This is a genomic window from Streptomyces sp. NPDC001832, assembly GCF_040297265.1.
Taxonomy (GTDB): domain Bacteria; phylum Actinomycetota; class Actinomycetes; order Streptomycetales; family Streptomycetaceae; genus Streptomyces.
On the sequence record NZ_JBEOYU010000036.1, the window covers coordinates 1 to 56701 of the forward strand.

Sequence of the window (56701 nt, forward strand, 5' to 3'; positions counted from 1 at the left end):
GTTGTAGACCTTCCGCACGCAACCGAACGTGCGCGACAGCTCGGCTGCCTGCGCATCAGTCGGATAGAAGCGGTACTTGAACGCCCGCTTCACACAGCTCGTGGTCACGCTCACAAGCTAGAGGTGCTGCGAGTCAAGGTCAAACCTGCGGGTCACAGCACGACCTTTCGCCCCGGAGGCGAAACTCCGCTCCTTGCCCTGCTCCGCAGGAGTCCGTCTCCTCTCCGCCCTGGAGGGCGCAGTATCCACGGAGGAATCCGATGACCGAGTAATCGTCAAGCAAAGGCTTCAGCAGGGTAAGGGCGCCGAGCGAGTCATGCTGGTCCAGCAGGGACTCGGCCCAGCGCAGCCGCTGGACCTCCTCCGGCATCTCGCGCGTGTAGTCGCCTCCGGCGGCTGGGCCTCTCGACGCACCTCGGAACGACGTGCCCCAGCCGTTGAACGATTTGTTCCAGCACATCATCGACAACGCGGCCTTGTACCGACGCATGTTGGGCCCCCAGGGAAGTGCGCTGTTCGCCGTGCGTATGCGGAAACAGCTGACCGCCGAACTCGTCGCCTCATTCCGCGTAGGGCACCGCCCCGCCGGGTTCGATGACGTGCCGGACGAAGTGCGAGCCGCATATACGGTCGGCGCCTTGATCGGCGTGATCAGCACCTGGATCACAAAGGACGCCCCAGTCCCCGCGCCGACGATGGCCCTCGCCTTCTGGAGGCTGTGCCAGCGCTGACTTCGCAACAGCCGGCCAGGCGCGGCGACGGCGCCAGGTTGTCGAGACCGACCACCCTCGCCGCAGAGCTCGGCAGTGATCCTGGGGGCGCCGTAGGTGCCGCGGCATCGACGCGCTGGGCGCCGACCCGCTCGGCCGCACCGTGGATGCGCTCGGCCGGCCGCGGCCGGCGAGGGCCGGCGCGTGCAGTCAGCCCCAGTCGCCGTTGAGCCACGAGAACAGGCGGGCGCGCTTCTTGTAGGAGCAAGGAGCGTAGACAGTGTGGACCGTGTCGTACGCTTCGGACCCGCGCTGCAGGTCGTACCCGTAGTCGCTGGGGCCGTATTCGCCGTCGCGGTAGCCGTCCATGTCGTCGGCCCAGTCGAGGAGACCGAAGTCGAGGTCGAGGTTCTCGAGGTACCGGTTGAGGTCGGCCGGTTCTATTGGTGTGGGACGACCGTCCGCCCCGGCGGTGAGCCGCTCTTCGAGGCAGCCGTCGGAGCGCACGGGCTGGCCCAGCCACCACCCGGCCAGGAACACGGCGTACAGAGTGGTGGCGGCGCCGAGGCGGCGCAGGGTTATCCAGGCAGGCATCCGGGGAGTGTCGCACGACATGCGGCCGGCGCCCGCGTCGGCGGACACACCAGGCCACACCACCTCTTGTAGACCGATCTGCCGGTATATGTGTCCCTCGACATGCGGCCGGCGCGGTGATCGCCAGCCCCGTTCCCGGCGATGTGGCGGCAGCGAATTCGTTCGACAGGGCACGAACCAGCGCGGCAAAGTCCGTATATGAACCCGCAGCACTGGCCCCTGTACGGGCTCCGCCTCCGCACGCCTCGTCTGGAACTCCGCCTCCCGGGCCTGGAGTTGCTGGACGATCTCGCGTCGCTCGCCGCCGTCGGGGTGCACCCGCCGGCCGAGATGCCGTTCACGGTTCCCTGGACGGACGCGTCGCCCGCCGAGTGCGGCAAGGCCGTGTTCCAGCATGTGCTGGCCACCGTCGCCAACTGGTCCGCACGGGACTGGACGCTGAGCCTCGCCGTGCTGCACGAAGGCAAAGTGGTCGGGCGGCAGGACGTGGCGGCGAAGCACTTCGCCGTGATGGGTGAGGTCAGCACCGGCTCGTGGCTGGGCCTTGCCCACCAGGGGCAGGGCATCGGCACCGAGATGCGGGCCGCCGCCCTGCATCTCGCCTTCGCCGGACTCGGGGCCCGCACCGCGGTCTCGGCCGCCATGACCGACAACCCGCGCTCGCTGGGTGTCTCGCGTCGGCTCGGGTATCTGCCGGACGGGCTGGAGGTCGCCGCGGTACGAGGCGCGCCCGTCACTCTGCAGCGGCTGCGGCTGGACCGTGCCCGCTGGGAGGAGTACCGGGCCGTCGAGGTGACGGTGGAGGGACTGGAACGGTGCCGGGCGGAATTCGGAGCATGACGCTTCCGGTGCGCACCTTCGTCTGCGACGAACACGGCCGGCCGTCCGGCGACTGCGGACATCTGCCGGCCCCGTCCGGCGACCGAGAACACACCGGTCGCCGGACGGCCCCGGTCACCTCACCGCTCGGCCCAGGGAACCTGCGGCGCCCGGTAGTAGTTGACGCCGAGCGCCGAGAGCCTCGGCCCCTGCGCGCCCAGCCGTACCTTGTACGCGTCCCAGTCGTGCGTGGACGCGGGCGACCATCCCAGCTCGGCCACGCCGGGCAGCCTGGGGAACGCCATCTGTTCGATCTCGTCGCTGTTGGTCAGGGTCTCCGACCAGAGCGGCGCCTCGACGCCGAGGATGGAGCTCTCCGGGGCGCCGGACACGTACGTCGCCGGGTTCCAGTCGTAGGAGCGCTGGACGGAGACGTAACCGGCCCAGGCCAGTCCCAGCCTGGTGTCCTTGTCGTACTTCATGTCGAGATAGCTGCGGTCGGCCGGGGACAGCACCAGCTTCGTGCCGTTCACGGCGGCGTCCGCGACCTGCTTGCGCTCGGCCGCGCCGGTCCGGTCGAAGCCCCAGTACTGGGCGACCGCGCCCTTCACGGGCGTGCCCCCGGTCAGCTGGTGCCAGCCGACCACGGTCTTGCCGTACTTGCCGACGATGGCCTGCGCCTTGTCCATGAAGGCCACATAGTCCTCGTGGCTGGTCGAGTGCGCCTCGTCGCCGCCGATGTGGAGGTACTTGCCGGGGGTGAGCGCGGCCAGCTCACGGACCACGTCGTCCACGAAGTCGTACGTGACGGCCTTCGGGACGCAGAGCGAGCTGAAGCCGACGTTGGTGCCGGTGTAGAGCGGCCGCGCGACGCCGTCGCAGTTCAGCTCCGCGTACGAGGCGAGTGCCGCGTTGGTGTGGCCGGGCAGATCGATCTCCGGCACGACCTCCAGATAGCGGGAGGAGGCGTACCGGACGATCTCCTTGTAGTCGCTCTTCGTGTAGTAGCCGCCGGGTCCGCCGCCGACCTCCGTCTGTCCCCCGTAGGTGGCGAGCCGCGGCCAGGAGTCGATGGCGATCCGCCAGCCCTGGTCGTCGGAGAGATGCAGATGGAGCTTGTTCATCTTGTACAGGGCGAGCTGGTCGATGTAGCGCTTGACCTCGGCAACGGAGAAGAAGTGCCGGGAGACGTCCAGCATCGCGCTCCGGTACGCATAGCGGGGCGCGTCCTTGACCGTGCCGCCCGCGACCTTCCACGGGCCCTTCTGACGGTTGTTCTTCTCCACGTCGGCCGGGAGCAGTTGACGGAGCGTCTGGACACCGTGGAAGAGCCCTGCCGGTTTGCGTGCGGTGATGGTGACGGCGCCGGGGCTCGACTTCAGGGTGTAGCCCTCGGCGCCCGACCCACTGTCGTGGGGGTCGAGCCGGAGCCGGATGCCGTCACCGCCGCGACCGGTGACCGGCAGGGCGTACCCGGTGGACGGGCGCAGCACGCCCGCCAGGTAGTCGCCGATCTTCCGGGCCTCGCGGGAGTCGTTATCGACGCGGATCCTGGTGTCCGCGGTGATGGTGTACGGAGAACCGCCGGGCTTCGTCTCGGCGGGGGCGGGCAGTATCTGCCCGAGCGGACGGGGCGCGGCGGCGATGGCCGGGCTGCTGTTCACCGCCTGCCTTTCCGGCGCGGCGCCGACACTGGAGATACCGGCCGCTGTGACGAGCAGCAGCGAGCCGAGCAGACGGGGAAGGGCGGTGCGCTGTGTCCTGTGCAGTCTCACAAGCCGGGTCCCTTTCGATGGGTTCAAACCTGTGGATCTCCTGAGCAACGAACCATCACCATGCGTATCGCCTGCCCCACGCGCGGTCAAGGTGTAGACCACTTTGCCGTGATGCGACTGAGGGAATCCGCCCGTGGCGGAAATATTCCAGCGTGACGGAACGTGGACCTTCGACGGCGAGGCGGCGTAGATCGCGCCTGCCCGAGAGCGCAATCACACGCGCTCCTGCCCGATATCGGGCAGAATTGTTGCGTAAGCGCTCCATCCACCGCAATATCAACGAGTGCTCGAACGCCGCTCGTCGCATGACGACCTCATTGATCACCTGGTGCGCAGCACCGCGCTCCAGCGCGGTGAAGCCGCCCGGGTGGTTCTTGACGTGCTGGCGTACTTCGACGAGACGACCGAGGCCTTCGTCCGCCGCCGCCACCGCGAACTGCAGTCCGGCGGCCTGGTGAACGCGGAGATCTTCGAGCGGATCGCGGCCGAGCTGCCGCACCGGGCGGTCGCACCGCCGGAGCTCTCGCTCCGCCAGCTGCGCCGCATCGTCTACGGCTGAGCAACGGGCACCACAAGTACGTCGATGGAGGGGCAGATACTTTATGTGCGGAATCGTCGGATACATCGGGAAGCGTGATGTGGCTCCGCTGCTGCTGGAAGGGCTGCAGCGGCTGGAGTACCGGGGTTACGACTCCGCGGGCATCGTCATTACCGGCAAGGCGTCGGCCGGGAAGCCCGCCGCGCTGAAGATGGTCAAGGCGAAGGGCCGGGTCCGCGAGCTCGAGGCCCGCATTCCCAAGCGTTTCACCGGCACCACCGGTATCGCCCACACCCGTTGGGCCACCCACGGCGCTCCGAGCGACGAGAACGCGCATCCGCACCTGGACGCCGACAACAAGGTCGCCGTCGTCCACAACGGCATCATCGACAACGCCGCCGAGCTCCGTGCGAAGCTCGTCGCCGACGGTGTCGACTTCCTCTCCGAGACCGACACCGAGGTGCTGGTCCACCTGATCGCCCGCGCCCAGGCCCAGACCCTGGAGGAGAAGGTCCGCGAGGCGCTGCGCTCGGTCGAGGGCACGTACGGCATCGCCGTCATGCACGCCGACTTCAACGACCGCATCGTGGTTGCCCGCAACGGCTCCCCGGTCGTGCTCGGCATCGGCGAGAAGGAGATGTTCGTCGCCTCCGACGTCGCCGCGCTGGTCGCCCACACCCGCCAGGTCGTCACCCTCGACGACGGCGAGATGGCCACCCTCAAGGCCGACGACTTCCGTACGTACACCACGGAGGGCTCGTTCACGACGGCCACGCCGACCACCGTGGAGTGGGAGGCCGAGTCGTATGACATGGGTGGCCACGACACGTACATGCACAAGGAGATCTCCGAGCAGGCGGACGCCGTCGACCGAGTGCTCCGCGGCCGGATCGACGACCGTTTCTCCACCGTGCACCTCGGCGGTCTCAACCTGGACGCCCGCGAGGCGCGCGGGGTCCGCCGGATCAAGATCCTGGGCTGCGGCACCTCGTACCACGCGGGCCAGATCGGCGCGCAGCTGATCGAGGAGCTGGCCCGTATCCCCGCGGACGCCGAGCCCGCCTCCGAGTTCCGCTACCGCAACCCGGTCGTCGACCCCGACACCCTGTACGTCGCGGTCTCCCAGTCCGGTGAGACGTACGACGTGCTGGCCGCCGTCCAGGAGCTCAAGCGCAAGGGCGCCCGGGTGCTCGGTGTCGTCAATGTGGTGGGTTCGGCAATCGCCCGGGAGGCCGACGGCGGTACGTACGTCCACGCCGGCCCCGAGGTCTGTGTCGTCTCCACCAAGTGCTTCACGAACACGGTCGTCGCGTTCGCGCTGCTCGCCCTGCACCTGGGCCGGATCCGGGATCTGTCGGTCGCCGACGGCAAGCGGATCATCGAGGGGCTGCGCAGGTTGCCCGCCCAGATCAGCGAGATCCTGGCGAACGAGGACGAGATCAAGAAACTGGCGGCTCAGTACGCGGACGCCAAGTCGATGATGTTCATCGGCCGGGTGCGCGGCTACCCGGTCGCCCGTGAGGCCTCGCTGAAGCTCAAGGAGGTCTCGTACATCCACGCGGAGGCGTACCCCGCCTCCGAGCTGAAGCACGGGCCGCTGGCGCTGATCGAGCCCGCGATGCCCACGGTCGCGATCGTGCCGGACGACGATCTGCTGGAGAAGAACCGCGCCGCGATGGAGGAGATCAAGGCCCGCAGCGGCCGCATCCTCGCCGTCGCTCACCAGGTGCAGGAGAAGGCCGACCACACCATCGTCGTACCGAAGAACGAGAACGAGCTGGACCCGATCCTGATGGGCATCCCGCTCCAGCTCTTCGCGTACCACACGGCACTGGCCATGGGCCGTGACATCGACAAGCCGCGCAACCTGGCGAAGTCCGTCACCGTCGAGTAGGCATCCCCGCACGGGCCATGCCCGGAGCAGAACGGCCCCGTACCCACCGCCACCGCGGGTACGGGGCCGCTCCCGTGCGGGCCGCTTCCAGCGGTCCGGCGACGAACAAAGCGACGGTGGATTGCCGGTTTCCACAGGCGAGTTGACGCCATGCCGGCTGCGGGGTCCGGAACCGGTGAGGGAGCACCGCGACGCCGCTGACAATCGTGGGCGAGGTCGTCAGGGAATGACGACGACCGGGCGCTGTGCGCGCCGCGCGAGACGCCCCGCCACCGAGCCGAATACGCGGCCGGCGATGCCGTGCGTGGAGCCGACGACGATGGCGTCGGCCGAGTACTCCCGGCCGACCTCTTCCAGCTCATGGCAGATGTCCCCGCCTCGCTCGACGAGCACCCAGGGAACCTCGGAGAGGTAGTCCGCGCAGGCGAGCTCCAGGCCGAGCACCTCGGTGCGGTGGTCGGGCACATCGACGAAGACGGGCGGCTCGCAGCCTGCCCAGACCGTGGTCGGCAGCCGATTGGCGACATGGACGATGATCAGGCCGGAACCTGATCTTCGGGCCATCCCGATGGCGTATGCGAGGGCGCGCTCACTGGACGTCGAGCCGTCGAAGCCGACCACGACCCCATGCCGGAAGGCGGGGTCGCAGGAATGACGCGTTTCTTCGGCCGCCTGCGGGTCCGACGTGAAATCGGCTACCCGCTTGCGGTCGGCGGGTTCGGGGAATTCGTGACCGGCCATCGGTGTCTCGGCGAAGAGAGTCCTCGTGAGGAGAGTGACTTGGGGAAGGTGCATCAACGGGCGGTGTCGCGGTGTCCGGGAACCATCTTCCCAACCCCTTACCCCCCAGGGTACGGCGCCACTCGCCCACTGCCCAGACCGGCGCAAAGCGCGCGCGACGTTTCACGGAGCATGCCCGAGGCGGACCCGTATGGCAATGCCGGTTGCGCTGTACATCGACGCAGACGGGCCAAAACGACTCCGCTTGGTGACCAGGCGGGGCTACTTCCGTCACCTACTGCACGACGCGCCGGGACCGGAGCACCCCGGTGTGGATCACCTCCGACGCCATGCGCCGGGCCGACGGTCCACCCCAGGAGTCATGCCGCGCCCGCCCCGGCCCATCCGCCCCGCCCAAAGCCCTCCGCCCGGCCGACGGACCGATATCGGCCCGTCGGCCGGGATCAAGCTGCCCGCCGGCGCCGCCGCATCATTCCGTACGATCGGCCGTCCGACCTGCCGAGGGGGCGTAAAGAAGCGGCCTCCCCACGAGGTTGTGCGCCGGTCGACCGGCCGAATCACATATGCACAACCATCTATTTTCAGCCAACTTCATACCCCTGTCACTTCCTTGCCGAATTGGCCGATCAACCCCCTTGCCACCAGGCAGGAAGAGACCGAGCGGTACGCTTCCACCCGACGCGGACGGGCCATGAATGCGAGGCGCACTTCCCTGCACGGCCGCTGGATGAAACCCTTCGTGATCGAATGCTTCCCGCCAAGTTGCCTTGTCGACATAACGCCGGTTGCTGAACTTGTCACGACGGCACCACGGGACGCAGTAGATTCGATCTTGGGTATCGAAGACGGGGACTCATGCAGGACCGAGGGGAAAAGTGCAGGAGCGACAGGCCCGTAAGGACCAGGAAGACGCGAACACCGAGGGGGGCTTAGCGTAATGAGCCAGGACTCCGCCGCCGCAACGGAGGCTGTACGAAAGCTCAGTGGACGACGACGACGAGAAGTCGTCGCCGTACTGCTGTTCAGCGGCGGCCCCATCTTCGAGAGCTCGATCCCGCTCTCCGTGTTCGGAATCGACCGCCAGGACGCGGGAGTTCCGCGCTACCGACTCCTCGTCTGCAGCGGGGAAGAGGGGCCGCTGCGGACCACCGGGGGACTCGAACTGACCGCGCCCTACGGGCTGGAGGCGATCAGCAGGGCAGGCACCGTCGTGGTGCCCGCCTGGCGTTCGATCACCTCGCCGCCGCCCACGGAAGCGCTGGACGCGTTGCGCCGCGCCCACGAGGAAGGGGCCCGCATCGTCGGGCTGTGCACCGGCGCGTTCGTGCTCGCCGCCGCCGGTCTGCTGGACAGCCGTCCGGCGACCACTCACTGGATGTACGCACCGACGCTGGCCAAGCGCTATCCGTCGGTCCATGTCGATCCGCGTGAGCTCTTCGTCGACGACGGCGATGTGCTCACCTCCGCAGGGACAGCGGCCGGGATCGATCTCTGTCTGCACATAGTCCGCACGGACCACGGCACGGAGGCCGCCGGGGCACTGGCCCGCCGGCTCGTCGTGCCGCCACGGCGCAGTGGCGGTCAGGAGCGCTACCTCGACAGGTCTTTACCTGAGGAGATCGGCTCCGACCCGCTCGCCGAGGTCGTGGCCTGGGCCCTGGAGCATCTCCACGAGCAGTTCGACGTGGAGACGCTGGCCGCGCGCGCCTACATGAGCAGGCGGACCTTCGACCGGAGGTTCCGCTCGCTCACCGGCAGCGCACCGCTCCAGTGGCTGATCACCCAGCGGGTGCTGCAGGCGCAGCGACTACTGGAGACGTCCGAGTACTCGGTCGACGAGGTCGCCGGCCGCTGCGGCTTCCGCTCGCCGGTCGCGCTGCGCGGGCACTTCCGGCGCCAGCTGGGCTCCTCCCCCGCCGCGTACCGGGCCGCCTACCGGGCCCGCCGCCCGCAGGGCGGTGGCGCGGAGGCGGCCGCCGCGGCGACCGAGCCGATCGTGCCCGCGCAGGGCCCCTCGGCGGGCCGGCGGGCCGCGGCTGCGACCACCCCACCGGACCCGCATGTCGTCACGTCCGCGACGGCCGGGGCGGGGCAGCCGGAGCACGGGAAACCGGGCCCCGACGCGTACTCCACCGGGCGCCCGGCCCTGCCGGGCCAACGGAGTGCGCCGTAGGCTGGGGACCATGAACGACCGCATGGTGTGGATCGACTGCGAGATGACCGGGCTCTCGTTGACGGAAGACGCACTCATCGAGGTGGCCGCACTGGTCACCGACTCGGAGTTGAACGTGCTCGGCGAAGGGGTGGACATCGTGATCCGCCCGCCGGACGCGGCCCTGGAGACGATGCCCGAGGTGGTGCGCCAGATGCACACCGCCTCGGGTCTCCTCGACGAGCTGGCCCAGGGCACCACACTGGCCGACGCCGAGGCCCAGATGCTGGCCTACGTCCGCGAGCATGTGAAGGAGCCCGGCAAGGCCCCGCTCTGCGGGAACTCGGTCTCCACCGACCGTGGCTTCCTGGCACGGGACATGTCGGCCCTGGAGGGGTACCTCCACTACCGGATCGTCGATGTGTCCTCGGTAAAGGAGCTGGCGCGCCGCTGGTACCCGAGGGCGTACTTCAACAGTCCGGCCAAGAACGGCAACCACCGGGCGCTCGCGGACATCCGTGACTCCATCACGGAGCTGCGTTACTACCGCGAGGCGATCTTCGTACCGCAGCCCGGGCCGGACTCGGAGCGCGCCAAGGCGATCGCAGCGCGTGTCGCGCCGCCCACGCCGTAGGACGTTGCGAAGCCGCTGGTCATGGGCCTTTCAGAGCCCGGGATCAGCGGCTGGACAACTGGGGCGCGAGCACCCGCCCGGACCCTGTACACTTTTCCTCGGCCGGTCAGAAAAAGACCGGGCATGGTGGGTATAGCTCAGATGGTAGAGCACCTGGTTGTGGTCCAGGATGTCGCGGGTTCGAGTCCCGTTACTCACCCTGAATGATCAAGGCCTGGCCTGTGAAAACGGGTCAGGCCTTCTTCATGTCCCCGGACTTGGGAACATGGCGGGAACATCGAGGAACGGACCCGCGAGGACTACCACCGAGACATCCGCATCCACCTGTCCCTGCTCCGGCACACCGAGACGTGCCCGGCCGGGTACAGCCTCCAGCCGCCGCCGGGTGATCCTGACGCCCTGGTCTGCCGCCGGACTACTCCGTCCGGCCCGGATCCCGCGCCGTCGTCGAGCCCTACTGCGGCCGGTCTCCCACCGGACCGCCGCCGCTCATGAACCAAACCGCCCCTGTTCCGGCTGCGGCCGGAACAGGGGCGGTTTCGTCACGCCGCTTCATGACTCCGCGCTGAAGAGGTCAGCGGACGTCGAACGAGTGGGTGTTCCAGTTGTTGGTGACGCTACAGCCGACAACTCGGGCGTAGGCGGGGGCGCTGGTGGTGCCAGGGTTCAAGCACAGGTTGTGGGCCTGGTTCTTGAGCTGGTACCGGTTGGCCTTGCTGGATGCCTCCATGCTGAAGATCTGCTCGTCCCAGCGGGCGTCACACGGACGCTGCTGGAGAGCTTCGGAGGCGCCCCCGCCCACCGCGGTGACGCACATGTCGCTGTTGAGGTTGCGCAGCAGGAAGGTGCTGCTGGTGACCGGGTCGATGGCCCACTTCTGAGACAAGTTGTCAGTGTCGACCTCGTACTGGATCTGGGCGCCGCCGACCGTCGAGGTGCCGGCGACGCCGAGGACGTAGCCGCTCTGCCAGTTGCGGACCTTGGTGCCGCTCAACGGCCCGGTCGCGTCGGCGGTGCCCACCCCGAGTACGGTCGCACTAAGTGCTACGGCGACCATGACGCCCGCAGATCGAATGCGCATGAAGGACTCCTTCACTCCAAGCGGTCACATTCCGTGCCCGATTGATTGCGTAGCGTATAGCGCCGGTTCGGAGGTCCCCCGCCAACGCACCGCAACGGTGGGGGTGACTCGACTCGCCCGATCAGGCAGTCCTGAGCAGTGACAATGATTTACGCCCCCTGTTCCGGCTACGGGGCGCTTTCGTGCGTCCGGGCGGACGGCGCTACTTTCGAATCACGCCCTGGTCGAACGCCGAGGGCGGTGGCGCCGGTGAAGGCCTGGCGTCCGCGTCGCTCACCGCCGCCGCGCCGCCGGTGAAGTCGGCGAGTGCCCGCCCGTGTTCGACGCGTCCGGGGTGCGGGTCGGTCGCGACCCGGCGGGTCAGTTCGGCGACCTTCAGCGGCAGATCCGAGGCGAGCAGCACCGCGTTGCCGAAGCGGCGGCCGCGCCACACGGTCGGGTCGGCGGCGAGCGCCAGTTCGGGGAAGACCGTGGCCGCGGTGGCGATCTGGCCGCGCAGATGGGTCAGCGGCGGGCCGTCCGCGAGGTTGGCCACATAGCTCCCGCCGGGTTTCAGGACCCGGCGCACCTCGGCGAGGAACTCGGTGCTGGTGAGGTGTGCGGGGGTACGGGCTCCGCTGAAGACATCGGCGATGACGAGATCCGCCCAGCCGTCCTGGATCTTCCCGAGCCCGGCGCGCGCATCGGTGGCGCGGACCCGGATCCTGGCCTGCGGGTCCAGCGGCAGCTCCCGGCGGACCAGTTGGACGAGTGCGGCGTCCGACTCGACGATCTGCTGGGTGGAGCGGGGCCGGGTCGCGGCGATGTAGCGGGCGAGAGTGAAGGCGCCGCCGCCCAGGTGCACCACGTGCAGCGGCTGCCCAGGGGGTGCGACGAGGTCGGCGATGTGGCCGATCCTTCGCTGGTACTCGAAGGACAGATGGGTGGGGTCGTCGAGGTCCACATGGGACTGGGGGGCGCCGTCGAGTGTCAGCGTCCAGGCGCGCCGGCGCTCCCGATCGGGCACCAGCTCGGCGAGACCGCCGTCCACCGGTTCGGCGAGGGGCTCCGTCCTGCGCCCGGCGCCGCCGCGACCGGTCCCGCGTTCGGTGCTGCCGTCGGCCTTGCGGTCGGATCGCCTACGGGCGCCCGCACCTGCGCTCGACGCTCCTCGACGTGCCACTGCTGCTCGTGCCTGCTCACTGCATCGCTCCGGGCCGGTACGGAACCGGCCGTGCCGGGGAAACCCGGCCACCGGCCCATTATGGGCGCGCCGACGGGGAGCCTGCGGTCAGCGGCAGTTGTCGGCCGCCTCGATCAGCCGGGCCGCCTGGTCGAGAGCGGCCCGCAGCACGGCCGGGTCGGTGACCGGGGCGTCCCCCTCGGGCGGCAGCAGCCAGCCGCTGCCGGTGACGGGCGGCTCGGCGGGGATGCGCAGCCCGCGGCCATCGGTCCGCGTACAGGCGCTGCCCGGTACGTCCCATGCCTCGGCGGTCCCCGGGGGGACCAGGAAGCCGAGGGTGTCGCAGGCGCCGTCGTGCAGGACCGGGCCGACGTCCTGATCGGCGTCACGGCGCAGGATGTCCACGGCCTCCAGGCCCTGGCGGGCCGGGACGGTCACCAGATCACAGGGTTCGCCCCGGTAGCCCTCCGTGGGCGCCGTGGCGTCCCTTGCGGCCGGGGGCGCCGCGGTCGTCCGCGAGCCGGTCTCCGTACCGAGATGCAACAAGGGACCTCTCCTCTCATCGCCGGGCGGAGCCGGATTTCCGTCTCCGCATGGACCAACGCGCCGACTGCGTCAAGGGCTACGGTGCCACGCCGCCGCAAAGGGTGGCAGTTCATGGCGGATCGCGGGTGAGTTACCCCTTTTGTAGGTAAACGCCAAGTGTGTGGCCGGTCGCAGCCGGTACGTTCTTGCTCCGCCGGGACGCCGGAAGCAGGAGCCCGGCTGCACCAGAGAGGGCTCAGCCATGGTGTCGACAGGGCCAGTTCCCAACCTCGCCTTCCGGCGGCTGCGCGGACCGCGCTCCGCCGGGGAGTTCGCTGCCGCGGTACGCAGGTCCGCCCGCGAGATCGGCGAGCAGGTCGCGTGCGACGCCCGGTACATCGGACGCGTGGAGTCCGGCGAGATCCGCTGCCCCAACTACGCGTACGAACGGGTCTTCCTGCACATGTTCCCCGGCACCACCCTGGCGGACCTGGGCTTCTCACCGCGCGAATCCGTGCGCGGCCGGGGGGCATGGACCACTGCCGAAACTTCACCGCCCCCCACGCTCCACAGCGACACCGACGAGGAGAGCGACGTGCTGCGTCGCGTATTCATGACAAGCGGCACCACCGCGATGGCGGCCGCAACCCTGGGCCTCGGCCTCGACGGCACATCAGCTGCCGCCGCCCTGCCCGACCGGCACCGGGTCGGAGAGGCCGAGGTGAGCGCCGTCGAGAAAGCAGTACGGCAGATCCGGCTGCTCGACGACCGGCACGGCGGTGACGGCCTGTACCGCAGGGCGTCCCAGCCGCTGCGGGCGGCGTACGCGCTGCTCGACTCCGGAACCCCCACCAGGCACTCCACGGCCGACCGGCTGCATGCCGGGGCGGGCGAACTGGCCATCTCGGTGGGCTGGCTGGCCCATGACTCGGGTCGGTTCGAGGACGCCCGCTCGCACTACGCGGAGGCGCTGGCCACGGCGCGGGTGTCGGGTGACGCGGCGCTGGAGGCACATGCGTTCTGCAACACGTCGTTCCTGGCCAGGGACACGGGGCGGCCCCGCGAGTCCGTACGCGCCGCCGAAGCCGGGCAGCGGGCGGCGCAGCCGCTGGGCTCGCCGCGGCTGCTGGCGCTGCTCGCGCTGCGGGAGGCGGGGGGCCGGGCGGGACTCGGGGACCGTACGGGCTGCGAACGGGCGATCGGCCGGGCGCACACCGCGTTCGAACGCGGTCCGTCCGACGCCGATCCGGAGTGGATGACCTTCTTCCGGGAGGCGGAGCTGGAGATGCTGGAGGCGCAGTGCTGGTCGGCGCTGGGCGACTGGTCGCGGGCGGCCCGCCACGCGCTGCGGGCGACGCGGCTCCAGGACCCGCACTTCACCCGGAACCTGGCGCTGTATCGGGCCGAGCTGACCCAGGACCTGGCCCGCGCGGGCCGGGCCGCGGAGGCGGCGACGGCGGGCCACCAGGTGCTGGACCTGCTGGATCGCGTCCAGTCGTCCCGCATCCGGGCGATGCTGGCGGCGGCGGCGGAGGTACTGGCGCCGCAGCGGGGTGCGGCGGAGGTACGGGGGTTCCTGGAAAGGCACGCGGAGGTCTCGAAGCCGGGAGCGTAGGTCTTCGTCGAACGGCCCGAATTCCACGCACCCCGCACCACGTGACCGGTTCCGTCCTCGCACCACGTGACCGGTTCCGTCCTGCGGGCGGACGACGCTGCTCTCGGAACACGCCCTACCGGTCCAAGTGGCCCGTGTCGTTCCAGCGTTCCATCGCGGGCGCCCCGTACGCCCACCCCGGCACCGACAGCGACGTCGGATCGAGCCGGATGCGCGTGAGAATGACATGCCCTCACCAACCTCGCCCGAGCCACCGTACCTGGCGCCATGACGGCTCTCCCTGAGATCTGAGGCCGGAGACCGAGATATCGGATCATCCGAATTTCCCATCGTCTCGCACGCGTTCGAGGCAACCTCCAGGGTCGGACAGGCGTCACTCTCTGCGCGGAGAAATCTGTACGCGCGGGGCATCCGAGAAGAACCCCGGGGGAATCGCAGCCGATCTGCACCGTACGGTTGAACGCCCGCCGCCGGTCACATGAACACATGATGGAGAGCTTCCGGATGCAGCCTGCCAGCACCGCGTACGTGCCGCGCCCGCGGCCCCGTTGGTGGACCGAACTGCCGCTGCTGGCCGTGGTGTACGCAGCCTACTTGGCGGGCCGGCTGGTGGCGCGCGGCGACGTGTCCACGGCCGTCGACCACGGTCTGCGCATCCTGCACCTGGAGAAGACGCTCCACATCAACTTCGAGCACCCGCTCAACCGGCTGCTGACCGCCCACCCTTCGATAGGCATACCCGCCGACTTCGTGTACGCGTCCCTGCACTATCTGGTCACCCCGGCCGTTCTGATCTGGCTCTTCCGCCGCCGCCAGGCCCTGTACCGCAAAGCCCGCACCTGGCTGATGACCTCCACACTGCTCGGTCTGATCGGCTTCGCGCTGATACCGACCTGCCCACCCCGGCTGCTCCACGCCAGTTACGGCTTCGTCGACACGATGGCGCAGTACAGCTCGTACGGCTGGTGGGGCACCGAGGCGAGTGCCCCGCGCGGCATGGGCGGATTGACGAACCAGTACGCGGCGATGCCGAGCCTGCACGTCGGCTGGGCGCTCTGGTGCGGAATCCTGCTGTGGCGTCACGGCCGCCACCCGCTCCTACGGGCCGCGGGCGTCGTGTACCCCCTGGTCACCACGCTCGTGGTGATGGGCACGGCCAACCACTACTTCCTCGACGCGGTCGCGGGCGCTGCCTTGATGGGCGTCGGAGCCCTGCTGGCCGGACCGGTGATGCGTATCACCGACCAGGTCAGGGACCGGCTCGCAGACCGCTTCCCACGGTTCGCCGGGGCCGCGAAGTCCCCGATTGTCAGTGCCGGATGCGAGACTTCGGCGGGTGAGCGAATCCCTGGCCAGCGGACCACCTCCGCAGACTCCACCGATGCCGCAGCACCGGCCGAAGCAGACGCCTCGGCCGGTCGCGCACCCCGGGCCGACACCGTTGCCCCCGCAAGGGCGGGAGCAACGGAGGACGACACTCCGGCAGCGGCTCGCTGAGCTGCGGGGCCCGGCTGTCGCACCGCGTCCGCTGGATGCCCGTGCGCTGGCCGCCCTCGCCGCCAACCCCGGCTGCCGACGCCGCGCCCTGCTGGACGGCGCCGGGGTGGACAAGGCCGCACTGGCCACGGCGCTCGGTTCACCGGCGCCCTTCGGCCAGTCGCAGTTCGCTTTCGTCCGGGGCAACGCCTTCGAGGCCAAGGTCAAGGCCGACGGCGGTACGGAGCTGATGCGGCTGCTGTACGAGCGCCTCGGCGCCGGCGCCGAGGCGCCGCGCGAGGTCCTGGTGCCCGATCTGACCGCGGCCGGCCCCGAGGGCCGCGCGGCGCGTACGGCGCTGGCGCTGCGGGAGGCGACCGAGGCGGGCGGCTGGGCGCTGCTGGACCACCCGATGCTGGCCCTGGAGGTGGCGGGCTCCCCCGCCTATCTGGAGCCGGACGCGGTGGCGGTCCACCCCGACGGCACCTGGACGGTCGTCGAGATCAAGTCCTTCCCCGTGATCGACGGCTCGGCCGACGCGGCGAAGGTCGGCGCGGCGGCCCGGCAGTCCGCCGTCTACGTACTGGCGCTGGAGCGGATCGCGGAGCTGACCGAGGGCGCGGAGGTCGGCGACCGGGTGCTGCTGGTCTGCCCGAAGGACTTCTCCAATCTGCCGACCGCCTCGGTCGTCGACGTACGCAAGCAGCGTGCGGTCACCCGGCGCCAGCTGACCAGGCTGACCCGGATCGAGGACATCGCGGCGACCCTGCCCGAGGGCACCACCTTCGATCCGGAGTGCTCCCGGCAGCAGCTCGACGCCGCGGTGGAATCGGTCGCCGCGGCGTATGCCCCGGAGTGCCTCGCCGCTTGTGAACTGGCCTTCCACTGCCGGGCACAGGCCCGCGCGGCCGGTGCGGTGGAGGCGCTGGGGCGGAGCGTGCGGGGCGAGCTCGGCGGGCTGACGACGGTGGGTGCGGTGCTGGCCGCCGCCGCGGGCAAGGAGGGCGACCCGGCGGATCCGACGGTCGCCGCCCTGCGGCGTGCGGCGGCGCTGCGGGCCGAGGCACTGGAGGGCAGTGCGGCATGTCGCTGATCAGCACCCTGGCCCGGCTGGAGGCTGTGGAGAGCGGCCGGGCGCAACCGATGACGACGGTCCGGCACCGCCATCTCACCGACCGGCCGCTCGTCCTGGTGCCGTTGACCACCGCCGGTGAGGCGGGCGCCCCGCTGGGCGCGCTCGTCGGGACCGACCGGGAGGCGCCCCGGCTGCTGACGGTTTCGCAGCCACGCGACCGGGATCTGCGGTTCGCGTTCCTTGCGGAGCTGGCCGAGGCGGTGCTGCCGCACATCGAGGCGTACGAGGATGTCGTCGAGCCCGCCGAGCGCAATGAGACCGATCCGGGGACCGGGAAGAAGGTCAAGGTCGAGGTCGAACTGTGCACGGACGCACCGCAGTTGATCGTGCCGAGCCGGGCGGGCATCGATTTCGTACGGCTGCTCGGGCGCTCCATGCGGTTCCGGCGCACGGCAGAGGACGACCCCGACGCCCCGTATCCCGCCCCCGCCCGCGTCCCGCTGCTGGGCCGCTGGCTGACGCACTACGGGGAGCGGGCCAGGGTGCCTGGCTCCTCGCTGCTGCTGGCCATGACGGATCTGCTGAACCGGCACTGGGCGACCGGGCAGAGCAGCCTGGAGGATCAGCATCTGGGCGCACTGCTGGCGTGGGTCGACGCCCCGGCGGGTGGGTCCGGGGCATCGGCGGCACTCCGTGCGGAGCTGGAGCGCGACGGCGAGCGCCAGCTGCTGTGCCCGCCGGCCGGTCCGGCCACGGACCCGGCGTTCGACAACCATCTGCTGGCGCCCGCCATCGAGAAGTACGACCGGGCGCGCACCTCGCTCGCTGCGGCCGAGGACGGTCTCGCGGCCGATGCCCGGCTCGCTGAACTGACCTCCGCCGAGCGGGAGATCAGGGCTCTGCTGGCCGGGGTGATGCGGCCGACCTGGGATGCGGTGTGGCGGGGGCTCGATCTATTGAAGGAACTGCCCGAGGGGTCTCGGGCCGAGGACCGCTGGACGAGGGACCGCTGGTCGTTCACCGGTCACCGGGACCGGGTGCGGTCCGGTGAGCCGCCGCAGCCGCGCCGGGACGACGCGGTGACGGCAGCTCAGAAGCTGGCCTCGCGCGAGACGGCGCAGGCCCAGCTGGAGGCACAGGAGGCGCTGGACGATCCGCTGGTGCTGGCCGGCCGGCGGCTGGCCGGTGAGGCGTTCGTCGGCGACGTGACGGAGGTGGCGATGGCGTACAGCGAGTCGAAGCGCCCGTCGCCGCGCCCGCTGGTCACGGTCCGCACGGACGAGCACCCGCATCTCGGCGAGCGCACCAAGGTGTACCGCTCGCTGGACGGAAAGCCGCAGACCGCCGAGTTCGTGGAGTACGCCGCGGAGCCGGAGGACGGGTCCGCGCCGCTGCTGGTGCTGCGGATCATCGACCGGATGGGCCGGAGCAAGGAGCCGGCCCCGGGTTCGGTGCCCGAGCCGGGCGACCGGATCGCCTGGACGCTGTTCGAGCACGATCAGCGCGGCGGCCCGAAGCTGCCGGACCCCGAGGAGACGCCCTGGACGCACGGCGGCCCGCCGGGCGCGGCCGGTGAGCGCACCGAGCATCCCGATCCCGTGACCGCGGAGGACCTTCTGTGACGGCCGTATCCGACCCGGGCGCCCAGGCCGCGCGGGCCACCGACGCGATCCTCGCCGACACCCTGAGCGGTACGTCCCGCGGCATCGTCGTGGACTCCCCGCCGGGCGCGGGCAAGTCGACGCTCGTGGTGCGTGCGGCACTCGAACTCGCTGCGGCCGGGCACCCGTTGATGGTGGTCGCGCAGACCAATGCCCAGGTCGACGACCTGGTGGTGCGGCTGGCCGAGAAGGAACCGGGGCTGCCCGTCGGCCGGTTGCACAGCAATGACTCCGACCCGTACGACAAGGTGCTGGACGGCCTGGCCAATGTACGGAAGTCGGCCAAGGCCTCGGACCTCGCCGGACTCGATGTCGTCATCTCGACGGCGGCCAAGTGGGCGCATGTGAAGAACGTCGAGCCGTGGGGCCACGCGATCGTCGACGAGGCGTACCAGATGCGTTCGGATGCGCTGCTGGCCGTCGCGGGTCTCTTCGAGCGGGCGCTGTTCGTCGGCGATCCGGGCCAGTTGGACCCGTTCTCGATCGTCGGCGCGGAGCAGTGGGCGGGGCTGTCGTACGACCCGTCCGCGAGCGCGGTCTCCACGCTCCTCGCGCACAATCCCCAGCTGCCGCAGCACCGGTTGCCGGTATCGTGGCGGTTGCCCGCCTCCGCCGCGCCGCTCGTCTCGGACGCGTTCTACCCGTACACCCCGTTCCGCAGCGGTACGGACCACGGCGACCGGCAGCTGTCGTTCGGCGTCGCGTCCGACGGGTCGGCCCCGGACCGGGTGCTGGACGAGGCCGCGGAGTCTGGCTGGGGCCTGCTCGAACTCCCGGCCCGGCGCACCCCGCGCACCGACCCGGAGGCGGTACGGGCGGTGGCCCTGGTCGTCCGCCGGCTCCTCGACCGGGGTGGCGTGGCGACGAGCGAGCGCTCCGCGGATCCGGCTCCGGTGACGGCGGACCGGGTCGCGGTCGGCACCGCCCATCGCGACCAGGCTGCGGCGGTACGGGCGGCGCTCGCGAAGCTGGGTGTGACGGGCGTGGCGGTGGACACGGCGAACCGGCTCCAGGGCCGCGAGTTCGATGTGACGGTGGTCCTGCATCCGCTGTCCGGCCGCCCGGACGCCACGGCTTTCCATCTGGAGACGGGCCGGCTGTGCGTCCTGGCCTCGCGCCACCGGCATGCGTGCATCGTGGTGTGCCGGGCGGGCGTCGCGGAGCTGCTGGACGAGCACCCGTCGACGGAGCCGGTGCAGCTGGGGGTCACGATGAAGTTCCCCGACGGCTGGGAGGCGAACCACGCGGTGCTCACGCATCTGGCGGAGCACCGGGTGCGGTGGAAGGCGTGACGGCGGCCGGTCCCGGCAGGTCGCGGGCCCGGTTCCGGGCGTCCGCGAAGCCCCCTTGCGCAGCGTTGGACAATGGAGGGTGGCCGTCGGGCCCACCGAAGGAGGAAACACCACATGGCACAACCCGAGCGGAACGAGCGGCGGCTGCGTCCCGCGCCGCTGCTCTTCGAGCCGTCGGCGGCAGTCGCCGATCCTGAGCACTTCTTCGACCTGGAGTCGATGGAGGATCCGAGGGAGATGCTGTCCCGCGCCACCGAGCTGACCCTGGCGTTCCGTGCCGCGACCGACCGGGCGGCCGAGTTCCAGGCGATCGCCGCCGCCCAGCTCGCCGATCCGCGCCGGTTCGACCGGCTGACGACCGCGGACATCGCGCAGCGTGCGGAGTGGACCGAGGACTACGCCAAGAAGATGGTCGAGTTCGGCCGGAGTCTGCTGGGCGGATCCGCTCCCTGACCGCCGTGCCGGCCCCCTGCCGACACCGTCCCGATCATCGCGCCGGGCCTGCCACCGGCCCCGGCCCGCCGTCGCACCGGACCATCCGGACCGCCCGTCCACGCCAAGTCCTGACACCTGGGACAACCAGTGGCATATGCCCGGGCGCAAGATACTCCCACGCACCCCAACCTGTCCCGGTTTCCGGCAACTCTCGGAATCCACTTGATCACTCCCGGTAGACATGGGCGCATGAGTGCATGGCTGTCAGACGAAACGCCCCTGCATCACAGCGACGCCCCCCGCCACGGCGCCGACATCTTCGCCCTCCTGCGGGACCGGGCGCCGAACCAGACGGCTCAGGTCACAGCGGCCGGTGCCGCCTGGCTCGCCGGCGCCGCGGCCTATCCGCGCAGTGCGCTGGCCCAGTGGCAGGCCCACCCCTCCTCGCCCGGGGTGCTGCCATGCGGTTCGGCCTTCGACGTGGTGAATGTGCCCACCCTCTTCGGGCGCCGGATGCTGGAGCACCTGTGGGCGGACGGCCCTGGCTCCGGACCCGTCGCCACCCACCACGGACGGATGCTGCTCTTCGCCTCCCCCGGCACCGCCCAGCGGCTGCCGTCGCTGCTCGACTGGGAGGAGTGGGGCGGCGGCTTCGAACCGCGGACCGGCACGGACCCGCAGGGCCGGGGCGGCGGCAAGGTCCCGCCGCTGCTCTGCCACGGCACCGGGGACGCGGTGACCGTACCGCCCCTGACCTGCACATCCTCCACCCCCGGACCCCGCTGGGTGGTAGCTCCCGACACACGCAGCCCCTGGTTGCCGGGCCCGGACGTACTGCTCTGGGCCTGTGTACGGGTGACCAGGTCGGCGCCTTCGTCGGCGGACCGGAATACGATTTTTCCTCCCGCCGATCAGGGTGCTAATGTCTACGACGTCAGCAGGCGCCGCTAGCTCAGTTGGTTAGAGCAGCTGACTCTTAATCAGCGGGTCCGGGGTTCGAGTCCCTGGCGGCGCACAGACGGAAGAAGCTCCCCCCTCGCGAAAGCGAAGGGGGAGCTTCTTCGTGCTAGGTTCCCGTGGTGATCCGGACCGTCCAGGCGCCCGACGGTGTCCGGTCGGCGACCTCGATCCTGGCGTGTGCGTCGGGGATGCTGTACCGCTCGCCGACCCGCAGCGGGGCGTCCGCGAGCGGCGCATAGACGGACCGGCCCCAGCATGCCTCGGAGCCGGGGTGGGTGTCGATGACCTGAACCGGGCCACCGCCGGACGGAGTTTCGTTCCGTACCCGGTAGATCAGGACACCTTCGGTGCAGGTCGTCCGGTCGTTGCCGGTCGCGCTGCGGGCCTCGACGACCACGGCGCTGCCCCGACCGGTCCTGATCACCGCGAGCCGGTTGCCGATGGAGGCCCCGGGCGCGGGCTCGGCGGCCATCGACTCCAGCGTGATGTCCCGGCTGCGCTGGACGCACACCACCTGTCCGCGGTCCAACCAGCCCAGCTTCCACTTGTGCCAGCCGAGGAAGTCCGGCGCGAGACCGAACTGGCTGCCCATCACATCCCAGTCGCCGACATAGGTGTCCCAGTCGCCCTTGCCGTCGGACGGCCGGTGGTAGAGGTCCGGCAGGTCGAAGACGTGCCCGGTCTCGTGGGCCAGCACATTGTGGTCCGGCGGGTGGCGCTCGAAGACGGTGACGACGCGCCTGATGTCCGTACCGTCGGCGTGCCGCGGCCGGTCGAAGTTGACGACCTTGGTGGCGTCGGAGTCGACCCCTGGCGCGTCCGGGTCGGCGACCAGGTAGACGATGTCGAACCGGGAGAAATCGACCTGCGGGTCAGCCGTGGCGATGGCATCGCGCAGATAGGCACTGCGCCGCGCGTTGTTCCAGTCGCGCTGTATGCCGTACCAGTCGGACGCCTTGGGCATCTGGATCCACTGCTGCACCGGGTGCGGGCGCAGGGTGAACTTCCCGTACGAGGCGCGCCGGAAGAACTGGGTGGTGACGGGGAAGTAGTCGGCGGCGAGTTCCCTGATGGTCGTGGTGGGGCGATGGTCCGGGAAGGAGAGAAAGACCATGACCGCGTCGAGGGAGTGGTCGGGGCGGGGGTAGGCATCGTTCCAGTCCCGCACCCCGAGCGAGTGATGCGCCTCGGTCCGGGACAGCGCACAGGGACCCGCTTCGCCGGTGGCCGCCACGGCGGGCCCGGCGACGAGGGAGGTGGCAGCGAGCGCCAGAAGTGAGGTCATGGCCGCGACCGCACCGCGCAGGGTCGGCCTCTCCACTCCCCCGGTTCTGTGCTGACGCGGCACATCTACCTCCGGGTGCGAGATGCAGTCACTCACCCACACTGTGATGATTTGAGGCTTTCGTCCTGTTGAGCTGCCCCAGTCGAGTCAACAGTCGGCCGAGGCGTTCACCCTCACGGACAGTCACAATCAATCAGCCAGGACATCGAGATAGAACGGAACCGCTCAGAAAAGATCAGTCGAGGGCAAACCGGATCGGCGCGCGACTGATCCATGTGGGGCGAACCCGGGGCGCGGAGGGGTCTGGCGCTGGAACGGCCGACGCACCAACCTCTATGCTTCACCAGGCTTTCCCGCGTGGTTTCCGCCTCCGACAACGGCGCCCCGCGCGGCGGGCCAGTCCGGCCACACCTGTTCAGGACAGAACTGCACGGCGGGAGCGAACGGTGAGCGGAACCTCCGAAGGGTCGAGGCCCGCGGCGGGCACACCCCCCCATTCCGCAGGACCGTCAGTCACGGAGCGTCACCATCCGTGGCTTCCTGCCGGAGCCGAAGGGGCCGGGCCGCACAGCTACCGTGCCGCCTTCCGGGCCGCCACGCTCCCGATGGCCGTCGTCGACCACGAGGGCCTGGTCGTCGCCGCCAACGACGCCCTCGGCGGCCTCCTCGGCTTCTCCGCCGCGGCGCTGTCCGCACAGTCGGCAGCCGATCTGCTCGACCTCGTGGCGGACGGCCGCACCTGGCACGCGTACCGCGAGGTGCTGCACCGCCGACGCTCACGGTTTTGCTGCACCCGCAGGCTCAAGCACCCCGACGGGCGCTCGATGTGGGCCGAGATCACCGTCGTACCGATGCCGGAACCGGAGGCCGGCAGGGCTGATGGCCCCGGGCCCGGCCGGGTGCTGCTCTCCGTCGCGGACATCAGCGACCGGCATGAGCTGCAGAAGCGGCTGCGCCACCTCCAGATGCACGACCCGGTGACCCGGCTGCCCAACCGGACGCTGTTCTTCGAACGTCTCTCGGCCGCGCTGGAGACACCGCCGTACGAGGACGGCAGTGTCCCCGGACACGGCCGTATCGGGCTCTGCTATCTCGATCTCGACGGCTTCAAGGCCGTCAACGACACGATGGGCCACCGGATCGGTGACCGGCTGCTCGCCGCCGTCGCCACACGGCTCACCGACTGTGCGGCCCAGGACAGCCCGCACCGCCCCGGTTCGCACCTCGTGGCGCGCTTGGGCGGCGACGAGTTCGCGATCCTGGTCGAGGACTCCACCGGTACACAGCAGCTCACCGAACTGGCCCGCAGGGTCCTCGCCGCACTGCAGAAGCCTTTCGACCTCGGCGGGCAGCGGCTCTCCGTCTCGGCCTCGATCGGAGTGGTGGAACGAGCTGTGGCCGACACCTCGGCAACCGGTCTGATGCAGGCCGCCGACACCACGCTGTACTGGGCAAAGGCGGACGGCAAGGCCCGCTGGACGGTCTTCGACCCGGAGCGCAACGCCCACCGGATGACCCGGCAGACGCTCTCCTCCAATCTGCGGCCCGCCGTCGAACGCGGCGAGTTCACCATCGAGTACCAACCGCTGGTCGGCATGGCCGACGGAGTCGTACGCGGGGTGGAGGCGCTGGTCCGCTGGAACCACCCGCAGTTCGGCATGCTCTCGCCGAATCGGTTCGTCGCGATCGCCGAGGAGGACGGCTCGATCATCCAGCTCGGCCGGTGGGTGCTGCGGTCCGCCTGCCGTCAGGCCCGGCGCTGGCAGCTCGACCATCCGGCCGAACCGCCGCTGTTCATCAGCGTCAATGTCGCCGTACGGCAGGTCTGGGACTCCGATCTGGTCACCGATGTCGCGGAGATCCTCGCCGAGACCGGTCTCGATCCCGGACTGCTGCAGCTGGAACTGACCGAGTCCGCCGTGATGGGCTCGGCGGGGCGCCCGCTCCAGGTCCTTCAGTCGCTCAGCGAAATGGGCGTACGGATCGCCATCGACGACTTCGGGACCGGCTACTCGAACCTCGCCTACCTGAGCCGGCTGCCGGTCTCCGTACTGAAGCTGGACGGCTCGTTCGTACGCGGCTTCCGCCACGAGGACGGCGACCTCCCGAGCCCCGCCGACGAGACGATCGTCGAGGCGATGGTGGAACTGGCGCACCGCCTCGGCCTGACCGTCACCGCGGAGTGCGTGGAGACGGCCGGCCAGGCGGAACGGCTGCGCAGGATCGGCTGCGACACCGGGCAGGGCTGGTTGTACTCACGCGCGGTGGCCCCGGAGCGGATCGCCGAGCTGATCGGCAGCGGAAGGCTGAAGGTCTGAGGCCGACCGGCGTATGAGGGCGACCGGCGCATGGGGGCGACGTCAGGCCGTCGGCAGCGCGTACGCGTCCGCGATGAGCTCGTAGCTGCGCAGCCGGGCCTCGCCGCCGTGCGCGTTGGCCGTGATCATCAGTTCGTCGGCGCCGGTGCGCTTGGCCAGGTCGTCAAGGCCCGTACGGACCTCGTCCGCCGTGCCGTGGACGATGTTGACCAGCCAGCCGTCCACGAACTCCCGCTCCATGGGGCTGAAGGCATACGCCTCCGCCTCTTCGGGTGTCGGGACCAGGCCGGGGCGGCCGGTGCGCAGGCGGACCATGGCCAGGGCGCCGGAGAGCACTTGGCGGCGGGCCTCGCGCTCGTCGTCGGCGGCCAGGGCCGCGACGCCGATCAGGGCGTACGGGGCGTCGAGCACCGCGGACGGCCGGAACGACTCCCGGTACAGGTCGAGGGCCGGCACCGTGTTCTGGGCCGAGAAGTGGTGGGCGAAGGCGAACGGCAGGCCGAGTACGCCGGCCAGCCGGGCGCTGAAGCCGGAGGAGCCGAGCAGCCAGATCGGCGGGCGGGCGGGGGACTGGACCCCGCCATCGGCCGTGGCCTGGACCGGGCCGGGGACCGCGTGGACACGGGCGTAGGGGTGGCCGTCCGGGAAGTCGTCGTCCAGGAACCGGGTCAGCTCGGCAAGCTGCTGCGGGAAGTCTTCGGCACCTTCGCCCAGCCGGTCCGTGCGGCGCAGTGCGGCCGCAGTCGCGCCGTCGGTGCCGGGGGCGCGCCCGAGACCGAGGTCGATGCGGCCGGGGGCCATGGCCTCCAGGGTGCCGAACTGTTCGGCGATGACGAGCGGTGCGTGGTTGGGCAGCATCACGCCGCCGGAGCCGAGCCTGATGCGCTCGGTGTGGGCGGCGAGGTGGGCCAGGATCACGGCCGGTGAGGAGGAGGCGACGCCGGGCATCGAGTGGTGTTCGGCGACCCAGTAGCGATGGAATCCACGGCGCTCGGCGAGCTGTGCGATGTCCACGCTCGTGCGCAGGGCCTGGGTGGCGGTGCGGCCCTGACCGACGGTCACCAGGTCCAGCACGGAGAGCGGAACCGTGGCCGTCCCCTCCGTCCTGCCACGGATCTTGTCGCCTCGGATCTCGTCGCCGCGAATCTCGTCCACGTCCTGGCCTCTCCGGTGATGCGCCTACGTCCGGCTGGTACGTCCGAAAGAGCACAACAGGAGGTGGTCTCCGCTTATTCCCCGGCTCACCCCTCGGCTCACCGGCGCCAGGTTTTCCCTGGCTCACCAGCCAGGGCGGGGCCGCTTTCCGTGCCACTCCTTCTTCCCGCTGCGTGCGCGCTCCCGGTCCTCGCCCCACATGGCCGCCGGGGCCGGGGGCGCCTCGCGCTCGGCAAAGATCTTGCCGAGCCTCGGAGACCAGGCCCGGCGGTCCGCCAGCCGCAGCCCTTCCCTGACGGTCACCTGGTTCCCGGTGAGGACCGGCTTGCCAAGGAGTTCCTCCAGCTCCGCCACGTGCGAGACGGTGTGCAGGGCCGTGTCGGGCAGCAGCATCACATCGGCCTCCGGCCGGTCCGCGGCTGTGACGAGTTCCTTCACCTTGTCCAGGTCCCAGGCGGCGGCCTCGGCGGCGGAGGCGAGAGAGGCGGCGTGGGTGGTGGCCACCTCGACGCCCGCGGACCGGAGAAAGACGGTGAACAGCTCGGCGATGTGCTCGGGATAGGTCGAGGCGACGGCGACGTGGTCGGCGCCCAGCTCCCGTACCGCATGGACGAAGCCGAAGGATGTGCTGGAGGCGGGCACACCTGCCGCCCGGGCCAGGGCGGCGGTCTGTTCATGGGCGCCCTCCCAGCCGTACAGGAAGCTGCCGCCGCTGCTCACCCACACGACGGACTCGACACCGGCGCGCTGCAGCTCCGCCACCCCGGCGGCCAGGCGTTCGGGCGCGCCTGTCCGTACCAGTGCGTCGATCCCGTAGACGTCCTCGTCGACGTCGGTGTGGTTCACGACCAGCCTGACGGCGTCGAGCAGGATCTCCATCCGCGGGAAGTCGTCCTCCGCATAGTGGTGGCCCGGGTAGAGAAAGCCGAGGGTCGTCATGTCCACCCTTCCTGTTCCTGCAGGTGCCTGAACGGGTATTCGGGGGCCGAACAGGTCCAAAGACGCGGCACCTGTGACCGTTTCCGCCCATCTCTCCCCAGTATTCCCCCTTCTGTCGCCACCCCCACTGCGACCTGTTGACGAAGCCGGGCGCGGGTGCGAGCGTGGTCAATCCGCACATCTCAGACGCAGCGGAGCGACTGCCTCTCATGCCAGAGCCCACTTTGCTCGTCCTGGACACCGACCCGTCGCCGCGTCTCGGCCGGCTGACCGGCCGGGCCGCCGTCCGGTACACGGGCGAGGCCGGACTCGCCGCACAGCTCCCGGAAGCCGACGTACTGCTGGTGTGGGACTTCACCTCCGACGCGGTACGGGCCGCCTGGCCCGGTGACGGACCGCGCCCGGCATGGGTGCATACGGCGAGCGCGGGCGTGGACCGGCTGCTCTGCCCGGAGCTGGCGGCCTCCGAAACGGTGGTGACCAATGCGCGGGGCATCTTCGAGCGGCCGGTCGCCGAGTATGTGTGTGGCCTGGTGCTGGCATTCGCCAAGGACCTCCCGGGCACGCTGGAGCTCCAGCACCGGCGGCAGTGGCGCCACAGGGAGAGCACACAGGTCGCGGGCAGCCGTGCGGTGGTCGTCGGCGCGGGCCCGATCGGGCGGGAGATCACCCGGCTGCTGATCAACCTCGGGGTCCAGGTGGCGCTGGTGGGACGTCGCGCGCGGCGCACCGTCCACGGCGTGGCGGAGTTGGATCGGCTGGCTTCCATGGCCGACTGGGTGATCTGCGCGGCACCGCTGACGGAGTCGACCCGTGGCATGTTCGACACGCGGTTCTTCGGGCTGATGCAGCCGTCGGCCCGCTTCATCAATGTGGGGCGCGGCCCGATGGTCGTCGAGGACGATCTGGTCGCCGCGCTGCGCAAGCGCTGGATCGCGGGCGCGGCGCTCGATGTGTTCGAGCAGGAGCCGCTGGGGCCGCAGAGCCCGCTCTGGGACGTACCGGATCTGATCGTGTCGCCGCACATGAGCGGCGACACTGCGGGCTGGCGGGAGAGGCTGGGCGAGCAGTTCGTGGAGATGTACGAACTCTGGGCGGCCGGACAGCCGTTGCCGAACGTGGTGGACAAGCAGCGCGGGTACGTCCCCGTCCCGGACCGGAGCGATTGATCTCAACCGACCTGTCCCGCCGGTCACTTCACCTGGTCATTGCAATTCATTGCAGACAAATCCGCATGACAGCCAGTCACGACGCGTTAGACGGCGGGAAATACGCGCCGCGCACCGACCGTCGCACTCCGCCGACAACGGGACACAGGGAGGTCGCACTCCGATCACTGTTCGATCACAGGAGGCCTCTTCCTGCATAGACGTACGGGATCGGGCAGGCGCTCACCCTGTCCGGACTGTTCGATCGCTCCAGGAGATTGCGAACCATGGCTGACTTCCCGAACCTGTCCCGCCGGGGCTTGCTCCATCGATCGGCGGCCGTGGGCGGCCTGCTCGTCGTTCCTGGTCTGCTCTCCGCGTGCAGCAAGACCGGCGCCGGTTCCACGGACGGTGCGGGGGCGCTCCACAAGCTCCGCAAGCAGGGCTTCGTCCGGGTCGCGTACGCCAATGAGGCCCCATACGGCTATCTGGAGGGCAAGCAGCTCAAGGGCGAGGCGCCCACCCTGCACCGGGAGATCTTCAAGGCGCTCGGCGTCGACGAACTGAAGCCCACGCTCTCCGAGTGGGACGGTCTGATCCCCGGGCTGCAGGCGGGCAAGTACGACGTGGTCAGCGCCGGCATGGCGATCACGCCGGAGCGCTGCGCCAATGCCCTCTTCTCCGAGCCCGAGTTCATCTCGCCGACCGCGCTGATGGTGAAGAAGGGCAACCCGAAGAAGGTCACCGACCTGGCATCGGCGAAGGCCGCCGGAATCACCGTCGGTGTGATGTCGGGTGCCGTCGAGGGCTCGTACGCCGAGGGCGCCGGCATCTCCAAGGACCGGATCAAGTCGCTGCAGAAACCGCAGGACGGCGCCGACGCGGTCAAGGGCGGCCGGATCGACGCGTTCCTGCTCACCGGCATCTCGCTGCGCCGGCTCGCGAAGACGAACCCCGACACCGAGGTCACCGAGGCCTTCCTGCCGGAGCTCGACGGCAAGAAGCAGTACAGCCCCGGCGGCGCCGTCTTCCGCAAGGGCAACGAGGATCTGCGGGACGCCTTCAACCGCGAGCTGAAGAAGATCGTCTCGGACAGCTCGCGCTATGTGAGCCTGCTCCGGGAGTACGGATTCGGGGCCGCCGAGATCCCGCCGGCCACCCTGAAGACGGCCGATCTGTGCCAGGTCTGACTGGGACGGAACGCACCGCATGAGTGACTTCTTCTCCGCCTTCTTCGACGACCTGCCGCAGTTGCGCTCGGGACTGTGGGTGACCCTCCAGGCCACCGTCCTGGGCGCACTGCTCGCCCTGCTCCTGGCGTTCGTCCTCGGTCTGATGTCGGTCAGCCGGCTGCTGGTGCTGCGCGGTGTCTCACGCGTGGTCGTGGAGTTCTTCCGCGGCACCTCGCTCTACATCCAGTTGTTCTGGCTCTACTACGCGATGCCGCCGCTCACGGGGTACGAACTGACGCCGCTGCTGTGCGGCGTCGTCGCCTTCGGTCTCAACTACGGGGCGTACGGCTCCGAGGTGGTGCGCGGGGCGATCAACTCCGTACCGCGTGCCCAGTACGAGGCGGCCGTCGCGCTGAACATGACGCCGCTGCACCGGATGCGGAAGGTGATCCTTCCGCAGGCCTGGGTGCAGATGATCCCGTCCTTCACCAATCTGCTGATCCAGCTGCTGAAGTGCACCCCGCTGCTGTGGCTGATCTCCGCAGCCGACCTGATGACCGTGATCCAGCAGCTGCGCGACCGAACCGGTGAGACGCTCACCGCGTACATGACCCTGCTGGCCGTCTACTTCGTCCTGGCCTACGCGCTGACCCTGCTGATGAATCTGCTGGAGCGGAGCGCCAAGCGGCGGCTCGGCCTGCCGACCGGTGCGGGCTCGCTGCTGCGCAGCCGCAGCGCCGCGCAAACCGTCGTGTCGACGGCCGGAGGTGCCCGGTGAACGGCTTCGACTGGGACGCCGTCCGGGACGCCCTTCCCCTGGTGCTCGAAGGTTTCGAGGTCACGCTGCTCGCGACCGTGCTCGGCACGCTCGTCGCCGCCGTCCTCGGGCTCGCCATCGCGGTCGCCGGACGGGCCCCGAGCAGGTTCGTGACGGTGCCGGTGCGAGCCGTGATGGAGTTCATCCGCTCCACCCCGCTGCTCGTCCAACTGGTCGGCGCGGCCGCCCTGTTCACCTCCGTCGAGCCGCTGACGATCGGCATCGTGGTGCTGGGCATCCACTACGCCACGTACACCTCCGAGGTGTACCGCGCCGGGATCGACGGTGTGCCGAAGGGCCAGTGGGAGGCCTGCCGGGCGCTCTCGCTCTCCCCGCGGCGGACCTGGCAGGCCGTGGTCCTGCCGCAGGCGGTGCGCAATGTGCTGCCCGCTCTCGGCAACTACGCGGTCTCGATGTTCAAGGAGACCCCGTTCCTTGCCGTGATCACGGTGCAGGAGATGGTCTTCGAGGCCCGTAAGTACGGTGCCGACCACTTCGCCTACACCGAGGCATTCACGCTCGCCGGGCTGGTCTTCCTGGTCGCGAGCTACCCCACCTCGCTGCTGATGAGAAAGCTGGAGATGCGCCTTGGCCACTGAACCCCTCCCCCTGCAGAAGACGACCGCGGCCCCCCTGGATATCGCCCCGGTCCCCGCCACGTCGCACACCGGCCATCCGCTGGTCCGCTTCGACAACGTCGTGAAGCGGTACGGCGACCACGTCGTCCTCGACGGGCTGGACTTCTCGGTGCGGCGCGGCGAACACGTCACCCTGATCGGCCCCAGCGGCTCGGGCAAGACCACCATCCTGCGGCTGCTGATGACGCTGGAGAAGGTCAGCGACGGAGTGATCCGGGTCGACGGCGAACCGCTGTCCCACATCAAGGCACCCGACGGCTCGCTGAGGCCGGCGACGGAGAAGCATCTGCGCGAGGCCCGCAAGAAGATCGGCATGGTCTTCCAGCAGTTCAACCTCTTCCCCCATATGAAGGTGCTGCAGAACATCACCGAGGCCCCGGTCAGCGTGCTGGGCATGGACCGCGACGAGGCGGAGGGCCGCGCCCGCGAACTGCTCGACCTGGTCGGGCTCTCGGGAAAGATCGACGCGCATCCCTCCCAGCTCTCCGGCGGCCAGCAGCAGCGGGTGGCGATCGCCCGCGCGCTGGCGATGCGGCCGGAGATCCTGCTGCTGGACGAGGTGACGTCCGCGCTCGACCCGGAGCTCGTGGCGGGTGTGCTGGAGCTGCTGAGCGACATCGCCAGGAACACCGACATCACCATGCTCTGCGTGACCCACGAGATGAACTTCGCCCGGGACGTCTCGGAGACGGTACTGATGTTCGATGCCGGACGCGTGGTCGAGTCGGGTCCACCGGAAAAAATCTTCACCGATCCCGAGCACGAACGTACGCGCGAGTTCCTCGCCGCGGTGCTGTGACCTCGGCACACGCGATACGCCAATGACTCTGGCATATTCCAAACTTGGGTGCGCCCCAGCCTACGGCGTCGGGGCGCCCCATCAAGCCGCCAACAGCAGCCCCAAAAGGGCCTCTTGGCGGCTATCGTGGTGGCAGATTCTGCGGCCGCAACCTGGTGGGGGGAACCGTGGCATTGAAGCCCGAACCGACCGCACCGATTCATTCGGTGCAGTACGCCCTTCGCGTCCTCGAAACGGTCTCCAGTCACAGCAACGGCGTGACGGGCACCCAGATATCGCGGGAGACGGGACTGCACATCAGGCATCTCACCCCCCTGCTGCTGACGCTGCGCCGCGAGGGATACGTCGAGCAGGCCGCCGACGGCGCGTATGTCATCGGCTCCTCGCTGCTGCTCCCCGGCTTCGGCGCGGCTCGCAGACAGGCCCTTGAGGCCAGACTCCAGCGGATACTGGCGCAACTGCGCGATTCGGTCGGCGCGGCGGTCTACATCAGCCGGTACGTCGACGGCGAGATCCGCGTCACACAGTACGCCGACGGCCCCCGCACCCCCGCGGTCAACGAGTGGGTGGACTTCCGTTCCGCCGCGCACGCCTCGGCGGTCGGCAAGTGCCTGCTGGCCCAGCTCGACCAGAACGGCCGCCGCGACCACCTCGCGCGTCACAAGACGGCCCGGCTCACGTCGCGGACGATCACCAGCGAGAAGGTGCTCTTCTCGAAGCTGGACAGCCAGCCGGCGACGGCCCCGGTGCTCGACCTCCAGGAGTACGCGGTCGGCACGGTGTGCGCGGCGGTACCGCTTACGGCCGGGTCGTCGGCGGGTTGCCTGGCACTGTCCCTGCCGGTCGAGGACGCGCATCGCCTGCGCGCGGCGGCGGCCACACTGAACCGGCGGGCGGCACCCGTGCTCCTGTCGCTGGCGCTCTAGGGCCGCGGCAGGCAACGTTTGCCCGTCAAGGAGTGGCGTCCGGTGCGTGCTCTCGGCGTGCCGGCCGGAAGCCCTCGTACTGGACGTACTTGGGCTTTCGTCCGGTGCGGCGAGAGTGCGTGCCGGGCGTCGCGACGGGGCGAACGTTGCCTGCCGCGGCACTAGGGGGCGGGTTCATTCTGGCTTGATGAGTCCCGTTTCGTCCGGGTGTCACCAGCACCCCTCGGGAACAGGTATTATTTTCGAGTCAGCAGGCGCCGCTAGCTCAGTTGGTTAGAGCAGCTGACTCTTAATCAGCGGGTCCGGGGTTCGAGTCCCTGGCGGCGCACAGACAACGCACTGGGCGGTTCAGGTACACACCTGAACCGCCCAGTGCGTTTCTGCTGCCCATCAAGATGTACGAACGTTTTACACATCCGTTCTAGTCCCGTCGCGGCGCTAGTGCCGGTCGCGGCGCTAGAGAAGGCCGTCGCGCCCGTGCGCCTCGTACTCGCTCAGCAGGGCCGCCAGCTGATCGCCCCCGAACGGGTCGTACGTGCCACCTGGGCCGCGCCACCACACGGAGCCCCCGCTCCAGAAGCCCTCGCGGCGCAACCCCACCCGGTGCACCTTGTTCGTCGCCGTCACCGGCATCGCCGGGACGATCCGCACGAAGCGGGGGGCCATCTTCGTCCCCAGGTCCGGCTGGGCGGCCAGGAACGCGGCGAAGGCCTCCGGGTCGAACACCGCCCCCGCCCGCATCGCGAACGCCGCCATCACCTGGTCCCCCGCCACCGGGTCCGGCACCGCGTACACCGCCACGGCCACCGCGTCCTGCCAGCGGGCCAGGATGCTCTCGATCACCGCGGCTGCCAGGTTCTCGCTGTCCACCCGCAGCCGGTCGTCCGTACGGCCCGCGAAGTAGAGGAAGCCGTCGGCGTCGCGGAAGAAGAGGTCCCCGGTCCAGTACCAGCCTCCGCGCACCCGGTCCGCGTCCGCCGCCTCATTGCGCCAGTACCCCTCGAAGGGCGTACGGCCCCGGTTGACCAACTCCCCTATCGCCTCCGCCCCGTTGGTCAGCCTTCCGAACTCGTCGAAGACAGCTGCGGTCCGCTCCTCGCCGGTCTCCGGGTCGACGACCGCGAGATCGTCGTGCGCCGACGCCTTCCCAATCGCGCGCTCCGGGGTGTCCGGGGTCCGCTGGATCGCCGCGCCGCCCTCTGAGGAGCCGTAGCCCTCGACCAGCCGCACCCCGAACCGCTCCCGGAAGCGGGCCGCGTCCACCGCGCCGGCCTCGGTACCGAAGCCGAGCCGCAGCGAGTGCTCGCGGTCATCAGGGCGCTCGCGGGTGGCCAGCAGATACTGCACGGCGCGGCCGACATAGGTGAAGTACGTGGCCCCGTGCGCCCGTACGTCGTCCAGAAAACCGGAGGCCGAGAAGCGGCGGCGCAGCGCGACCGCGGCTTCGCCGGCCAGCGCGGGCGCCCAGTCGGCGATCACCGCGTTGCCGTGGAACATCGGCATGCAGATGTAGTGGACGTCTTCGCGCCGGACGCCGAAGTGATCGACGAGGGACTGCCCGGCCGCGGCCAGCCGTCCCTGGGAGCAGATCGCGGCTTTGGGGGCGCCGGTCGAGCCCGAGGTGAAGTAGAGCAGCATCCTGGTTCCCGGCCCGGCTTCGACCAGGACCGTGTCGCCCGGTGTCGCTCCGGCGTACGGGGCGAGCAGTTCGGCGTACTCGTCGGTTTCGGTGACCAGCACCCGTACACCCGGGAGATCCAGTCCGTCGAGCAGCGGCAGATGGGTGCGTTCGGTGACCAGGACGCGGCAGTCGGTGTGCAGGATGTCGCGGGCCAGTTCGGCGCCGCGCCGGGTGGGGTTGATACCGGCGACGGCGGCCCCGGACAGGGCCGCCGCGCTCAACCAGAGAGGAAATTCAGGGGTGTTGTCCAGCAGCACCCCGAGGTGCGGTTCGCTGCCCGTCGGCAGCAGATCCGCGAGGAGCGCGGCCCGTGCGGCAGCGCCCGAGGCGATCTGGTGATGACTGAGGACGGTGTCCTCAGATCTCAGTCCGGGCCGGTGGTCGCCCCATTGGCGCTGTACGAGCTCCGCGACGGTGCCTGCGCTCCCCATGGCGCCGCACGGTAACTGACTGCACATCAGAACTGAACATCGGAGCACGCACAGAACGCACGGAGCGCGGTGGTCTACGGGGGCTCCCCCGAAGACCTCAGGACCCCTCCCCGCCGCTGTGACCGGTGTAGAAGGCCACCGTCAAGTCCTTGATCAGCGACTTGCGTTCGTAGTCGTCCAGTTCCACGACCCCTCTCGCCGTCAGCCGGCTGACAGTGCCGTCCACGGCGTCAACCACCGAAGTCAGCACAGTGTCGCGGTGCTTGGCGTCGATGGCGGCGATCCGGCGGCGCTGCATGGCCGCGGCGACCTCCGGCGCGTACTCGATTCCGGTCGGCTGCGCCGAGTACACCTCGATACCGACCGGCTCGCAGTCCGCCTTCAGCAGCCGGGTCAGCGCATCACCTACTGCCTCCGCGTTGCGCAAAGTGTGCGCGTCCTCGTGGAAGGCGTCGGCCGGCAACTGCGAGAGGACCCGGGCCATCGCCGCCTCGACCTGCTCGTGCAGATACGCCTCGTGGTCCGCGACCCCGAGCGCCGCCCGTGCTGTGTCCCTGATCTGCCAGACGACGAGGACGACGACGCGCAGCGCCGTACCGTTGGCGTCCACGGCGGGGAGCGGTTCGCTGCGCCAGTGCCGCAGGCGTACGTCGACCCGGCGGCGCAGCAGCACCGGGCTGATCCACATCAGCCCGGTCCGCCGCACACTCCCCCGGTACTCGCCGAAGAGCGTCAGCACCCAGGCGTACCCGGCCCGTCCACGGCTCAGACCGCCGAACGCGTAGATCACCGCCATCACCACCATGGCGAGCGCCACCCAGGCCCGGCGACCGATCCCGTCGTACGGACGCGAGTCGATACCGAACCGGGCGAGCGCGGCGGCGGGCAGCGCGCCGACCCACCAGAGGACAGCGCAACCGGCAACGATCCCCACCAGCCCGCCGAGCAGCGCCACCCAGCCGGGCAGCGCGGGCCACGACCGCTCGGCAAGCTTTGGATCGGCGGCCGGCGCCGACCGTGTCGAAGGGTGCACCTGCGGCCCGCTCGGCACCTGCGGCCCGCTCGGCACCTGCGGCCCGCTCGGCACCTGCGGCCCGCTCGGTACCGGCGGCCCCGGCGTCTTCGCCTTCTCCAGCCCCCCTTCCCGTTCCCTCGCGTTCTCCGGGGTTCCGGAGCTGTCCAACACCGTGGATCCCATTCCCGCCTCCGTCATGTCCGTTTTGTCACGCGAAAAGCTGTCTTTGTCATGCGAAAAGTTGTCGCCAGTCTCCGGACCTGGGTGCCGTCGACCGCTCCGCCCCGCCGGCCCTGGGCCCGTCGCCAGGCCTCAAATCAAGATCTTTGGTCGCACCTGCACGAGTGCCCGCGCCTCAACTCTCCCGACATATCACACTTTGACGGATAGAAGGGAAAAAACGTCTATTCGACAGGCCGTGGTGGTCGGGAAATGGTCAGGAGCACACCTCGCCTTCAGGTAGAGTTCTCCAGGTCAGCAGGCGCCGCTAGCTCAGTTGGTTAGAGCAGCTGACTCTTAATCAGCGGGTCCGGGGTTCGAGTCCCTGGCGGCGCACGCAGAGTCAAGGCCCTCTCACTACACGTGAGGGGGCCTTGTTCGTTCACGAACTCCCCCGAACTTCTCGCCGGTCAAGTAGGCGGAGACGACCACATTCGCGTCGTACGAGTGCGACGCCCGGTCGTAGGTGCCGCCGCAGGTGATCAGGCGGAGTTCCGCGCGGCCCTTCTCGCGTGGGCCGTACGCCTTGTCGGCGTCGAAACGTTCCCGGGTGAAGACCTGGACGTCGTCGACGGTGAATTCGGCGACCGTGCCATCGGCGCGGGTCACCTCGACCTTGGCGCCGGGACGGGCCGCGCTGAGCCCGTAGAAGACGGCCGGTCTGGTCTTGGTGTCGACGTGGCCGACGAAGAGGGCGGGGCCCTTCGCGCCGGGCTCGACGCCGTTGCCGTACCAGCCGACGGTCTGGGGCGTGTCGAACGGCGGTGGTTCGATCGCCCCGTCCTTGTCCAGGCCGCGGGCGACCACGGGTGCCTTGACGCCGATCGACGGGATCTCGACCCGCTCCGGCACGGCGCCCTCGATCGGGTCGTGCGGCGGGGGCAGCGGGACGCCGAGCGGGCGGCCGACCGCGGCCATGTCGCCGGTGGTCGGGGCGGAGCTGGCGAAGGAGCCGTCGGCGATGTCGCGGCCCCAGAGCCACAGCGCCATCAGCAGGACGGCCCAGGCCACTCCGGTGAGCAGTCTGCCGTGGCCCTCGGGGCTGTCGGGGGCGGACATCTCAGTCCTCGGCCGAGCGACGACGGCGCACGCGGCGGAACGCAACGGCGACGGCCGCGACAGCGGCCAGGACCAGACCGATCACCGCATGCACGGTGCCGGGGCCGTCCTGCTGATGGGCTTCCTTGCTGGTGAGGACGGCGGTGCCGCCGCCTCCCGCACTGACCGGCGCGAGGGGTGTGGCCTGGTCGCGGTCAATGACGGTGACCGTGCCGGACGCCTTGGTGCCCTTGTCGTCCGTACAGACGATCTGGATGTCGTAGTCGCCCGGGGAGGCGTCCGAGCTGATCCGGGCCTTGGCGTAGAGGCCCCCGTCCGAAGCGGGTGAGAAGCGTGCCTCGGAGGCGAAGACATCGGAATTGCCCTTGGCCTCCTTGCCCCCGCAGGCGTCCAGTCGCAGGGCCACCTCGCCACCCGGGGCGGCGGAAGTCGGCGTCACCGAGAGTGTGCTGCGGGAGTCCGAGCCCGTCCGGTCGGACCCGGAGTCGGAGTCGGCCAGTGCGGCGGAAGCCGGCACCAGGGTCGCCGCGACGACCGCGGCGGCACAGAACGTGATGGGTATCGAACGCATCGTGAACCTCCTTAAGGAAGGTTCACGCCTGCTCCGGCCTTCCGCATCCGCAGAAACACGGGGGACGACCGGCAACGAAGGCCCGGAGCCCTCCCCCGCCCCCTCGGGGGCCGGTGCCCCGCCGGGCTCAGTCCACGTCGACGAGGTCGACCAGATCGGCGATGGAATCGACGACCCTGGACGGCCGGAAGGGGTACTTGTCGATGTCGGCCACCGCGGTGAGACCGGTGAGGACCAGGAACGTCTGCATCCCCGCCTCCAGGCCCGCCAGCACATCGGTGTCCATCCGGTCGCCGATCATGGCGCTGGACTCGGAGTGTGCGCCGATCGCGTTGAGCCCGGTGCGCATCATCAGTGGGTTGGGCTTGCCCGCGAAGTACGGGGCCTTGCCGGTGGCCTTGGTGATGAGGGCGGCGACGGACCCGGTGGCGGGCAGCGGGCCCTGGGGGGACGGGCCGGTCTCGTCCGGGTTGGTGCAGATGAAGCGGGCGCCGCCGTTTATCAGCCGGATCGCCTTGGTGAGCGCCTCGAAGCTGTACGTACGGGTCTCGCCGAGGATCACGTAGTCCGGCTCGTGGTCGGTGAGGACATAGCCGATGTCGTGCAGGGCGGTGGTGAGCCCGGCCTCGCCGATGACGTACGCCGTGCCGCCGGGCCGCTGATCGTCCAGGAACTGGGCGGTGGCCAGGGCGGAGGTCCAGATGTTCTCCACGGGCACATCCAGACCCATGCGCTTGAGGCGGGCGTGAAGGTCGCGGGCGGTGTAGATCGAGTTGTTCGTGAGGACCAGGAAGGGCAGCCCCGAGTCCCGCAACCGCTTGATGAAGGTATCCGCCCCGGGGACTGGCGTCCCCTCGTGGATCAGGACGCCGTCCATGTCGGTGAGCCAGGATGAGATCGGCTTGCGTTCTGCCATGCGGGACTCCTGCCGTACGCCGTGTGCGGGGGACGCCGGCGGCACCGCGTCGTGCAGCGCCGACGTCCCCGATTTTAGGCCGTCCGCTCAACCAGCCGATACGGCCGGCGCCTCACGCGGCGGGCACGGCGTCGCGGGTGGTGCCGCCGGCCTCTTCGGTTTCCCCGGTCCCGCCGGTCTCCCCGGTCTCGCCGGTCTCCCCGGTGTCCTCGACGATGGCGAAGCGGTAGTCGTCGGACTCGCCGACCCAGGCCCCGTCGTCCTTCCCGGTCCCGCCACCCGCTGCGTGCTGCCGCTGGACGATCACGGCGTTGGCGGTGACCCGGCCCGGGCTGGTGTCCGAGGTGAACGCCATCCGGACCCGGACGGTGACGGTACGGCCCGCGGGGATGGTGAAGCCGTCGAAGGAGTCGCCGCCATCGCCGCCGAAGACACCGATGTGTTCGTCCTGGTCGGTGGTCTCCCAGGTGACGCGGTGCTCCACATCGGGACGGCTCTGCTCGCAGAACTCCAGCTGGATCTGGTCGGAGGTCAGCTTCCGGTCCTCGTCGGTGAGGACCAGCACCGGATGGATGGCCCGGCACGACTCGGTGGTGGTGTTGGTGAGATCCAGGAACCAGGTTCCGTAGCCGCCGCCGGACGCGTAGGTGTCCGGGCCGCCGTGTATACGGGTACTGATCGGGAAGTCGCGCGCGTCCGCATCACCGCAGGTGGGCTGCTGGTCGGCGGTGGTGGAGTCCGGCTTCGAGACCGGGGTGGCCGAAGGCGCGCCCAAGGCGGGTGCGGCGAATGAGCCACCGAGGACGGCGGGAACCACGCTCGCCGCCGCCAGCCCGAGCGCGAACCCGTGCCGCGTCCGCCCGCGGAGCGGGTACGGCGGCGGCGAGGCAGGACCGGCAGCGGCGTCGGATTCGGGGACGGAGGCGGCGGAGGACAGCGGGATGGATGCAGGACCGGCCGCCGGGGTGGATGCGGGGGTGGAATCGGAAAGCCTGCCGGACGGGGGCGGTGTGGGGGGCATGGGGGCACCCTTCGCTGCTCGCGGAACGGTCGGCTCGCCCCGTTCGCCGGAGTTCACCGGTTCTGGGCCGCGACGCTGCCACTCACGCGCGAGGCGACCGGCACCGGCATACCGGAGGGCCGCTCGGTCGGCCGCCGGGAACCGCTCGATCAGCTCAGATGGACCGGCAAATGGGGCGCGGTGTCGCGGGGCTGGGCACGCACATCTGCCGCGTTGTCGTCAATCACCGACTCTTCGGCAACAGAGTTGCTTAAGTGGCAGGCATGACTGGCAACGCGACTCATGAGATGCCCGAGCTGTCCGGGACCCCCTTGCGCGTCGGACTCGTCGGCTACGGCCTGGCGGGTTCCGTCTTCCACGCCCCCCTGATCGCCGCGACCGACGGCCTCGTCCTCGACACGGTCGTCACCTCGAGCGAGGAGCGGCGGGCGCAGGCGCGCGCCGAGTTCCCCGATGTAAGGTTCGCCGCCGCGCCGGAGGAGCTGTGGGGGCGCGCGGACGAACTCGACCTGATCGTGATCGCCTCGCCGAACAGGAGCCATGTCCCGATCGCGACCGCCGCGCTCAAGGCCGGTCTGCCGGTCGTCGTGGACAAGCCGATCGCCGGTACGGCCGCCGAGGCGCGGGGGCTCGCGGCCCTCGCCGAGGAGCGCGGGCTGCTGCTCTCGGTCTTCCAGAACCGCCGTTGGGACAACGACTTCCTCACTCTCGCCCGCTTGGTCGTGGACGGTGAGCTGGGTGACGTACAGCGCTTCGAGTCCCGTTTCGAGCGGTGGCGCCCGCAGCCGAAGGGCGGCTGGCGCGAGTCGGGCGACCCGCAGGAGATCGGCGGGCTGCTGTACGACCTGGGCAGCCATGTCGTCGACCAGGCGCTCGTGCTGTTCGGACCGGCGGTGCGGGTGTACGCGGAGTCCGATGTGCGCCGCCCCGGCGCCGCCGCCGACGACGACACGTTCCTCGCGATCACCCATGCGAACGGGGTCCGCTCACATCTGTACGTCAGCGCCACCACGGCCCAGCTCGGCCCGCGCTTCCGGGTGCTCGGCTCGACCGCCGGCTATGTGAAGTACGGCCTCGACCCGCAGGAGGCCGACCTGCGCGCGGGCGCGCGTCCGACGCCAGGCCGGCCGTGGGGCGAGGAGCCCGAGGCGCTGTGGGGCCGGATCGGTTCGGGCGAGTCCCCGTTGACGGGCGGCGGCGCCCCGGTCCGCACGCTGCCGGGTGACTACCCCGCGTACTACGCGGCGGTCACCGACGCACTGCGCGGAAGGGGTGACAATCCAGTGACCGCCCTCCAGGCCGCCGCTGCCCTGGACGTACTGGAGGCCGCACGCCGCTCGGCCCGCGAGGGCGTCGCCGTAGCCCTGCCCGCCACAACCCCGCCCGCCTCCGCCGATACCGATACCGATACCGAGGAGCAGACCGCATGAACCCCACCGCGCCGACCATCTCCGAGCTCATCGCTCAGGAACGCCGACTGACGCTGCCACATTTCAGCTATGACGACGCGTACGCGCTCGGTGGCCTGCTCGTCTCGATGGCCCGGGAAAGACACGCCCCGGTCGCGATCGACATCCGCCGCGGCGCACAGCAGCTGTTCCACGCCGCGCTGCCCGGCTCGAGCGCGGACAACGACGCCTGGATCGACCGCAAGCGCAAGGTCGTGGAACGGTACGGCGAGAGCTCGTACCTGGTCGGATCCCGGTTCCGGGCCAAGGGGACGACGTTCGACGATGCCTCTCGCCTGGACCCGGACATGTACGCCGCGCACGGGGGTTCGTTCCCGATCGCGGTCGAGGGCGCGGGCGTCATCGGCTCGGTGACGGTCTCGGGCCTGCCTCAGGCGGAGGACCACGCCTTGGTGGTCGAGGCGCTGGAGCAGTTCGCGACGACGATCGGCGCGTGACGCGAAGGGCAGGACCCTGTTCACGCACCGGACCCCTGCTCACACACTGGACCGGCGCACCCGCTGCCCCGATCCCGCCGCGTCGGCCGTGACGGCCGTGGCGGCACCCGTGGTCGGCATGTCGCGGTAGAGGAATGCCCGCTCGATCGCGGTCCAGGTGGTGCTCGTGACGACGTACAGCGCGGCGGCGAGCGGTACGACGGACACGGTCAAGAGGGTGGCGTAGGACATCAGCGGCATCAGCTTCGTCAGCGCGCCCATGCCCGGGACCGGCTGCCCGTCGGGGCCGGTGGACGGGGTGTTGGCGGCCATCTGCTGCTTCGTCCGCCGGAAGTTGAACGTGGCCACGACGGTGACGATCGCGTACAGGCCGAGGTAGACCATGCCCTGCGCCCCGAACGGCCCGCCGTGCGCGAGCGCGTCCTGCCAGTGCTCGCCGAGCGGCGCGCCGAAGAGCTGGTGGTCGAGCAGCTCGTTGGGGTGGCCGTCGATCGTCTGGCTGGAGAAGAGGTGGTAGAGGAGGAAGAAGGCGGGCATCTGCAGAAGGCTGGGCAGGCAGCCGGAGAGCGGCGAGACGTTCTCCTCCTTGTGCAGTTCCATGAGCGCCTTCTGCATGCGCTCGGGGTTCTTGGCGTGCTTCTTGCGCAGTTCGGCGATCTGCGGCTGGAGCCGGGTGCGGGCTTTCTGCCCGCGTGCCGCGGCCCGCGACAGGGGGTGAATCGCGAGCCGCACGAGCGCCGTGAACAGCACGATGGCGGCGGCGGTGGACGCGCCCTGGAAAAGCGGGTGCAGCACATCGGCCAGCGCGCCGACCAGGGCGGCGAACGCGGACATGAAGACGGACATGGGTGAGCCCTCCGGGGGTCTCGTCGTGCCGGGAAGAAGAACGAACTCGGCATGACGAACCGCGAGGGGTGCAGCGGTGCCTATTGCTGCTGTGAGCCCTACGCGGCCGTCGGAAGGGCGCGTCCGGGGGCTCGGGGGCGTCTGCGTCCCTTGGCGTCCGGGTCTCGCTGTGGCAGGAACGCGGTGCGTTTCTCCCGGTCGCGTATGGCTGTACGGACCCGGGTGCGGGGCACGGGGACGGCGCAGCGGGCGCTGATGACCGCGGCGGCGATGAGCGCGGAGCCGACGGCCGCGGTGGCGGCTAGTGCGACGGTGGCGGAGAGGCTGCCGCCTTCGGCGAGGAGGACTTCGGTGACGAAGAAGAGCAGCAGCGCTGCGGGGCGGAGCAGCCGGGCGAGGCCATCGCGCAGACGGTTCACGTCACCGTTCATCGGCCCCTCCTTCTTCCCCTTCGCGGCCTGTCGGCCGGGCTCGCGCGTCCACGCACATCTCGCGCCTTTCGCTCAGGTGTGCGTTCGACCCTCAAGCCGTTATACACGATGGGGCCGATACACCCGACAGCCTCTCTCAGCGCGATCACATTCGGCCGGCCCGCTTCCGCCCCACGTTTACGACCCCGCTACCGCGCTCGGACGTCCGTCAGCTTCCCCCATACGACAAGCCGGTATCGGGAGGTGAATTCGGGCGTGCACGTCGTGAGCGTCACATAGGAACCGGCCGTGCTGTATCCCGCGTACGGCTTCACGTTGCTGCGCGGAACAGCCGCGATGACACCACTGTCGCCGGGGCTGGTCTGCCCGAGCGTCCGGTCGACGGTGTACGTGTAGACGGCGTCGCGGGTCTCGACACTGATCCGGTCCCCGCGCCGCAGCCGGTTGATGTACCGGAAGGGCTCGCCATGCGTGTTGCGATGCCCGGCGATCGCGAAGTTCCCCGCCCGGCCGGGCTGCGCGGTGCGCGGGTAGTGCCCGACGTACCCCTTGTCGAGGACGCCGCGTTTGCTGATGCCCTGGGCGACGGGGGCGGTGAGCCCGAGCCGCGGGATACGGATGACGGCGTACGCCTGATCCCAGCGGGGCACGGGGGATGCGGTGCGGTCCCCGCCCCCGGACGAACGCCCGCTCGGAGCCCCGCGGCCGGACCCGCCGCTGCTCCCCGTACCGCCATCCGTTCCCCCGTCCTCCTGTCCCGGTGGCTGTCCTTCCGTCTCTCCCCACTCTCTCTGAAGGGCCCGCACCTGGTGCTCGGCGTCGGCGCGGGCCTGCCGGTTGGTCCACCACAGCTGATGAACAACAAGCAACAACAGGACGACGCCGAGGGTCACCACCGCCTCGGCGCCCGTCCACAACCCGCGCGCGGCGACCCGACGCCCCCGCGAGTTCCGCTGCACCACGACCGGTATCCGCTCCCGCACGGCCCGCACGATAAGGCCATGCCCCATAACTCTCCAGGGCCGAAGCGCCCCTCCGTTCAGGCGCCGGACAGCAGTACGGTGTGATTCATGCGCCCCGACACGCCTGCTGACCACATCACCGAAGCCGAGCGCCTGCTGCGCACCGCGGCGCAGCACCCCGAGGACCGCGAGCCGCTGCTCCTCCAGGCCGCGGCCCATCTGGAACTCGCCGACGAACGCGCCCGCGCCACCACCCTCTACGACGAACTGCTCGCCTCCCCCGGCCTCGACCACCCGCACCTGGTCAAGGCTCTGAAGGCGGCCAACCTGTGGGAGTACGGCCATGAGGCCGAGGCCCGCGCGATCATCGACGGCCTCCGCGCGGCGGGTCCGCTCGACCCGGCGCCCTGGGAGATCGCGGCCGAGACCCTCGAATCGCACGACGAGCTGGAAGCGGCCCACGACTGCTTCACCACCGCGCTGACGCTCCTCCTGACACCGGGCGAGGAGGTCCCGTACGCCACGCATTCGCTGCTGATCGGCCGCCACCGGGTGCGAAGGCTGATGGGCGCCGAGCACGACGTCTGGGACGAGCTGGCCGACACCGTCCACACAGCCGCCGTTCCGCTCGACGAGCTGCACGACCCGAAGCGCCTGTGGGCCCTGGGCTCCTCGGACCCGGGCGAGCTCCGTGCCGAGATCACCCGCCTCCGCGCCGAACTGGGCACGTACCGCTCCGCACTGTCCCGCCCGTTCCCGGTGGCGGTGCTGCACTGGCCGGCCACCGAACTCGAAGAACTCCTCAACGCGTACCCGACCCTGCGCAGCGAGTACCCCTCCCACGCCGACCACCTGGCCCGCCTGGAAGCCGCGCTCCGGGACCTCCACCAGGCCGGCACCCCGAACCTCGGCGTCGTGACGGGCACGGTCCCGTCGTACGAGGCCTTCGCCGCCTCGGAGGCCTCGTCCCCGACCGACCCGGACCTCCTCCCCCTGTACGCCACCACCCTGGCCGCCCGCGGCCGGGCGGTCCCCTGGCCCCCGGCCCGTAGCGCGCCCTGCTGGTGCGGCTCGGGGCGGACGTACCGGGAGTGCCACGGGGCGGAGTGAAGGATCAACGAGTGGCCGTCAATACACCACGCCACCGGACGCGACCTGTCGGGAGGCTTCGGGAAGCGGCCGAAGCGAGGAAGCCGCAGGCCTGACATCGCGTCCAACTTCCCCGTGGACGTTGGCCACTTGGACGTCGGCGGGCAGCGGCACCGGCCGACTCGCCCTGATTCGGCAGGCTCTGTGACCACGCCTGCGCCTTGGCATGAGCCACTACATTGCTCGGGTACTCGGGCAGGTGACCAAGGGGGCCATGGCGGTGGACGCAGGCAACGGATACGAACGGGACGCCGTCCCAGGTGCCGTGGGCGCCGGCCGGGTCGACGTGGGCCGGACGATCGGCGGCCGTTACCGGCTGGTCGAGCGGCTGGGCCACGGCGGGATGGGCACCGTCTGGCGCGCCTGCGACGAGACGGTACGCCGGGATGTCGCGGTCAAGGAGCCGCGGAACCCCGACGGACTCTCCGAGGCCCAGCGGCAACGGTTCTTCGGGCGGATGCTCAGGGAGGCGCGGTCCGTCGCCAGCGTCACCCACCCCAACGTCGTAACGCTGCACGACGTCGTCATGGACGGCGAACGGCCCTGGCTCGTCATGGAGTTGGTGCAGGGCCGTTCCCTGGCTGACCTCCTGGAGGAGGGAACGCTCACCCCGTCGGAGGCGGCAAGGATCGGCCTGGCGGTGGTCGACGCACTGGCCGCGGTGCACGCGGCGGGAGTGCTGCACCGTGACGTCAAGCCCGCCAATGTGCTGCTCGCCGAGAACGGCCGGGTGGTGCTCACCGATTTCGGCATCGCCCAGATCGAAGGCGACACGCCGCTGACGGAGACCGGCGCGATCATCGGGTCCTCCGAGTACATCGCGCCGGAGCGGGTGGCCGGCCTGCGCCCGGACGCCGCCTCGGACATGTGGTCCCTGGGGGTGCTGCTCTATGTGACGGTGGAGGGCTGGTCACCGTTCCGACGCGCGAACTCGATCACGACGATGCTTGCCGTGCGGGACGAAAGCCCGCCGCCCCCGACGCGAGCCGGGGCCCTGTCACCCTTGATCACCGCGCTGCTGCACAAGGACCCGGCGGCACGCCCGGACGCCGTGCGTGTCCGGGAGGCGCTGCGCCGGGCGACGCATCCGCAGACGTCGATCCCGACGCAGAAAGACGGTCGGCCGCCGGGCCGGGGCGCAGCCGACCCGGCCACGGAAATCCCCCAAGATGCGCCCGGTCCACGCCCATGGTTCCGCACTGCGCGAGGGCGGGTGATCACTGTCGCGACAACGGCGGCGGTGCTCACAGGACTGGTCCTGGCGACCACCATTCCGTCCGACGCCCCGTCCGACGCCCCGTCCGACGCTCCTGCCCACGGCCCGGCCAAACTCCCCTCACAGTGGCAGACGGTCCACGAGAACGCGGTCCAGATCAGCTTGCCCGTGCCGACCGGGTACCTGCGCGGCACGCCCAGTGACGCCGTCAACCCCGCGGTCCAGTACCAGTCTTCGCACTTCGATAGCGTTGTCGGAGAAGAGAAGCCATCGCAGGGGCTCCAGTTCCGGATCCAGGTCTACCGGAATCCGGACACCGCCGACACGACGCCCGGCGAAGGCTCGGACAACGATCTCGCCGGCTTCTACCGTGCCGATGGCCGTGAACTCCGCTGCTACGCGCTCGACTACCACGCGACATTCGGCGGCCGGCCGGCCTCCACGCTCGACGCCCAGTACTACGAGCGGGGCGACAAGGCCGCGGGAATCCGCAGCCGCGGTCTCCAACTCAAGGTCATCACCAAGGACTCCAAGGTCGAGTACTCGCTCTACATCTGGGCGCGAGGCCCCGAGAAGGAAGTCTCAGGAAACGCACCCACCGCCTTCTACGACAAGGTCGTCGCCGGACTGCGGATGCCGGACATCCAGCAGCCCGAGCGCTGACGCGCCAGGACACCTGACGGGAAGTTCGGCGCGCGTTTCACTCCGTTGACGACGTTCCTCCGGAGGGCTGCCTCACGGCAGGACCGTGATGCGGCCCTCCGGCGCGACGTCGATGGTGCCCAGTGTCCGGGCGTGCTCTGCGATCACCTCGGCGTCGACCGGGGCGTCCGCGACGGGCACCAGCACCTCGGCGTCGGCGAACCCGCTGACGCCGTCGCCGCCCCCGACCACGTAGTTCGTCACCGCGACCGTGTAGGTGGCTTCCGGGTCGAGTGGCTGCCCGCCCACGCTGACGTCGCTCACGCGCGAGCCTACGGCGGCGGTCGGCGAGTAGGCGTACGTCATGCCGGAGACCTGCGGGAAGCCGCCGCCGGCGTGCTCCACCCGCGAGACCGCGTCCTCCAGCGACTGCCGCAGCCCCTCGCCTGTGACCCGCACTTTCATGACCCGGTTGCTGAATGGGGCGATCGAGTAGGCGTCACGGAGCGTGAAGTTCGGCCCCGGCGCCTCGGCGCGCAGGCCACCCCCGTTTATCCAGCCGATGTCGGCATGGTGCTGCTCGCGGTACGCGTCTGCGACGAAGTCGCCCAGCGTGGTCTCCTCGGACAGCCTGCCTTCGCGGCCAAGCGGGGTCCGCATGTCGGCCAGGACCCCGGAGAGCCGCTCGTCCATATCGGCGGCGTACTGCTTCTCGATCTCGCGCAGCTCCGGGTCCGGCGTGACCGTGTGGTCCACCTCGACCACCGATGGCTTCACCCGGTACTCGCCGCGCTGCTTGGTGATGTCCAGGCGGATCAGCGACCCGATGTTCCCCTCGGGCGCCATGAGCGGCACGTCGCCCTCGTACTCGATCGCCGAGTCGTACTCGGCTACCTCCTCGCCGAACACGGCGTCCAGCTCCGGCACGGCGCGCGCCAGCTTGTGGTTCTCGTCCATCTGGTACTGGCTCACGGCCACGACGACGTCGGCCTTGGCGTGCGCCTTCAGGTCGGCGACGGCGGCGCGGGCCGCCTCGACCGGGTCCGTCTCGACGACCTTCCCGGCGGCCGATGTCGTCTCGATCGCATCCGTGAGCCCCACGAACCCGACGCGGACCTTGCCCACCTGCTGAACCGCCCAGGTGCCGTTCTTCACGAAAGGCGACCCGTCGGCGTTGGTCAGGTTGGACGTGATCCACGGGAAGTCGGACGCCGCGACCAGCTCGCGCGTGTGGTCCACACCGAAGTCGAAGTCGTGCTGCCCGAAGTTCGCCAGGTCCACGCCGACCTTGTTGAGCGCGTCGACCATGGGCACGCCCTTGTAGAGGCCGCCGAAGAGGGTGCCGCCGGCGAGGTCCCCGCCGAAGACGACGGACGTGGCCGGGTTCTGCTCCTTGACCGAGCGCACCGCCGTGGCCAGCCGGGCGACGCCGCCCCGGTCCTGACCGTCGCTCAGTACCGGGCCGATCTCGTGCGCGTCGTTGAAGTACAGGAGGGACGCCGTGTGCTCGGGGCGCTCCTTGGCCTGCCCCTGAGTGGGCTGCGCCGCGGGCGCCTCGGCGGCCGCGGGCGTCGAGCCCGAGATAGTCAGCCCGGACGCGAGCACGAACGTGCCGAGGAGCCCGGCTGCGCGGGCGAGGGGATGGTGCATGGCAGAACCTCCGGCGAATACATCAACTTTCGGGTCGGCACGCTAGCCCGCGGCGTGAAGGCGTGATCCCCCCGCGAGTGAACGGTGCATGACCAGGGCCGGAACGAACGGCCGGGCTCGGCGTCCTGCGCGGGCTCCGGCGGCTCGCCGGGCAACCGGACCGCACGCCGGCCTCAGGCAGTAGGACGCAACGACATAACAGGGTCTCCTTCTGTGCAGGGTCACGAAGGCGGGAACGGGCAAGGGATGTCCGGATGGAAGTGGTTCGGGCAGCACACGACGGAGAGCGACACCACGTTCTGAGACTTGGTGTAGTGCACCCAACTCACATCGACGCCGCAAGGCAGCGCATAGGCGGCGTACTCCAGCTTGTTGTCCAAAGTGCAGTAGGCAGCCTTGCGGTCGTCGCGCTCAAGCGGGGGACTCTCCTGGTAGTGCTTCGTCAGCCATGCCAACGCAACGTCAACGTCTGTCCACGTGCGGTCGGCCTCACTCTGGTTCCGCTTGAGCAGCCAATGGCCAGTCATCAAGGGTGGCAGGTTGGAGGTCTGGAACTCCGCGGCGGCTTCGCGGTACCGAATCTTGTCCTCCTCCTTGGCCTCGGGGGGAGGGGCGTCCGGGTAAGGAGGCCGACGGTTGCCCTCACGCGCATATGTGGCCGGGCTTCCCGTCCACGAGTACCCATGCCAGTGCCCTGACCAGCTCATTGTTGCCTTCCTGAGACGCGTCGGGCCACCCCGCCAAGGCAGGGCGGCCCGCCTCGCGCGGGGTGGGGAGGGGCCAGATTAGAGCGCCAGGCCCCGCTTCTTACCCCAGCCGAGCGCAAAGTCGTCGAGTTCAGCCTCGGTGAACCTCAGTTCGAGACCGTCCCCCTCGGGCTTGCTGCCACGAAGCACGAACCCAAAGGCCGGGCCAGGGATCGCGCCGACCCTCACGCCGAGTGCACCGCGCGGTCAGCCAAGCAGCACGGCTGTAGCAGCCCCAACCAAGCGATCACCAAGTAGTCGGCCCGAGGCGGGGCGTAGGCGCTGTCTGTTCCCGGAGGCCGGTGGGGATGAACCTGGGACGGGTGCACCCTGCCGGCTCCCTCCAGCCACCCGGAATCCATAAGGTTCTGCCACGCCCGAACTACAGCGCCTTCGCCCCGACCACGCCCCGGCCCTGCTCGCCTTCGAGCAGGAGAACCGCGCCTTCTTCGCCGCCTCGGTGCCGGACCGGGGCGACGACTACTTCGCCCGGTTCGACGCACGCCACGCCGCCCTGCTCGCCGAACAGGCCGCGGGAATCTGCCACTTCCACGTCCTGGTGGACACCGACGGCGAGGTGCTGGGCCGGTTCAACCTCGTCGATGTGGCGGACGGCTCCGCCGAGCTGGGCTACCGCGTCGCCGAGAAGGCCACCGGCCGGGGCCTGGCCACGGCCACCGTCCGCCGGTTGTTTGCCCTGGCTGCCGAGGAGTACCGCCTGACCACACTGCGCGCCGCAACCACACTCGACAACCTGGCCTCCCAAGCGGTCCTGACCCGCGCGGGGTTCGTCCCCACCGGGGAAGAAGTCCTGCTGGACGGGCGCCGGGGGCTGAGCTACGTGCGCGACCTGGGCAAAACATCCGAAGACGGGGTCCAATAGCCAAGGCCCCAGCAAAGGCATGGGCAGACCCACAGCTTGTCAGCGCCTCTTGATACAACTGCGTGCGTAGGCGACGAGATGAGGGGACTCGGTCATGCTCAACGACTTTGCAGGCGACGCAGCTCCAGTTGCAGGGCTTTACGAGACACTGATCACCCACCGCCTCGAAGAGCGGATGAAGCAGCTCGACTCCACGGGCTGGCGCTCAATCGATGAAATAGTCGGTGCTGAATCTGCACCTCACGTGCTGTCACGCCACATCGGAAGCGTCGTGCGGCGGGTCCTCCAGGGCCTCTCACCTGCGGAGCAGGTGGTCGCCGCCAACCACATCCTGGACTCACTCAACACCATCGAAGGTGCGACCGAGTGGGTCGATCTCGTCATCGAGGGCCCCCGACAATTGCTCGCAGTCGCGGAGCAGGAAGCTCCTGGCGTCTACGCCATTCGCCCGGCAACGCCCCTCTCCGAGACGGCACTGATCACCAACTCGCCTGATGATCCGAGCCTGGGCTTTGAGCTGCGCGCTGAGTTGGCTACGGCGGACCGTGTTGATCTCCTCTGTGCCTTTGTGAAGTGGCACGGACTCCGAGTCCTTGAGCAGTCGCTCTCCTCCGCACGCGATCGCGGCGTACCCATCCGCGTGTTGACAACGACCTACATCGGAGCAACTGAGCGTCGCGCGCTGGATCGTTTGATCCGCGAGTTCGGCGCCAAGGTGAAGGTCAACTACGAGCTCCGCTCGACACGCCTTCATGCCAAGGCCTGGCTCTTCCGTCGCGAGAGCGGCTTCGATACGGCGTACGTCGGCAGCTCGAACCTGTCCAAGGCGGCGCTTCTTGACGGGCTCGAATGGAATGTTCGGCTGTCGTCGGTCGCCACACCATCCGTCCTCCGCAAGTTCGAGGCAACATTCGACGCGTATTGGAGTGAGCGCTCCTTCGAGTCGTATGACCCCGACAGCGACGCGCAGCGACTCGATGATGCGCTGTCTCACGCTGGCGGAACCAACCGCACCAGTGGCACCACCATCACACTCTCCGGCCTTGAAGTCCGCCCCTACCCACACCAGCGCGACATGCTTGAACGCCTCCAAGTGGAGCGGACCGTCCATGGTCGGAACCGCAATCTTCTCGTCGCCGCGACAGGCACAGGCAAGACCGTGATGGCCGCATTGGACTTCAAGCGCCTGCGGCAGACACTGGGGCGTGATCCGCGCCTGCTCTTCGTAGCCCACCGCAAGGAAATCCTGGAACAGTCTCTGCGGGTCTACCAGAACGTGCTGAATGATGCGAACTTCGGCGAACTCCTCGTCGATGGGGAGATTCCCGACACCTGGAAGCATGTGTTCGCCAGCGTCCAGTCACTCAACTCACGTGCGCTGGAGCGCTTTGCTCCAGACCACTTTGACGTCATCGTGATCGACGAGTTCCATCACGGTACGTCCCCCACCTACCGCCGGATACTGGATCACTTCGAGCCACAGGAGCTACTGGGGCTCACCGCTACACCGGAACGCATGGATGGGCTGAACATCCAGGACGAGTTCTTTGAGGGCCGGATCGCAGCAGAGATGCGCCTCTGGGAAGCTCTTGAGAACGACCTGCTCAGTCCATTCCACTACTTCGGCGTCACCGACAACACCGACATGAGCGCCATCACGTGGAAACGAGGATCGTACGACTCCACGGCCCTCAGCAATCTCTTCACCGGCAATGACGCACGAGCTAGACTCGTCGTACAAGCCGTGAAGGACAAAGTTGCTGACCCGGGCACGATGCGTGCGCTGGGCTTCTGCGTGTCAGTCGCGCACGCAGATTTCATGGCCGACTTCTTCCGTCGAGCTGGCCTCAATGCGGTCGCCCTGTCCGGCGAGACCCCACGCCCTGAACGTAAGAACGCCCTCGATCAACTCAAAGCTGGCACGCTCCAAGTTATCTTCTCTGTCGACCTGTTCAACGAGGGACTCGACATCCCTGACGTCGACACCCTGCTCCTCTTGCGCCCTACTTCCAGCGCCACAGTGTTCCTCCAGCAGCTGGGACGAGGTCTGCGTAGAACCGAAGACAAGGCCGTCCTCACTGTCCTGGACTTCATCGGTCAGCACCGCAAGGAGTTCCGCTTCGAGGAACAGTTCCGCGCGCTGACCAATCTCACTCGCAATCGCCTGCTCACCAATATCGAACACGACTTTCCGCAGCTGCCGTCTGGCTGCCAGATTCTCCTTGAGTCGAAGGCCAAGGAGCTGATCATTGACAACATCCGCAGCCAGATCAGCGTCAACGTCACTCAACTTGCTCGCGAGGTCGCGACATACGCCGAACCTCTGCTCGCCGACTACCTCAAGGAGAGCGGTCGAGAGCTCAAGGAGCTCTACCGAGGCAACGGGAACTCATGGACGGGCCTACTCCGCCGAGCCAAGCTCCTCCCTGAGACCGGGCCGGAGGGTGAAGCATCGCTGCTGAAGCGCGTATCGGCATTCCTTCATGTTGATGACCCACTCCGAGTCGCGGCGTACAGCAAACTCCTCACTGACGACGCCCCTGCATACGACGACCTCAGCGAGCAGGAACAGGCGTACGCGCGCATGTTTTTCTTCTCTCTGTGGCCGTTGGGCGGCGACTTCAACAGCTATCAGGCAGGCTTCAACACCCTTCGCCCTCAGCACGCCTTCCGCGACGAGCTCCGTCAGGTCCTCGCCCACGTCCTGAATCAGGCAGACCACGTGCCCGTCCCGCTGCTCGGCGGGCATGCCAGCCTGCCGCTGACAGTGCACTCCTCCTACAGCCGCGAAGAGATCCTCCCCGCCTTGGGGCAGTCACGCGTGGGCGGCTTCATGCCGGGACACTTCCGCGAAGGCGTGAAGTGGTGCGAAAACATCCAGACTGACGCGCTACTCATCACCCTCGAAAAGGACGAGAAGGACTTCTCGCCAGAGACTCGCTACAAGGACTACGCCCTGAACGAGTCTCTGTTCCACTGGGAATCCCAGAACCAGACCTCAGAGGCTTCCCCCACCGGCATCCGCTACCAGAGCCACAAGGAGAAGGACACCCACGTCCTGCTCTTCGTCCGCCGCTACAAGAAAACGGACATCGGCGGGCCCCAGCCGTGGATCTTTCTTGGACCCGCCGAGTACGTGGAGCACAAGGGCAGCAAGCCCATGGGGATTATCTGGAAGCTACGACACGAGATTCCGGCAGATGTGTGGACATACTCGGCAATCACTGCGGGGTGACCACCCTGTCACGGCCAACTCAATGAGTTGATGAAATAGGGCTCTCGCGGCGCACTCTGCCTGATCTGTTGTATTAGAGGTCCTGTGAGCGATCGGCCCATCGGGACCGATGCTGGGTTAGACAGGCCGTATCGATCCGATGCTCGCGCTTCACGTGGAGGTCCCCAAGCACCTGCCGGCTGAGCGCATCCACGACCTTGAGGTCATCAGTTATGAGGCGTGCCCCGTTGTCAAAGAGCACGTGACAGTTCGGGCACAGACACAGAATGTTGCTACGCACATCGCGACCACCATGCGGTCTACCAAGCGCATGTATGTGCGCGCCCTCGCTGTACCGCGCGCCATCGATGTCGACCACGACCGGGAGACGACACATCTGACAGGTGTTGTCGTAGAGCGCTTTTATGGCGCGGGCCTCCTGGGTGTTGCGCACACGCCGCTGAGTACTGATGTACCTCGCGGCTGCTTGCTCCAGTAGCGGCACCTCTTCATCCGCAGCTGTAGGGCTCGCCTCATCAAATTCCCAACGCTCCCCCGCCGCGGCCTTCGCCAGACGGAACTGCCACATGAGGTGCCCACGATCAGTCAGCACGCTCCAATAGCCCTCTACCAAGTACAGACCCCGATATCGGTACCCTTTAGTCGCCTTGCGCCTCTTGATCCCCAGACCGCGCACGTATCGGATAGGCAGACCCTCCCGATAGTTGATCAACATCCCTTCGTTGACCCCAGCCAACGACTGATCCTCCGTGATGTGACCGTCGCTGTCCGGCGATCCACCTTGCGCCGTATAGATGATTGTGTCGCCCAGATCCTCATCACCGGCATAGCCACCACTGGCGACGATCGAGTCGACGCCTTCATGCGCCGTTCCCGAGATCCCCTGGCCACGAAACCGATGCACATCGGCCGCGTACAGGGCATCGTGCGTGCGGAACCACTGCCCCTCGCTCACATCAGGAGGTGGACCGAAGTAGATGGGTTTCGATGGCGACATACGAACATGCTGCCGATTACCGGTGTTCGATCAACCCGCACAGCTGATCACGGCCACTTCTCACCGAAAGGTGTCCCAAAGCAACCACTTTGCCAGTGCAGCGCGGGGGCGCAACAGCGCCAGAGTCTCATCTCGCCGTCACAGGCCGCCCAAGCGCCGCAACATGCCGCCCAGGCCGGATATCGCTACCCACTGGGCCGGATCGCAGCACTGTCACGGAAGAGCGCGAGCAACTTCGAGGCTTCTTCACTGATCCTCGCCAACATATGCCTGATCGCCTCCGTCCCAGTACCAGGAGCGGGAGGCTCGATCTCACGCCAGTGGATGGGAGCTGTGGCTAACGCGATTGCCGGTGCCACCTCAACTGTGATGAGGACGAAGTCGTCCCGCCGACCCAGGGGGAAGAGTTGGTGGACCGACACTCCCGGCAGGAAGCCACAATGCTGAGCAGCGCACACGAGCGACCACAGGTTGTACGACTCTTTCCAATCACAATCCGCGTCCAAGTCACCGAGTTCTTCAGCGATTTCGATGAGTTCCTTGGGCGAAGGTTGCTTCACGTCGGATCAGCCGCCTCGGCCTCGAAGTGCGCTTGCGCGCAATCGAGGGCTTCGTCCGGATCACAGCCGTGGGCGCGCAGCCAGTGAAGGAGGTCAGCGATCAGATCGATCGCCATCTCCCTCCCCAAGGTCAGGCCCAGTCGTTCATGACGAGATTTTTCCGGGACGGCGCCGAGCCCAAAAAGCCCTAACACCGCTTCTGCTTTGGCTACTTGGGGGCCACCGACGTGATCGTTCGCTGACCGCAGGCCGGTGGCCAGCTCGCACCAAGTGACCTTGGAGTCACCGCGCAGGATGACACCCCAGCAATCGGCAACACCGTCCACAAGGGCCATGCCTCGCCCCGCCTCAGCCTCCCCCGTTGCCCTGATGAGCGTAGGAAGCGCTCGCAGATCGGGATCGCTCACCTCGATGCGAAGACGCTCGCCGTTCATGGATACGGCGAGACTCGACGGAGTCCCGGGCCCTACATGCCTGACCACATTTGCGACCAGCTCGGTGACGCAGATCTGCGCCGCGTAGACGACTCCCGGCAGCCCCCAGAGCTCCAGGTGCAACCGCATCACTCGGCGCAGACCGGCGAGCTCCTCCGCTTCGGCCAGGAACGCCAGATCCCATGCTTTTCTCTCCACTCCGAAACGACACTCATCCAAGCCGATCACTCCTCCGCCACCGATAGGCCACCGTGTGTGCCTAACTCCTCCCACACAGTGACATCGAAACTCTCAAAATGGAACTCTCACATCGAACTTGTGGGAGCACATGGACCAGCGCGCGCCCCCGGGGTGCGCCGTCTTGCTCGATGTGCTCCGCACGATGCAGGCTCTTGGGGATCAACGCGAAGGATCGCAGCCATGCCAGTCGGACCAACCACCCGTAGACGCCAACTCGGCGCGGATCTGCGCCGTCTCCGCGAGCGCAAGGGCCTCACATTGGAAGAGGCCGGGGCTCGGGTCGGGATCTCCAAGGCAACCTTGAGTCGCTACGAGACGAAAGAGGGCACGGTCAAGTGGCCAGCAGTCGATGCCCTCTGCCGTGAATACGACACCTCGGATCAGGAACGTACGTCGCTGGTCGAGCTGGCCAAGGGAGCTCGCATCCAGGGCTGGTGGCGCTCGCTCGCGGACCCGATCCCCGAGTCGATGAACCTCATGCTGACCCTGGAAGATGAAGTGGTCAGCGAAGACCACTACGCCTGCATGTACGTACCCGGCCTGCTTCAGACGCGCGCGTATGCAGAGGCGGTGCATCGCGCCTCAGAGATGAGGTGCACCGACCAGGAAATCCAGCACATGGTGGACATCCGTATGAAGCGGCAGGAACTCCTCACCCGGACCGAGCCGCCGCACATCTGGGCAGTGATCGACGAAGCTGTGATCCGACGCATCGTGGGTGGCCGCGACGTCATGCGTGAGCAGTTGAAGCACCTCTGCGAGCAGGCCACCCAGCCTCACATCACCGTTCAGGTGCTGCCGTTCGAAGCGGGTGCCCATGCCGCAGCGGTGGGCAGTTTCGTTGTCCTCGGCGGCCCCGCGCCTGAACTCGACGTCGTGTACGTGGACATCATCGGGGGCGGGCTCTTCATGGAGAAGCCACAGGAACTCGCACGCTATAAATTGGCGTTCGAGTATCTGCGTGCGCAGGCGTTGGATATCCATCTGTCTGCCGCGCTCCTGAATCGAGTCTGCGGGGAGCTTTGATGGACATCAACGAACACGTGCACTGGTTCAAGTCATCGTACAGCGGCGGCAGCGGTACCGAGTGCGTCGAGGTAGCCGACCTGGTAACCGCCATCGGTGTACGCGACTCACAGCGGCCCGCCGACCTGCACGCCACCGTAGGCATACGCGACTCGAAGCGGCCGGGCGGTCGCCACATCGCCGTACCGCGAGACGCATGGGCCGGGTTCATCGCGTCGGTTCGCCTGCAACAGCTCTGATCCGATCGGCGAGAGCGAAGACCGCCACCACCGCGGCGGGTCACGCCATCCAGAGCGAGCTGCGCCGGTGTTGCGGCGAGGGAGCGTCCACGGTGTCTGCGGCTTCGGGTGCGAGCTCGCCGGAGGCCACGTTCACCAGCCGACGGGTGGGCGTTGTCTGCCCACGGAACTGTTGCCGGGCCCGCCCGCCCTACCCTGCTCCTGTCAGCCAAGCGCCCGAACTGCACCCTCCACCGACTCCACGACCTGATCATCTCCAGGTGGTACGCGGCTCTGCTCGGGTCCGGGAA

At 69.2% G+C, this 56701-nt stretch carries 50 protein-coding genes, 4 tRNA genes and 2 pseudogenes; 32 read left to right on the plus strand and 24 right to left on the minus strand.

The features are described 5' to 3' along the window. On the minus strand, nucleotides 1-114 hold a 114-nt coding region (locus ABT115_RS23650; protein WP_351793355.1), incomplete at its 3' end, for a helix-turn-helix domain-containing protein. 311 nt (nucleotides 115-425) lie between these two features. Between ABT115_RS23650 and ABT115_RS23655 the strand changes: the two genes are divergently transcribed. Continuing rightward, nucleotides 426-731: a TetR-like C-terminal domain-containing protein gene (locus ABT115_RS23655; RefSeq protein ID WP_351793236.1), complete on the plus strand. Its 306-nt coding sequence runs from the start codon at nucleotides 426-428 to the stop codon at nucleotides 729-731. Nucleotides 732-920: 189 nt separating this feature from the next. Here the strand turns inward: ABT115_RS23655 and ABT115_RS23660 are convergent, their stop codons facing one another. Then, complete coding sequence (locus ABT115_RS23660; RefSeq protein ID WP_351793238.1) at nucleotides 921-1304, minus strand: hypothetical protein; 384 nt, start codon at nucleotides 1302-1304, stop codon at nucleotides 921-923. 198 nt (nucleotides 1305-1502) lie between these two features. Here ABT115_RS23660 and ABT115_RS23665 point away from each other — a divergent pair, with 198 nt between their 5' ends. Next, complete coding sequence (locus ABT115_RS23665; protein WP_351793241.1) at nucleotides 1503-2144, plus strand: GNAT family N-acetyltransferase; 642 nt, start codon at nucleotides 1503-1505, stop codon at nucleotides 2142-2144. Between the two features lie 119 nt (nucleotides 2145-2263). Here ABT115_RS23665 and ABT115_RS23670 read toward each other — a convergent pair whose 3' ends face one another. Further along, nucleotides 2264-3898: a beta-N-acetylhexosaminidase gene (locus ABT115_RS23670; protein WP_351793243.1), complete on the minus strand. Its 1635-nt coding sequence runs from the start codon at nucleotides 3896-3898 to the stop codon at nucleotides 2264-2266. Between the two features lie 283 nt (nucleotides 3899-4181). Between ABT115_RS23670 and ABT115_RS23675 the strand changes: the two genes are divergently transcribed. Together ABT115_RS23675 and glmS are read left to right on the plus strand one after the other, a co-directional pair. Beyond that, complete coding sequence (locus tag ABT115_RS23675) at nucleotides 4182-4457, plus strand: hypothetical protein (RefSeq protein ID WP_351793246.1); 276 nt, start codon at nucleotides 4182-4184, stop codon at nucleotides 4455-4457. A gap of 43 nt (nucleotides 4458-4500) precedes the next feature. Next, entirely contained in the window at nucleotides 4501-6330 is a 1830-nt protein-coding gene (glmS, locus tag ABT115_RS23680) for a glutamine--fructose-6-phosphate transaminase (isomerizing) (protein ID WP_351793248.1), read from the plus strand. 219 nt (nucleotides 6331-6549) lie between these two features. On the opposite strand, the gene ABT115_RS23685 is transcribed toward glmS, so the two are convergent. Further along, nucleotides 6550-7071, minus strand: coding sequence for a universal stress protein (locus ABT115_RS23685; protein ID WP_351793357.1), 522 nt, complete (start codon nucleotides 7069-7071; stop codon nucleotides 6550-6552). Between the two features lie 937 nt (nucleotides 7072-8008). Here ABT115_RS23685 and ABT115_RS23690 point away from each other — a divergent pair. From ABT115_RS23690 to ABT115_RS23700, 3 genes are all read left to right on the plus strand, one after another. Then, nucleotides 8009-9244 carry a helix-turn-helix domain-containing protein gene (locus ABT115_RS23690; RefSeq protein ID WP_351793250.1) on the plus strand — a complete coding sequence of 412 codons (1236 nt, stop codon included), beginning with the start codon at nucleotides 8009-8011 and terminating at the stop codon, nucleotides 9242-9244. A gap of 10 nt (nucleotides 9245-9254) precedes the next feature. Further along, nucleotides 9255-9857, plus strand: coding sequence for an oligoribonuclease (gene orn, locus ABT115_RS23695; RefSeq protein WP_351793252.1), 603 nt, complete (start codon nucleotides 9255-9257; stop codon nucleotides 9855-9857). Nucleotides 9858-9983: 126 nt separating this feature from the next. After that, a tRNA-His gene (locus ABT115_RS23700) sits at nucleotides 9984-10056 on the plus strand. A gap of 375 nt (nucleotides 10057-10431) precedes the next feature. On the opposite strand, the gene ABT115_RS23705 is transcribed toward ABT115_RS23700, so the two are convergent. The 3 genes from ABT115_RS23705 to ABT115_RS23715 form a co-directional block, all read right to left on the minus strand. Continuing rightward, nucleotides 10432-10938: an RICIN domain-containing protein gene (locus tag ABT115_RS23705; protein ID WP_351793254.1), complete on the minus strand. Its 507-nt coding sequence runs from the start codon at nucleotides 10936-10938 to the stop codon at nucleotides 10432-10434. A gap of 202 nt (nucleotides 10939-11140) precedes the next feature. Further along, a complete protein-coding gene (locus ABT115_RS23710) occupies nucleotides 11141-12100 on the minus strand; it encodes a spermidine synthase (RefSeq protein WP_351793359.1) in 960 nt (319 codons plus the stop codon). Nucleotides 12101-12208: 108 nt separating this feature from the next. After that, entirely contained in the window at nucleotides 12209-12646 is a 438-nt protein-coding gene (locus tag ABT115_RS23715; protein WP_351793256.1) for a hypothetical protein, read from the minus strand. Between the two features lie 241 nt (nucleotides 12647-12887). On the opposite strand from ABT115_RS23715, the gene ABT115_RS23720 reads away from it, so the two are divergent. After that, nucleotides 12888-14240 (plus strand): NsdA family TPR-like regulatory protein, encoded by a 1353-nt coding sequence (locus ABT115_RS23720; RefSeq protein WP_351793258.1) that lies wholly within the window; start codon nucleotides 12888-12890, stop codon nucleotides 14238-14240. Between the two features lie 115 nt (nucleotides 14241-14355). Here ABT115_RS23720 and ABT115_RS23725 read toward each other — a convergent pair. After that, a pseudogene (locus ABT115_RS23725) lies at nucleotides 14356-14546 on the minus strand (histidine phosphatase family protein); the annotation flags it as partial. A 198-nt stretch (nucleotides 14547-14744) separates the two neighbouring features. On the opposite strand from ABT115_RS23725, the gene ABT115_RS23730 reads away from it, so the two are divergent. From ABT115_RS23730 to ABT115_RS23760, 7 genes are all read left to right on the plus strand, one after another. Then, complete coding sequence (locus ABT115_RS23730; RefSeq protein ID WP_502969149.1) at nucleotides 14745-15737, plus strand: phosphatase PAP2 family protein; 993 nt, start codon at nucleotides 14745-14747, stop codon at nucleotides 15735-15737. Next, nucleotides 15622-16809 carry a hypothetical protein gene (locus tag ABT115_RS23735; protein WP_351793261.1) on the plus strand — a complete coding sequence of 396 codons (1188 nt, stop codon included), beginning with the start codon at nucleotides 15622-15624 and terminating at the stop codon, nucleotides 16807-16809. The genes ABT115_RS23730 and ABT115_RS23735 overlap by 116 nt, the downstream gene beginning before the upstream one ends. Next, nucleotides 16800-18413, plus strand: coding sequence for a hypothetical protein (locus ABT115_RS23740; protein ID WP_351793263.1), 1614 nt, complete (start codon nucleotides 16800-16802; stop codon nucleotides 18411-18413). The genes ABT115_RS23735 and ABT115_RS23740 overlap by 10 nt, the downstream gene beginning before the upstream one ends. Continuing rightward, complete coding sequence (locus tag ABT115_RS23745) at nucleotides 18410-19744, plus strand: AAA domain-containing protein (RefSeq protein ID WP_351793266.1); 1335 nt, start codon at nucleotides 18410-18412, stop codon at nucleotides 19742-19744. The genes ABT115_RS23740 and ABT115_RS23745 overlap by 4 nt, the downstream gene beginning before the upstream one ends. A gap of 114 nt (nucleotides 19745-19858) precedes the next feature. Then, nucleotides 19859-20197 (plus strand): DUF8844 domain-containing protein, encoded by a 339-nt coding sequence (locus ABT115_RS23750; RefSeq protein ID WP_351793269.1) that lies wholly within the window; start codon nucleotides 19859-19861, stop codon nucleotides 20195-20197. A gap of 231 nt (nucleotides 20198-20428) precedes the next feature. Next, nucleotides 20429-21130, plus strand: coding sequence for a bifunctional DNA primase/polymerase (locus ABT115_RS23755; protein ID WP_351793272.1), 702 nt, complete (start codon nucleotides 20429-20431; stop codon nucleotides 21128-21130). Next, nucleotides 21121-21194, plus strand: a tRNA-Lys gene (locus ABT115_RS23760). The genes ABT115_RS23755 and ABT115_RS23760 overlap by 10 nt, the downstream gene beginning before the upstream one ends. A 51-nt stretch (nucleotides 21195-21245) precedes the next feature. On the opposite strand, the gene ABT115_RS23765 is transcribed toward ABT115_RS23760, so the two are convergent. Then, nucleotides 21246-22460, minus strand: a complete 1215-nt coding sequence (locus ABT115_RS23765) for a M6 family metalloprotease domain-containing protein (RefSeq protein ID WP_351793274.1) — start codon at nucleotides 22458-22460, stop codon at nucleotides 21246-21248. A 410-nt stretch (nucleotides 22461-22870) separates the two neighbouring features. On the opposite strand from ABT115_RS23765, the gene ABT115_RS23770 reads away from it, so the two are divergent. Then, nucleotides 22871-24742 carry a putative bifunctional diguanylate cyclase/phosphodiesterase gene (locus ABT115_RS23770; protein ID WP_351793277.1) on the plus strand — a complete coding sequence of 624 codons (1872 nt, stop codon included), beginning with the start codon at nucleotides 22871-22873 and terminating at the stop codon, nucleotides 24740-24742. 42 nt (nucleotides 24743-24784) lie between these two features. Here the strand turns inward: ABT115_RS23770 and ABT115_RS23775 are convergent, their stop codons facing one another. Then, entirely contained in the window at nucleotides 24785-25897 is a 1113-nt protein-coding gene (locus ABT115_RS23775; protein ID WP_351793280.1) for an LLM class flavin-dependent oxidoreductase, read from the minus strand. Nucleotides 25898-26020: 123 nt separating this feature from the next. After that, entirely contained in the window at nucleotides 26021-26836 is an 816-nt protein-coding gene (locus tag ABT115_RS23780) for a maleate cis-trans isomerase family protein (RefSeq protein ID WP_351793282.1), read from the minus strand. 209 nt (nucleotides 26837-27045) lie between these two features. Between ABT115_RS23780 and ABT115_RS23785 the strand changes: the two genes are divergently transcribed. The 7 genes from ABT115_RS23785 (at nucleotide 27046) to ABT115_RS23815 (ending at nucleotide 32664) form a co-directional block, all read left to right on the plus strand. After that, nucleotides 27046-28005 (plus strand): D-2-hydroxyacid dehydrogenase, encoded by a 960-nt coding sequence (locus tag ABT115_RS23785; RefSeq protein ID WP_351793285.1) that lies wholly within the window; start codon nucleotides 27046-27048, stop codon nucleotides 28003-28005. Between the two features lie 266 nt (nucleotides 28006-28271). Continuing rightward, entirely contained in the window at nucleotides 28272-29174 is a 903-nt protein-coding gene (ehuB, locus tag ABT115_RS23790) for an ectoine/hydroxyectoine ABC transporter substrate-binding protein EhuB (RefSeq protein ID WP_351793287.1), read from the plus strand. Nucleotides 29175-29193: 19 nt separating this feature from the next. Then, entirely contained in the window at nucleotides 29194-29934 is a 741-nt protein-coding gene (ehuC, locus tag ABT115_RS23795) for an ectoine/hydroxyectoine ABC transporter permease subunit EhuC (protein WP_351793290.1), read from the plus strand. Continuing rightward, the gene (ehuD, locus tag ABT115_RS23800) at nucleotides 29931-30572 is read left to right on the plus strand and encodes an ectoine/hydroxyectoine ABC transporter permease subunit EhuD (RefSeq protein ID WP_351793293.1); all 642 of its coding nucleotides are present in this window, start codon (nucleotides 29931-29933) and stop codon (nucleotides 30570-30572) included. The genes ehuC and ehuD overlap by 4 nt, the downstream gene beginning before the upstream one ends. Then, a complete protein-coding gene (ehuA, locus tag ABT115_RS23805; RefSeq protein WP_351793296.1) occupies nucleotides 30562-31410 on the plus strand; it encodes an ectoine/hydroxyectoine ABC transporter ATP-binding protein EhuA in 849 nt (282 codons plus the stop codon). Before ehuD ends, ehuA begins: the two co-directional genes overlap by 11 nt. Before the next feature lie 167 nt (nucleotides 31411-31577). After that, complete coding sequence (locus ABT115_RS23810; protein WP_351793298.1) at nucleotides 31578-32336, plus strand: IclR family transcriptional regulator; 759 nt, start codon at nucleotides 31578-31580, stop codon at nucleotides 32334-32336. A 254-nt stretch (nucleotides 32337-32590) separates the two neighbouring features. Then, nucleotides 32591-32664: transfer RNA gene (locus ABT115_RS23815), tRNA-Lys, on the plus strand. 128 nt (nucleotides 32665-32792) lie between these two features. Here ABT115_RS23815 and ABT115_RS23820 read toward each other — a convergent pair. Together ABT115_RS23820 and ABT115_RS23825 are read right to left on the minus strand one after the other, a co-directional pair. Then, nucleotides 32793-34448, minus strand: a complete 1656-nt coding sequence (locus ABT115_RS23820; protein ID WP_351793301.1) for an AMP-binding protein — start codon at nucleotides 34446-34448, stop codon at nucleotides 32793-32795. Nucleotides 34449-34545: 97 nt separating this feature from the next. Then, nucleotides 34546-35505: pseudogene (locus tag ABT115_RS23825) on the minus strand (SPFH domain-containing protein); the annotation flags it as partial. Between the two features lie 439 nt (nucleotides 35506-35944). Between ABT115_RS23825 and ABT115_RS23830 the strand changes: the two are divergent. Next, nucleotides 35945-36018: transfer RNA gene (locus ABT115_RS23830), tRNA-Lys, on the plus strand. A 21-nt stretch (nucleotides 36019-36039) separates the two neighbouring features. Here the strand turns inward: ABT115_RS23830 and ABT115_RS23835 are convergent. The 4 genes from ABT115_RS23835 to ABT115_RS23850 form a co-directional block, all read right to left on the minus strand. Then, nucleotides 36040-36741 carry a class F sortase gene (locus ABT115_RS23835; protein WP_351793303.1) on the minus strand — a complete coding sequence of 234 codons (702 nt, stop codon included), beginning with the start codon at nucleotides 36739-36741 and terminating at the stop codon, nucleotides 36040-36042. 1 nt (nucleotide 36742) lies between these two features. Next, a complete protein-coding gene (locus ABT115_RS23840) occupies nucleotides 36743-37312 on the minus strand; it encodes a hypothetical protein (RefSeq protein ID WP_351793306.1) in 570 nt (189 codons plus the stop codon). A 127-nt stretch (nucleotides 37313-37439) separates the two neighbouring features. Continuing rightward, entirely contained in the window at nucleotides 37440-38228 is a 789-nt protein-coding gene (locus ABT115_RS23845) for an HAD-IIA family hydrolase (RefSeq protein ID WP_351793309.1), read from the minus strand. Nucleotides 38229-38340: 112 nt separating this feature from the next. Further along, nucleotides 38341-39249, minus strand: coding sequence for a hypothetical protein (locus ABT115_RS23850; protein WP_502969150.1), 909 nt, complete (start codon nucleotides 39247-39249; stop codon nucleotides 38341-38343). 263 nt (nucleotides 39250-39512) lie between these two features. Here ABT115_RS23850 and ABT115_RS23855 point away from each other — a divergent pair, with 263 nt between their 5' ends. Continuing rightward, on the plus strand, nucleotides 39513-40679 hold the full coding sequence (locus tag ABT115_RS23855) for a Gfo/Idh/MocA family protein (RefSeq protein ID WP_351793364.1): 1167 nt from the start codon (nucleotides 39513-39515) through the stop codon (nucleotides 40677-40679). Beyond that, nucleotides 40676-41155, plus strand: a complete 480-nt coding sequence (locus ABT115_RS23860; protein ID WP_351793312.1) for a heme-degrading domain-containing protein — start codon at nucleotides 40676-40678, stop codon at nucleotides 41153-41155. The genes ABT115_RS23855 and ABT115_RS23860 overlap by 4 nt, the downstream gene beginning before the upstream one ends. A 39-nt stretch (nucleotides 41156-41194) precedes the next feature. On the opposite strand, the gene ABT115_RS23865 is transcribed toward ABT115_RS23860, so the two are convergent. The 3 genes from ABT115_RS23865 to ABT115_RS23875 all read right to left on the minus strand — a co-directional run bounded on the left by ABT115_RS23865 (nucleotide 41195) and on the right by ABT115_RS23875 (nucleotide 43424). Next, entirely contained in the window at nucleotides 41195-42001 is an 807-nt protein-coding gene (locus ABT115_RS23865; RefSeq protein ID WP_351793314.1) for a YidC/Oxa1 family membrane protein insertase, read from the minus strand. A 98-nt stretch (nucleotides 42002-42099) separates the two neighbouring features. Then, nucleotides 42100-42432, minus strand: a complete 333-nt coding sequence (locus ABT115_RS23870; RefSeq protein WP_351793316.1) for a DUF6412 domain-containing protein — start codon at nucleotides 42430-42432, stop codon at nucleotides 42100-42102. A gap of 188 nt (nucleotides 42433-42620) precedes the next feature. Next, nucleotides 42621-43424, minus strand: coding sequence for a class E sortase (locus tag ABT115_RS23875; RefSeq protein ID WP_351793367.1), 804 nt, complete (start codon nucleotides 43422-43424; stop codon nucleotides 42621-42623). Nucleotides 43425-43502: 78 nt separating this feature from the next. Here ABT115_RS23875 and ABT115_RS23880 point away from each other — a divergent pair, with 78 nt between their 5' ends. Both ABT115_RS23880 and ABT115_RS23885 read left to right on the plus strand, forming a co-directional pair. Next, the gene (locus ABT115_RS23880; RefSeq protein ID WP_351793319.1) at nucleotides 43503-44504 is read left to right on the plus strand and encodes an SEC-C domain-containing protein; all 1002 of its coding nucleotides are present in this window, start codon (nucleotides 43503-43505) and stop codon (nucleotides 44502-44504) included. A 253-nt stretch (nucleotides 44505-44757) separates the two neighbouring features. Then, nucleotides 44758-46422, plus strand: a complete 1665-nt coding sequence (locus tag ABT115_RS23885; RefSeq protein WP_351793321.1) for a serine/threonine-protein kinase — start codon at nucleotides 44758-44760, stop codon at nucleotides 46420-46422. A 72-nt stretch (nucleotides 46423-46494) separates the two neighbouring features. On the opposite strand, the gene ABT115_RS23890 is transcribed toward ABT115_RS23885, so the two are convergent. Next, the gene (locus ABT115_RS23890) at nucleotides 46495-48051 is read right to left on the minus strand and encodes a bifunctional metallophosphatase/5'-nucleotidase (protein WP_351793324.1); all 1557 of its coding nucleotides are present in this window, start codon (nucleotides 48049-48051) and stop codon (nucleotides 46495-46497) included. A gap of 221 nt (nucleotides 48052-48272) precedes the next feature. Further along, nucleotides 48273-48578: a hypothetical protein gene (locus ABT115_RS23895; RefSeq protein WP_351793369.1), complete on the minus strand. Its 306-nt coding sequence runs from the start codon at nucleotides 48576-48578 to the stop codon at nucleotides 48273-48275. A gap of 634 nt (nucleotides 48579-49212) precedes the next feature. Between ABT115_RS23895 and ABT115_RS23900 the strand changes: the two genes are divergently transcribed. Both ABT115_RS23900 and ABT115_RS23905 read left to right on the plus strand, forming a co-directional pair. Next, nucleotides 49213-49680: a GNAT family N-acetyltransferase gene (locus tag ABT115_RS23900; RefSeq protein WP_502969152.1), complete on the plus strand. Its 468-nt coding sequence runs from the start codon at nucleotides 49213-49215 to the stop codon at nucleotides 49678-49680. A gap of 94 nt (nucleotides 49681-49774) precedes the next feature. Then, nucleotides 49775-52915, plus strand: a complete 3141-nt coding sequence (locus ABT115_RS23905; protein ID WP_351793327.1) for a DEAD/DEAH box helicase — start codon at nucleotides 49775-49777, stop codon at nucleotides 52913-52915. A 73-nt stretch (nucleotides 52916-52988) separates the two neighbouring features. On the opposite strand, the gene ABT115_RS23910 is transcribed toward ABT115_RS23905, so the two are convergent. Then, nucleotides 52989-53912, minus strand: coding sequence for a YDG/SRA domain-containing protein (locus tag ABT115_RS23910; RefSeq protein WP_351793329.1), 924 nt, complete (start codon nucleotides 53910-53912; stop codon nucleotides 52989-52991). Nucleotides 53913-54468: 556 nt separating this feature from the next. Continuing rightward, the gene (locus ABT115_RS23915) at nucleotides 54469-55125 is read right to left on the minus strand and encodes an ATP-binding protein (RefSeq protein WP_502969151.1); all 657 of its coding nucleotides are present in this window, start codon (nucleotides 55123-55125) and stop codon (nucleotides 54469-54471) included. A gap of 201 nt (nucleotides 55126-55326) precedes the next feature. Between ABT115_RS23915 and ABT115_RS23920 the strand changes: the two genes are divergently transcribed. Together ABT115_RS23920 and ABT115_RS23925 are read left to right on the plus strand one after the other, a co-directional pair. Beyond that, nucleotides 55327-56172, plus strand: a complete 846-nt coding sequence (locus ABT115_RS23920) for a helix-turn-helix domain-containing protein (protein WP_351793334.1) — start codon at nucleotides 55327-55329, stop codon at nucleotides 56170-56172. Next, entirely contained in the window at nucleotides 56172-56411 is a 240-nt protein-coding gene (locus tag ABT115_RS23925) for a DUF397 domain-containing protein (RefSeq protein WP_351793337.1), read from the plus strand. The genes ABT115_RS23920 and ABT115_RS23925 overlap by 1 nt, the downstream gene beginning before the upstream one ends. Nucleotides 56412-56701 lie beyond the last annotated feature (290 nt).

Excerpts from the sequence above, each read along its gene's own strand:
- ABT115_RS23690 (WP_351793250.1), top strand. The coding sequence starts at position 8,009 with ATGAGCCAGGACTCCGCCGCCGCAACGGAGGCTGTACGAAAGCTCAGT.
- orn (WP_351793252.1), top strand. The coding sequence starts at position 9,255 with ATGAACGACCGCATGGTGTGGATCGACTGCGAGATGACCGGGCTCTCG.
- ABT115_RS23840 (WP_351793306.1), bottom strand. The coding sequence starts at position 37,312 with ATGCGTTCGATACCCATCACGTTCTGTGCCGCCGCGGTCGTCGCGGCG.
- ABT115_RS23665 (WP_351793241.1), top strand. The coding sequence starts at position 1,503 with ATGAACCCGCAGCACTGGCCCCTGTACGGGCTCCGCCTCCGCACGCCT.
- glmS (WP_351793248.1), top strand. The coding sequence starts at position 4,501 with ATGTGCGGAATCGTCGGATACATCGGGAAGCGTGATGTGGCTCCGCTG.
- ABT115_RS23865 (WP_351793314.1), bottom strand. The coding sequence starts at position 42,001 with ATGTCCGTCTTCATGTCCGCGTTCGCCGCCCTGGTCGGCGCGCTGGCC.
- ABT115_RS23860 (WP_351793312.1), top strand. The coding sequence starts at position 40,676 with ATGAACCCCACCGCGCCGACCATCTCCGAGCTCATCGCTCAGGAACGC.
- ehuB (WP_351793287.1), top strand. The coding sequence starts at position 28,272 with ATGGCTGACTTCCCGAACCTGTCCCGCCGGGGCTTGCTCCATCGATCG.
- ABT115_RS23850 (WP_502969150.1), bottom strand. The coding sequence starts at position 39,249 with ATGCCCCCCACACCGCCCCCGTCCGGCAGGCTTTCCGATTCCACCCCC.
- ABT115_RS23895 (WP_351793369.1), bottom strand. The coding sequence starts at position 48,578 with ATGACTGGCCATTGGCTGCTCAAGCGGAACCAGAGTGAGGCCGACCGC.
- ABT115_RS23735 (WP_351793261.1), top strand. The coding sequence starts at position 15,622 with ATGCCGCAGCACCGGCCGAAGCAGACGCCTCGGCCGGTCGCGCACCCC.
- ABT115_RS23660 (WP_351793238.1), bottom strand. The coding sequence starts at position 1,304 with ATGCCTGCCTGGATAACCCTGCGCCGCCTCGGCGCCGCCACCACTCTG.
- ABT115_RS23870 (WP_351793316.1), bottom strand. The coding sequence starts at position 42,432 with ATGAACGGTGACGTGAACCGTCTGCGCGATGGCCTCGCCCGGCTGCTC.
- ABT115_RS23905 (WP_351793327.1), top strand. The coding sequence starts at position 49,775 with ATGCTCAACGACTTTGCAGGCGACGCAGCTCCAGTTGCAGGGCTTTAC.
- ABT115_RS23910 (WP_351793329.1), bottom strand. The coding sequence starts at position 53,912 with ATGTCGCCATCGAAACCCATCTACTTCGGTCCACCTCCTGATGTGAGC.
- ehuC (WP_351793290.1), top strand. The coding sequence starts at position 29,194 with ATGAGTGACTTCTTCTCCGCCTTCTTCGACGACCTGCCGCAGTTGCGC.
- ABT115_RS23785 (WP_351793285.1), top strand. The coding sequence starts at position 27,046 with ATGCCAGAGCCCACTTTGCTCGTCCTGGACACCGACCCGTCGCCGCGT.
- ABT115_RS23780 (WP_351793282.1), bottom strand. The coding sequence starts at position 26,836 with ATGACGACCCTCGGCTTTCTCTACCCGGGCCACCACTATGCGGAGGAC.
- ABT115_RS23755 (WP_351793272.1), top strand. The coding sequence starts at position 20,429 with ATGAGTGCATGGCTGTCAGACGAAACGCCCCTGCATCACAGCGACGCC.
- ABT115_RS23925 (WP_351793337.1), top strand. The coding sequence starts at position 56,172 with ATGGACATCAACGAACACGTGCACTGGTTCAAGTCATCGTACAGCGGC.
- ABT115_RS23890 (WP_351793324.1), bottom strand. The coding sequence starts at position 48,051 with ATGCACCATCCCCTCGCCCGCGCAGCCGGGCTCCTCGGCACGTTCGTG.
- ABT115_RS23720 (WP_351793258.1), top strand. The coding sequence starts at position 12,888 with ATGGTGTCGACAGGGCCAGTTCCCAACCTCGCCTTCCGGCGGCTGCGC.
- ABT115_RS23750 (WP_351793269.1), top strand. The coding sequence starts at position 19,859 with ATGGCACAACCCGAGCGGAACGAGCGGCGGCTGCGTCCCGCGCCGCTG.
- ABT115_RS23885 (WP_351793321.1), top strand. The coding sequence starts at position 44,758 with ATGGCGGTGGACGCAGGCAACGGATACGAACGGGACGCCGTCCCAGGT.
- ABT115_RS23820 (WP_351793301.1), bottom strand. The coding sequence starts at position 34,448 with ATGGGGAGCGCAGGCACCGTCGCGGAGCTCGTACAGCGCCAATGGGGC.
- ABT115_RS23880 (WP_351793319.1), top strand. The coding sequence starts at position 43,503 with ATGCGCCCCGACACGCCTGCTGACCACATCACCGAAGCCGAGCGCCTG.
- ABT115_RS23685 (WP_351793357.1), bottom strand. The coding sequence starts at position 7,071 with ATGGCCGGTCACGAATTCCCCGAACCCGCCGACCGCAAGCGGGTAGCC.
- ABT115_RS23855 (WP_351793364.1), top strand. The coding sequence starts at position 39,513 with ATGACTGGCAACGCGACTCATGAGATGCCCGAGCTGTCCGGGACCCCC.
- ABT115_RS23730 (WP_502969149.1), top strand. The coding sequence starts at position 14,745 with ATGCAGCCTGCCAGCACCGCGTACGTGCCGCGCCCGCGGCCCCGTTGG.
- ABT115_RS23705 (WP_351793254.1), bottom strand. The coding sequence starts at position 10,938 with ATGCGCATTCGATCTGCGGGCGTCATGGTCGCCGTAGCACTTAGTGCG.
- ABT115_RS23920 (WP_351793334.1), top strand. The coding sequence starts at position 55,327 with ATGCCAGTCGGACCAACCACCCGTAGACGCCAACTCGGCGCGGATCTG.
- ABT115_RS23835 (WP_351793303.1), bottom strand. The coding sequence starts at position 36,741 with ATGTCCGCCCCCGACAGCCCCGAGGGCCACGGCAGACTGCTCACCGGA.
- ABT115_RS23845 (WP_351793309.1), bottom strand. The coding sequence starts at position 38,228 with ATGGCAGAACGCAAGCCGATCTCATCCTGGCTCACCGACATGGACGGC.
- ABT115_RS23740 (WP_351793263.1), top strand. The coding sequence starts at position 16,800 with ATGTCGCTGATCAGCACCCTGGCCCGGCTGGAGGCTGTGGAGAGCGGC.